The organism is Aquabacterium sp. (assembly GCF_016234775.1).
In the GTDB taxonomy this organism is placed as follows: Bacteria; Pseudomonadota; Gammaproteobacteria; order Burkholderiales; family Burkholderiaceae_C; genus Aquabacterium.
On record NZ_JACRAH010000001.1, the window covers coordinates 284,268 to 335,501 of the forward strand.

Annotated in this window: 38 protein-coding genes and 2 tRNA genes (1 of these 40 cut by a window edge); 22 read left to right on the top strand and 18 right to left on the bottom strand. The window is 61.8% G+C overall.

Annotated elements, in window-relative coordinates:
* The 4 genes in view from HY836_RS01310 to HY836_RS01325 are tightly spaced (at most 17 nt apart) and all read left to right on the top strand, a layout consistent with a single transcriptional unit that may run on beyond the window.
* Positions 1-1,341, top strand: the 3' portion of a protein-coding gene (locus HY836_RS01310; protein ID WP_290672868.1) for an ABC transporter substrate-binding protein. 900 nt of this gene lie to the left of the window's left edge; the window shows 1,341 of its 2,241 coding nt (coding positions 901-2,241); its start codon lies off the left edge, out of view; it ends in the stop codon at positions 1,339-1,341.
* Positions 1,341-2,324 carry an ABC transporter permease gene (locus HY836_RS01315; protein WP_290672724.1) on the top strand — a complete coding sequence of 328 codons (984 nt, stop codon included), beginning with the start codon at positions 1,341-1,343 and terminating at the stop codon, positions 2,322-2,324. Before HY836_RS01310 ends, HY836_RS01315 begins: the two co-directional genes overlap by 1 nt.
* 17 nt (positions 2,325-2,341) lie before the next feature.
* Positions 2,342-3,775: an ABC transporter permease gene (locus HY836_RS01320; protein WP_290672726.1), complete on the top strand. Its 1,434-nt coding sequence runs from the start codon at positions 2,342-2,344 to the stop codon at positions 3,773-3,775.
* An 11-nt stretch (positions 3,776-3,786) separates the two neighbouring features.
* Positions 3,787-5,673, top strand: a complete 1,887-nt coding sequence (locus HY836_RS01325) for an ABC transporter ATP-binding protein (RefSeq protein WP_290672729.1) — start codon at positions 3,787-3,789, stop codon at positions 5,671-5,673.
* A gap of 28 nt (positions 5,674-5,701) precedes the next feature.
* Here HY836_RS01325 and HY836_RS01330 read toward each other — a convergent pair whose 3' ends face one another.
* Together HY836_RS01330 and HY836_RS01335 are read right to left on the bottom strand one after the other, a co-directional pair.
* Positions 5,702-5,977: a DUF4404 family protein gene (locus HY836_RS01330; protein ID WP_290672731.1), complete on the bottom strand. Its 276-nt coding sequence runs from the start codon at positions 5,975-5,977 to the stop codon at positions 5,702-5,704.
* An 89-nt stretch (positions 5,978-6,066) separates the two neighbouring features.
* Entirely contained in the window at positions 6,067-6,873 is an 807-nt protein-coding gene (locus HY836_RS01335) for a glutathione S-transferase (protein WP_290672733.1), read from the bottom strand.
* A 66-nt stretch (positions 6,874-6,939) separates the two neighbouring features.
* Here HY836_RS01335 and HY836_RS01340 point away from each other — a divergent pair, with 66 nt between their 5' ends.
* Entirely contained in the window at positions 6,940-7,950 is a 1,011-nt protein-coding gene (locus tag HY836_RS01340) for a GlxA family transcriptional regulator (protein WP_290672736.1), read from the top strand.
* Positions 7,951-7,987: 37 nt separating this feature from the next.
* On the opposite strand, the gene fabI is transcribed toward HY836_RS01340, so the two are convergent.
* The gene (gene fabI, locus HY836_RS01345; RefSeq protein ID WP_290672739.1) at positions 7,988-8,776 is read right to left on the bottom strand and encodes an enoyl-ACP reductase FabI; all 789 of its coding nucleotides are present in this window, start codon (positions 8,774-8,776) and stop codon (positions 7,988-7,990) included.
* 321 nt (positions 8,777-9,097) lie between these two features.
* Between fabI and HY836_RS01350 the strand changes: the two genes are divergently transcribed.
* The 7 genes from HY836_RS01350 (at position 9,098) to HY836_RS01380 (ending at position 19,010) form a co-directional block, all read left to right on the top strand.
* Positions 9,098-9,763, top strand: a complete 666-nt coding sequence (locus tag HY836_RS01350; protein ID WP_290672742.1) for a ribosome maturation factor RimP — start codon at positions 9,098-9,100, stop codon at positions 9,761-9,763.
* Entirely contained in the window at positions 9,760-11,235 is a 1,476-nt protein-coding gene (gene nusA / locus HY836_RS01355) for a transcription termination factor NusA (RefSeq protein ID WP_290672745.1), read from the top strand. Before HY836_RS01350 ends, nusA begins: the two co-directional genes overlap by 4 nt.
* A gap of 59 nt (positions 11,236-11,294) precedes the next feature.
* Positions 11,295-14,402 carry a translation initiation factor IF-2 gene (gene infB / locus HY836_RS01360; protein ID WP_290672748.1) on the top strand — a complete coding sequence of 1,036 codons (3,108 nt, stop codon included), beginning with the start codon at positions 11,295-11,297 and terminating at the stop codon, positions 14,400-14,402.
* 96 nt (positions 14,403-14,498) lie between these two features.
* Entirely contained in the window at positions 14,499-14,915 is a 417-nt protein-coding gene (gene rbfA, locus HY836_RS01365) for a 30S ribosome-binding factor RbfA (RefSeq protein ID WP_290672751.1), read from the top strand.
* Positions 14,912-15,952: a tRNA pseudouridine(55) synthase TruB gene (truB, locus tag HY836_RS01370; protein WP_290672755.1), complete on the top strand. Its 1,041-nt coding sequence runs from the start codon at positions 14,912-14,914 to the stop codon at positions 15,950-15,952. Before rbfA ends, truB begins: the two co-directional genes overlap by 4 nt.
* A 21-nt stretch (positions 15,953-15,973) precedes the next feature.
* Complete coding sequence (gene typA / locus HY836_RS01375; RefSeq protein ID WP_290672758.1) at positions 15,974-17,800, top strand: translational GTPase TypA; 1,827 nt, start codon at positions 15,974-15,976, stop codon at positions 17,798-17,800.
* Positions 17,801-17,891: 91 nt separating this feature from the next.
* The gene (locus HY836_RS01380; protein ID WP_367114597.1) at positions 17,892-19,010 is read left to right on the top strand and encodes an enoyl-CoA hydratase/isomerase family protein; all 1,119 of its coding nucleotides are present in this window, start codon (positions 17,892-17,894) and stop codon (positions 19,008-19,010) included.
* A 27-nt stretch (positions 19,011-19,037) separates the two neighbouring features.
* Here the strand turns inward: HY836_RS01380 and HY836_RS01385 are convergent, their stop codons facing one another.
* Positions 19,038-19,745: a 4'-phosphopantetheinyl transferase superfamily protein gene (locus HY836_RS01385; protein WP_290672764.1), complete on the bottom strand. Its 708-nt coding sequence runs from the start codon at positions 19,743-19,745 to the stop codon at positions 19,038-19,040.
* Positions 19,742-20,539, bottom strand: coding sequence for a methyltransferase, TIGR04325 family (locus HY836_RS01390; protein ID WP_290672767.1), 798 nt, complete (start codon positions 20,537-20,539; stop codon positions 19,742-19,744). Before HY836_RS01390 ends, HY836_RS01385 begins: the two co-directional genes overlap by 4 nt.
* Before the next feature lie 106 nt (positions 20,540-20,645).
* Here HY836_RS01390 and HY836_RS01395 point away from each other — a divergent pair, with 106 nt between their 5' ends.
* The gene (locus tag HY836_RS01395) at positions 20,646-21,743 is read left to right on the top strand and encodes an SGNH/GDSL hydrolase family protein (RefSeq protein WP_290672770.1); all 1,098 of its coding nucleotides are present in this window, start codon (positions 20,646-20,648) and stop codon (positions 21,741-21,743) included.
* Positions 21,744-21,758: 15 nt separating this feature from the next.
* On the opposite strand, the gene HY836_RS01400 is transcribed toward HY836_RS01395, so the two are convergent.
* Genes HY836_RS01400 through HY836_RS01415 form a run of 4 tightly spaced genes read right to left on the bottom strand, consistent with a single transcriptional unit; the run spans position 21,759 to position 37,395 of the window.
* The gene (locus HY836_RS01400; RefSeq protein ID WP_290672773.1) at positions 21,759-22,628 is read right to left on the bottom strand and encodes a cupin-like domain-containing protein; all 870 of its coding nucleotides are present in this window, start codon (positions 22,626-22,628) and stop codon (positions 21,759-21,761) included.
* Positions 22,629-22,645: 17 nt separating this feature from the next.
* Positions 22,646-23,485: an alpha/beta fold hydrolase gene (locus HY836_RS01405; RefSeq protein WP_290672776.1), complete on the bottom strand. Its 840-nt coding sequence runs from the start codon at positions 23,483-23,485 to the stop codon at positions 22,646-22,648.
* Entirely contained in the window at positions 23,482-24,282 is an 801-nt protein-coding gene (locus tag HY836_RS01410; protein ID WP_290672779.1) for an alpha/beta hydrolase, read from the bottom strand. Before HY836_RS01410 ends, HY836_RS01405 begins: the two co-directional genes overlap by 4 nt.
* A 36-nt stretch (positions 24,283-24,318) precedes the next feature.
* Complete coding sequence (locus HY836_RS01415; RefSeq protein ID WP_290672781.1) at positions 24,319-37,395, bottom strand: non-ribosomal peptide synthetase/type I polyketide synthase; 13,077 nt, start codon at positions 37,393-37,395, stop codon at positions 24,319-24,321.
* Between the two features lie 447 nt (positions 37,396-37,842).
* On the opposite strand from HY836_RS01415, the gene acpS reads away from it, so the two are divergent.
* Together acpS and dusA are read left to right on the top strand one after the other, a co-directional pair.
* Positions 37,843-38,322: a holo-ACP synthase gene (acpS, locus tag HY836_RS01420; RefSeq protein WP_290672784.1), complete on the top strand. Its 480-nt coding sequence runs from the start codon at positions 37,843-37,845 to the stop codon at positions 38,320-38,322.
* Entirely contained in the window at positions 38,309-39,373 is a 1,065-nt protein-coding gene (dusA, locus tag HY836_RS01425) for a tRNA dihydrouridine(20/20a) synthase DusA (RefSeq protein ID WP_290672787.1), read from the top strand. The genes acpS and dusA overlap by 14 nt, the downstream gene beginning before the upstream one ends.
* A gap of 12 nt (positions 39,374-39,385) precedes the next feature.
* Here the strand turns inward: dusA and HY836_RS01430 are convergent, their stop codons facing one another.
* The 3 genes from HY836_RS01430 to earP all read right to left on the bottom strand — a co-directional run bounded on the left by HY836_RS01430 (position 39,386) and on the right by earP (position 42,491).
* Positions 39,386-40,402: a diguanylate cyclase gene (locus HY836_RS01430; protein ID WP_290672790.1), complete on the bottom strand. Its 1,017-nt coding sequence runs from the start codon at positions 40,400-40,402 to the stop codon at positions 39,386-39,388.
* Between the two features lie 165 nt (positions 40,403-40,567).
* On the bottom strand, positions 40,568-41,122 hold the full coding sequence (gene efp, locus HY836_RS01435; protein ID WP_290672793.1) for an elongation factor P: 555 nt from the start codon (positions 41,120-41,122) through the stop codon (positions 40,568-40,570).
* Between the two features lie 127 nt (positions 41,123-41,249).
* Positions 41,250-42,491 (bottom strand): elongation factor P maturation arginine rhamnosyltransferase EarP, encoded by a 1,242-nt coding sequence (earP, locus tag HY836_RS01440; protein ID WP_290672796.1) that lies wholly within the window; start codon positions 42,489-42,491, stop codon positions 41,250-41,252.
* Positions 42,492-42,500: 9 nt separating this feature from the next.
* Between earP and uvrC the strand changes: the two genes are divergently transcribed.
* The 7 genes from uvrC to HY836_RS01475 all read left to right on the top strand — a co-directional run bounded on the left by uvrC (position 42,501) and on the right by HY836_RS01475 (position 48,590).
* Positions 42,501-44,645 carry an excinuclease ABC subunit UvrC gene (gene uvrC, locus HY836_RS01445; RefSeq protein WP_290672799.1) on the top strand — a complete coding sequence of 715 codons (2,145 nt, stop codon included), beginning with the start codon at positions 42,501-42,503 and terminating at the stop codon, positions 44,643-44,645.
* The gene (locus tag HY836_RS01450; protein WP_290672802.1) at positions 44,632-45,180 is read left to right on the top strand and encodes a hypothetical protein; all 549 of its coding nucleotides are present in this window, start codon (positions 44,632-44,634) and stop codon (positions 45,178-45,180) included. The genes uvrC and HY836_RS01450 overlap by 14 nt, the downstream gene beginning before the upstream one ends.
* 29 nt (positions 45,181-45,209) lie before the next feature.
* Positions 45,210-45,776 (top strand): CDP-diacylglycerol--glycerol-3-phosphate 3-phosphatidyltransferase, encoded by a 567-nt coding sequence (gene pgsA / locus HY836_RS01455; protein WP_290672805.1) that lies wholly within the window; start codon positions 45,210-45,212, stop codon positions 45,774-45,776.
* 235 nt (positions 45,777-46,011) lie between these two features.
* Complete coding sequence (locus HY836_RS01460; protein WP_290672808.1) at positions 46,012-46,284, top strand: HU family DNA-binding protein; 273 nt, start codon at positions 46,012-46,014, stop codon at positions 46,282-46,284.
* 26 nt (positions 46,285-46,310) lie between these two features.
* A tRNA-Val gene (locus tag HY836_RS01465) sits at positions 46,311-46,386 on the top strand.
* A gap of 152 nt (positions 46,387-46,538) precedes the next feature.
* A complete protein-coding gene (locus HY836_RS01470) occupies positions 46,539-48,476 on the top strand; it encodes a SurA N-terminal domain-containing protein (protein WP_290672811.1) in 1,938 nt (645 codons plus the stop codon).
* A 38-nt stretch (positions 48,477-48,514) separates the two neighbouring features.
* Positions 48,515-48,590: transfer RNA gene (locus HY836_RS01475), tRNA-His, on the top strand.
* Positions 48,591-48,700: 110 nt separating this feature from the next.
* On the opposite strand, the gene HY836_RS01480 is transcribed toward HY836_RS01475, so the two are convergent.
* From HY836_RS01480 to HY836_RS01505, 6 genes are all read right to left on the bottom strand, one after another.
* Positions 48,701-49,243 carry a hypothetical protein gene (locus tag HY836_RS01480; protein WP_290672814.1) on the bottom strand — a complete coding sequence of 181 codons (543 nt, stop codon included), beginning with the start codon at positions 49,241-49,243 and terminating at the stop codon, positions 48,701-48,703.
* Positions 49,244-49,292: 49 nt separating this feature from the next.
* Positions 49,293-49,592, bottom strand: coding sequence for a cysteine-rich CWC family protein (locus tag HY836_RS01485; RefSeq protein WP_367114598.1), 300 nt, complete (start codon positions 49,590-49,592; stop codon positions 49,293-49,295).
* On the bottom strand, positions 49,528-49,680 hold the full coding sequence (locus HY836_RS01490) for a hypothetical protein (RefSeq protein ID WP_290672819.1): 153 nt from the start codon (positions 49,678-49,680) through the stop codon (positions 49,528-49,530). Before HY836_RS01490 ends, HY836_RS01485 begins: the two co-directional genes overlap by 65 nt.
* Before the next feature lie 93 nt (positions 49,681-49,773).
* Positions 49,774-50,184 (bottom strand): alternative ribosome rescue aminoacyl-tRNA hydrolase ArfB, encoded by a 411-nt coding sequence (gene arfB, locus HY836_RS01495; RefSeq protein WP_290672822.1) that lies wholly within the window; start codon positions 50,182-50,184, stop codon positions 49,774-49,776.
* Between the two features lie 32 nt (positions 50,185-50,216).
* On the bottom strand, positions 50,217-50,567 hold the full coding sequence (locus HY836_RS01500; protein WP_290672824.1) for a DUF2185 domain-containing protein: 351 nt from the start codon (positions 50,565-50,567) through the stop codon (positions 50,217-50,219).
* 26 nt (positions 50,568-50,593) lie between these two features.
* On the bottom strand, positions 50,594-51,091 hold the full coding sequence (locus HY836_RS01505; protein WP_290672827.1) for a DUF4231 domain-containing protein: 498 nt from the start codon (positions 51,089-51,091) through the stop codon (positions 50,594-50,596).
* Positions 51,092-51,234 lie beyond the last annotated feature (143 nt).

Consider the following 51,234-nt stretch of genomic DNA (forward strand, 5'->3'; position numbering starts at 1 on the left):
ATGATGGCCGAGTACGTGCAGGACCGTCGCCATGTGCTCAAGCGCAACCCGAACTACCGCGGCGAGCCCTATCCTTGCGAAGGCACGGCGCAAGACAAAACCGAGAGCCGCCTGGCCGATTGCGGCAAGCCCACGCCTTTCATCGACACCATCGTCTTCAACATCGAAAAAGAATCCGTCCCGCAGGACACCAAGTTCCGCCAGGGCTATCTGGACATTCCCGAGTTCGACCAGATGAGCTATGGGAACGCCTACAAGATTCAGATGGAGGATTCGCCCTCCTTCAACAAGGAGTTCCTGGACAAGGGCATCGTGCTGTCGCGCAATGTGGACCTGTCGAGCAAATACATGGGCTTCAACTGGCTGGATCCGGTGGTGGGGCAGGGCGACACACCCGAGCAAAAGCTGAAGAACCGCAAGCTGCGCCAGGCCTTGTCGATCGCCATCGACTGGGATGAGTACAACCGCATCTTTCCCAAGGCCGCGGGTGAGGTGGCGCAGGGGCCCTTGCCTGGTGGCGTGTTCGGCTCGCGTCATGGCACGCCTCAAGGCCTCAACCCGGTGACACACAAGGTGGTCAACGGCGCGATCGTGCGCCGGCCGATCGAGGATGCGAAAAAGCTGCTGGCAGAAGCCGGCTACCCGGATGGCCGCGACGCGCGCTCGGGCAAACCGCTGGTGCTCAACTATGACTACGGTGCGCCCGCCACGCCTGAGGCCAAGGCCACGCTGGACTGGACCACCAAGCAGTTCGCCAAGCTGGGCATTCAGCTTGAGATTCGTGCCACCGACTACAACCAGTTCCAGGACAAGGTCCGCCGGGGCAAGCACCAGATCTTCAGTTGGGGCTGGCTGGCCGACTACCCGGATGCCGAGAACTTCCTCTTCCTGCTTTATGGGCCGGGCGCGAAATCCGTGCATGACGGCGAAAACGCCGCCAACTACCAGAGCCCCGAATACGACAAGCTCTACGCGCGGCTGCGCTTCATGGACGATGGCCCGGCCAAACAGGCTGTGATCGACCAGATGGTGCGCATTCTGCAAGAAGATGCGCCCTGGTCCTGGGGCTACTTCCCTTATGCCTCGGGCGCCTATCATCGCTGGGTCCACAACGGCAAGCCCAGCATCATGGTGCGCGACCAGGCGCAGTACTACAGGCTGGACACGGCAGATCGCGCGCGCAGCCTGCGCGAATGGAACAAGCCGTTCTACCTGCCGCTCGTGTTGCTGGTGGTGCTCCTGACCGCCATGGGCTGGTGGGCGGCCCGCATGGTGAGGGCGCGCGACATGCAGACGGCCTTGCCGGCTGATCCTTCCACATCCTTGAGCAGGGGCCGCTGATGCTGCAATACATCCTGCGCCGCCTGGGCTACGGCTTCCTCATCCTGATCGGTGTCAACCTGATCACCTTCGTGCTGTTCTTCACCGTCAACACGCCGGATGACATGGCGCGGCTGAACATTGGCGGCAAGCGCGTCACGCCAGATCAGATCGAAAAGTGGAAGGTCGAGCGCGGCTACGACAAGCCCATGCTGTTCAATCCACAGGCTGAAGGTGCGAGCAAGCTCACCGACACCGTGTTCTGGGACCGATCCATTTCCCTGTTCCGGTTCGAGTTTGGCCGGGCAGACAACGCCAGTGGTGGCGACATCGGCTACCAGATCCGCCAGCGCATGGGCGTGAGCCTGCAACTCACCGTGCCCTTATTCGTGATGGGCCTGCTGGCCAGCGTCATTTTTGCCTTGTGGCTGGTGATGTTCAGAGGCACGCCCATCGATTTCTGGGGCGTGGTGCTGTGCGTGTTCATGATGTCGATCTCCAGCCTGATCTACATCATCGCGGGGCAGTTCATGTTCTCGCGCATGGCCAAACTGGCGCCCATCTCGGGCTATGCCAACGGGCTGGACGCCGTGCGCTTCCTGGTGCTGCCGATCTGTCTGATGCTGGTGGCCAGCCTGGCAGGTCAGGCTCGCTTTTTCCGTACCTTGTTCCTGGAAGAGTCTGGCAAGGACTATGTGCGCACCGCCCGGGCCAAGGGCCTGACCGAGGGTCGGGTCCTGAGCCGGCACGTGCTGCGCAACGCCATGCTGCCCATCATCACGAGCGCGGGCGCTTCCCTGCCGGGATTGTTCATGGGTGGCTTGCTCACCGAGAGCTTCTTTGGCATCCCGGGACTGGGCGCCTACACGATTGACGCCATCGCCAGCCAGGATTTCGCCATCGTTCGCTCGATGGTGTTCCTGGGTTCGGTGTTGTACATCCTCTCCAACATCCTGATCGATGTGGCCTATACCTGGGCCGATCCTCGGGTGCGGATGCAATAAGGCGGGCGCGACATATCATGGGATTCAAGACCGTCATCTTGTGGACCGACGTGGTGCTGTGGCTGATGCTGCTGGGCCTGGTTCAATATGTTCGCGTGGTCAGGCGCGATGAGGCCTTGCGCGCAACCTGGCAGCGCGTGTTCGTCACGCCCGCAGGTATGGCCTCTTCCGTGGTCTTGGCGGCCATGCTGCTGGTGACCCTGGCCGACAGCTTCCACTTTCGCCGCGCGCTGCCCATCGTCAATGGCGGCGCCCAGGCTTACGATACGCGAACCGAGTCGGCGCTGGACTTGGCACTGAGCAAGTTGATCGATGGCCGAGAAAAGAGCTATTCCAGCCCCCTGGCAACGCACGGCTTCACCAAGGAAGCCGTGCCGCCCAAGGCTGGCGCCAAGCCGGTGCTGGATGAGAACGGCCTGCCGGCGCTGCCCAAGCGTGAGTTTCCGCGCCTCAAGCATGGCGGCGCAGGCCTGACGGACACAGACAAGGGCTGGGCGGCCGATGTGGCGCAACGCGTGCTGGCAGGTGCCGCTGGCGGCGCGGGTATCGCGCTGATCCTGTTTGTGGCGCTGCGCTCCCGCATGGGCGATGACAACCCGCTGGCCTGGCGCGCAGCCTGGATGACGGCCAGTTGCCTGGGCTTCCTGCTGGCATGGGGTGTGGCCCTGAGCTGGGGCGATGGCTATCACGTGCTGGGTACGGATCGCACCGGCAATGATGTGCTCTACCTCACCATCAAGAGCATCCGCACGGCCTTCGTGATCGGCAGCCTGGCCACCATTGCCACGATTCCGCTGGCCCTGGTGTTCGGGATCGCGGCGGGGTACTTCAAAGGGTGGATCGATGACGTCATCCAGTACCTGTACACGGTGTTGTCGTCGGTGCCGAACATCCTGCTCATTGCCGCTTGCGTGCTGATGATGCAGGTGTTCATCGACAAGCACCCTGAGCTGTTCGAAACCGGCCTGGAGCGCGCCGATCTGAAGATCTTCCTGCTGTGCGTGATCCTGGGGCTCACGGGCTGGGCCGGCTTGTGCCGCCTGCTGCGCGCCGAGACGCTCAAGCTGCGCGAGCTGGAGTACGTGCAGGCAGCCACTGCGTTTGGCGCGAGCCCCTGGCGCATCATGCGCCGCCACATCCTGCCCAATGTGATGCACCTGGTGCTGATCACCACGGTCATCGAGTTTTCCAGCCTGATCCTGTATGAGGCCGTGTTGTCCTATGTGGGTATCGGCGTTGATCCGTCGATGAACAGCTTTGGCGGGATGATCAACCAGGCGCGTGTCGAGATGTCGCGCGATCCCGTGGTGTGGTGGTCGTTTGCGTCGGCTTTTGTGTTCATGGTGGGCATCGTGCTGTCGGCCAATCTGTTTGCCGATGCGGTGCGGGATGCCTTTGATCCGCGTGCCCGCGTTGCCCGTCCTGTCAAACGCCTGGCGGCGGCAAGCTGAGGAGCCCGACCATGTTGCAACTGCAAGATCTGCAAGTGGTGCTGGAGGCCGATGCCGGCCTGGTCAAGGCGCTCGATGGCGTGAGTCTGACGCTGCAGCGTGGCGAAACCTTTGCCCTGGTGGGTGAATCGGGCTGCGGCAAGAGCATGACGGCCCTGGCCATCATGCGCCTGTTGCCCGATAACGGCCGTGTGATGCGTGGCCGTGTGGCCTTGAGCAACAAGGTGCCCGATGCCAAGCCCAACGAGTTGCTGGCTCTGCCCGAGTCCAGCATGCGCCGCATCCGTGGTGGCCGTGTCGGCATCATCTTCCAGGAGCCTGCGACCAGCCTGAACCCCGTCATGCGCGTGGGTGATCAGATCGTCGAGGCTATCGAGGCGCACACGAATCTGCGCGGGGTACATGCTCGCAACAAGGCCATCAGCTGGCTCAAGCGCGTGGGCATTCCCGAGCCCGAGCGCCGCATCGACAGCTATCCCTTCGAGATGAGCGGTGGCCAGAAGCAGCGCGTGATGATCGCGATGACGCTGGCGGCCGAGCCGGACTTCCTGATCGCGGACGAGCCCACCACGGCACTGGATGTGACCATTCAGAAGCAGGTGCTGGACTTGCTCAAGGCGCTGCAAAGCGAGCGACAGCTGGGCTTGTTGCTGATCACGCACGATCTGGCTGTGGTGGCCGACATGGCGCACCGAGTAGCCCTGATGTACGCCGGGCAGATCATCGAAGAAGCGCCGGCCGAGGTGTTCTTCAAGCGGCCTCGCCATCCCTATGCGCGCAGCCTGTTGCAGGCGCTGCCGGATGGCGTGCTGCGTGGCCAGAAGCTGGCGGCGATTGCCGGTACGGTGCCGCCACTGTGGCAAACCTTCACCGCATGCCGCTTCGAGCCTCGCTGTGAGCGTGCGCAGGCGCAGTGCCGTGCGCAGGCGCCCAAGCTGGAGCGTCTGGGGCAGCAATCGGTGCGGTGCTTTTTCCCCGTCACATCGGCGCAGGCTGCAAAGTCAACAGGCGCAGCCTTGTCTGCCGACACCCCGGCAAGTCCGTCTTCGTTCATCGCAGCGTCGAGCTCGACACCCTTGCTGGACGTGCGCGGGTTGAACGTGCGCTTTACCTCTGGTGGCGGCTTGTTCCGCCAGCCTCATGTCGTGCAGGCGGTGTCCGACGTGTCTTTCCAGGTGCATGCCGGGCAGACCTTGGCACTGGTGGGGGAGTCCGGTTGCGGCAAGACCACGACCGGGCGCGCCATCGTGCAGTTGCTGCGCGGGCAGCCTCAGATTCAGGTGGCAGGCGAGGCCTGGCTGGATGCGGGTGCAGCCAGTGGTGCCGGTCGGCTCGATTTGTTTGCCATGCAGTCGGCGGCCTTGTTGAACGCCCGCCGCTCCGTGCAGATGGTGTTCCAGGATCCGTTTGCCTCGCTCAACCCACGCATGCGCGTTCAGGACATCCTGCAAGAGGGGCTGCTGATCCTGCGCCCGGACTGGTCGCAGGATCAGCGCATGGCGCGCGTGCGTGAACTGGTCGAGCGTGTGGGCTTGCGGGCGGATGCGCTCAATCGCTTCCCGCATGAATTTTCAGGTGGGCAGCGCCAGCGCCTGGCCATTGCCCGTGCACTGGCGGTCGAGCCTCGCGTGCTGGTGTGCGACGAGCCCACCTCTGCGCTGGATGTGTCGGTGCAGGCGCAGATCCTCAACCTGTTGAGGGAGTTGCAGCAACAACTGGGCCTGGGCATGCTGTTCATCACGCACAACATGGGCGTGGTCGCCTATCTGGCCGATCGCGTGGCAGTGATGAAGGCCGGGCGGGTGGTGGAGCAGGGCGATGCGCAGGCCGTGTTCGAATCGCCTCAGGACGAGTACACCCGCACCTTGCTGGCTGCAGTGCCCAAGCGGCCGGTGTGATGCAGGCCTAAAGCGTTAGGGCGCGCCCTCAAATGCCCATCTTGCCGAGCGTGTCCATCACGTCGCGCAGTGTGCTGGCCAGATAGGGGTGCTCGGTGGCAAAGCGTGCCTCTATCTGCTGGGCACGGTCTTCCAGCGTGGTGTCATCTGCTTCACGCGCCAAGGGGCTGCCTTGCGCGAGCACTTTCTGGATGTCCTGATCCAATGTCTGCAACTGCAGCTTGAGTTGTTCGTCAACAGGCTGACCAGACTCCAGTTCAGTCTGCAACTTCTTCAACAGCGATGCCAACTCTTGTTTGTCCATGTGGTGTTCTCCAGTTCACGCCTTGATTGTGCCAAGCGAAGGCTGTCGCGCCTAGGCCATGACAGCATCATCAACGTGATCCAGATCATTCACGCACGCAGACGGGTGCTCTGTGGTGAAAACGCGCCGCCGGTGAACTCGCCGCGGTGCAGGTCATACATCTGACGCACCCATTGCAGCGCCTTGCGATCACGCCAGGGCTTGATGGCATCGACCATGCTGGCCGCAAACTGCGGGTCGCCATACACCGGGTGCTGGGCGGGGCAGGCGATGGGGGCGAGCAAGGCAGCGGCGGTGATGTCGGCGGCGGAGAAGCGGTTGTTGATCAGATACAGGCGGCCATCCGCCAGTTGGGTATCGAGCCAGTTGATTTCCCTTGTGATGCGCTGCAGCGCCAGTTCGGCACGCTTGGGGGTGATGCTCAGTTTGCGGCGGAACGCCCAGCGCACGAAGGGGTAGGCCACACGCAGGAACGTGGCCTGGCCGGGGCTGGCGTGGTCGGTCCACAGTCGCAGGATGTGCTCGTCGGCCTTGCCGAAGCTGTTGGCGTACAGAAAGCGGGCCACGTCCTTGCCAATGGCGTCAAAGCGTTGTTCGACCTCGCGCACGGCTTGACGGTTGGGGGAAGGCAAGACGTCCAGTGGGCCGTAGTTGTCGATCAGCCAGTCCAGGATGCGGGGGCTGTTCTGGATGGCCTTGCTTGGTGTATGCAGGATGGGCAGGGTGGTTTGCCCGCGCTTGCCCATGCGCAAGGCGGGCAGCATGTGGAACACCGGCGTCATGCAGACTTCACGATACGGAATGTGGCAGTGATCCAGCGTCCAGCGGATCTTCTCGCTGTAGTGGGACATGGCAAACGTATAGAGCGTGAGGCCGCTGGGAATATTGGTTTTCATGGGAGACGCTGGCAAAGTGACTTGCTCCCATTTTGTTGAAATGCCAACTTCAATAGAATTGGCGTTATGGACATCTTTGATGCTGATATAGCCAAATCGCCAGCAGTCTCTCCCACGTCAGTGGGGCGGCGCTTGCATCGTGTCGGCGTGCTGGTCTGCGAAGAAGCCAGTCTGGCCAGCCTGGGCTTGCTCATGGACGTGTTCCGCATGGGCAACCAGTTGTCTGGGCCGCACCGGTTCGAGCTGACGCGTGTGAGCGACACCGGCCTGCCCGTGCATCATGCCGATGGTGAACTCAGGGTGGAGGGCGATGCTTCGCTGCTCAAAGGCATGGACCTGGTTGTTGTGCCGTCCATGTGGACCATGGGGCCTCGTGCGGTCGAGCGTCACCCGGTGCTGGTGGCGGCCTTGCGTGATCTGCCTGAGCCGGTGCTGGTGGTGACCATGTGTTCGGGGGCTTATCTTCTGGCGGCCACGGGGCGCCTGGCGGACAAAAGCGTCACCACGCACTGGATGCTGGCGGACGGCTTGCAGGCGCGTTACCCGGATGTGCATGTGCAGGCTGGCGAGAACCTTGTCCAACAAGGTGGCCTGATCTGTTCCGGCGGCTCCTTGGCTGGCGTGGATGCCTGCCTGCATGCCGTGCAACTGCTGACCGATCGGCGCACCGCCAAAGATCTGGCGGGTCTGCTGGTCACGGACATGAGCCGAGGGCCTCAGTCCAGGTTCATGCCCTCGCTGGGCATGCGTCGCCATGCGGATCGCGAGATCAAGCTGGTGCAGGATCGCCTGGAGGCGCAGTGTGATCAGGCCTTTTCGCTGAACGACCTGGCGGGTTTCATCCACGTGAGTGTGAGAACCTTGCAGCGCCGTTTTCTGGCGGCCACGGGTATGACGCCGGTTCAGTATCTGCAGGCTGTGCGCATCGAGCGCAGCAAGGATTTGCTGGAGTCTGAGCGCCTGCCCGTGCCAGACATCGCGGCACGCGTCGGCTACCAGGACCGTGTGGCCTTTGGTCGCCTGTTCAAGAAGATGGTGGGCATGACCCCGGCGGCCTACAGGCAGAAGTACCAGTGAGGTACCTCTGCCACGGGCTTCAACTGATCGAAGGTGATCAGAGTGCTTCGCTGCTGCCAGCCATCACGTGGCTGAAGCCGCCATCCACGTAGGTGATTTCGGCGGTGACGCCTGCAGCCAGGTCGGACAGCATGAAGGCGGCGACGTTGCCGACGTCCTCAATCGTCACGTTGCGGCGCAGCGGCGCGTTTTCTTCCACCACGCTCAGGATCTTGCTGAAGCCCTTGATGCCGGCAGCTGCCAGCGTCTTGATCGGGCCTGCCGAGATGCCGTTGACGCGGATGCCCTTGGGGCCCAGGCTGGCGGCCGTGTAGCGCACGCTGGCTTCCAGCGAGGCCTTGGCCAGACCCATGGTGTTGTATGCCGGCACAATGCGCTCCGAGCCCAGATAGGACAGGGTCAGCAGGGCGGCGCGCTCGTTCAGGTAAGGCAGGGCCGCCTTGGCCATGGCCGGGAAGCTGTAAGCCGAGATGTCGTGCGCAATGCGAAACGATTCGCGCGACAGGCCTTCCAGGAAGTCGCCGGCAATGGCTTCGCGAGGTGCAAAACCGATCGAGTGCACGAAGCCATCGATCTTGGGCCAGGTCTTGGCCAGATCCGCGAACATGGCGTCGATCTGCTCGTCGCTGCCGACGTCGCAATCGAAGATCAATTCAGAGTCGAATTCCTTGGCGAACTCGGTGATCCGGTCCTTGAAACGTTCACCAACGTAGCTGAATGCCAGTTCGGCGCCTTCGCGTTTGCAGGCTTTGGCGATCCCGTAGGCGATCGAGCGGTTGGAAAGCAGGCCGGTGATCAGCAGGCGTTTGCCGGCGAGAAATCCCATGAGGTCTCCATTTTGGGTACTGAACCAGCCACGGATTTTGGCATGGCAATGTGGGTAAAAGAGAATTTGTGCCCAATCTCTTGATCGAGCTCGTTCCTCAGGCTAAAATGCGGGATTCGCTGCTTTTGCGGAAAGACTGGCTTTGAGCTCTCGCAATCCTCGTTCAATGTGTTCGGGGGCTGCTAGCAGGTTTATTGGGCAGGGCTGAAAGCAGCACGTCTCGTGTTTGTCACGAATGGGCGGGTCTTCCGGCCCATTTTTTTTGCTCGATTGTTTTTTAAGCGCTGATTGAAACGCTGATAGGACTGGATGACAGGGTTGATGACCTCGTGGCTCAAAGTTGTTGAAACCACCGTGACCGGCCTCGGTTACGAGATTGTGGACTGCGAACGCAGTTCGCAGGGTTTGCTGCGTGTGTACATCGATCGTCTGCCTGAAGGTGTCTACGACTTGCCTGGTGATGTGGTCACCGTGGACGATTGCGAGAAGGTCACGCGTCAGTTGCAGTATGCGCTGGAAACAATCGATGCCGATTACGCCCGTCTGGAAGTGTCCTCGCCTGGCGTGGATCGCCCGCTGATCACGCCGGCGCACTTCGCGCGTTTCGTGGGTGAAGAAGTCGCGATCAGCCTGAAGGTTCCTTTCCAGGGGCGCAAAAAATACAGCGGCATCCTGTGTCAGTCGCAAGATGCCGATCCTGCCGCCATCGAAGCGGGTCAGGCCTGGGGCCTGGTGCTGAAGTCGCCGGACGCGGACAAACCTTTGTCCAAGACGGCTGCCAAGAAGCTGGCGAAGGATCTGGCCAAGGGCATTGCCCCTGCGCCGCAGGAAGTGGATGAAGTGTTGGGTTTCACGCTCGATGAAATTCGCGAGGCACGCCTTGTGCCTGAGGTGGTTTTCAAAGGGCGTAGTGGTCGGGCGGCAACCCCGGCTGCTGGTGATGTTGCCGTAGATGAGGCGCAAGAACTCGGAGGTCAGAAGAAATGAATCGCGAATTGCTGATGTTGGTGGACGCTATTTCTCGCGAAAAGAGCGTGGACCGTGATGTGGTGTTTGGTGCGGTGGAATCCGCTCTGGCGTCCGCTACCAAGAAGCTGTACCAAGGTGAAGTCGATATTCGCGTGTCGATTGACCGTGAGAGCGGCGTGTACGAGACCTTCCGTCGTTGGCACGTGGTGCCCAACGAGGCTGGCCTGCAGCTACCTGACGCTGAAATCCTGTTGTTCGAAGCTCAGGAGCAGATTCCTGACATCGAAGTCGATGACTACATCGAAGAGGGCATTGAATCCGTGCCCATCGGCCGTATCGGTGCGCAGGCTGCCAAGCAAGTCATCCTGCAGAAGATCCGTGATGCCGAGCGCGAGCAATTGCTCAACGATTTCCTGTCGCGCGGCGAGAAGGTCTTCGTCGGTACCGTCAAGCGTCTGGACAAGGGCGACATCATCGTCGAGTCGGGCCGCGTTGAAGGCCGCCTGAAGCGCACGGAAATGATCCCGAAGGAAAACCTGCGCTCCGGCGACCGCGTTCGTGCCTACATGCTGGGTATCGATTCGCTGGCCCGGGGCCCGCAAATCATGCTGTCGCGCTCTGCGCCTGACTTCATGATCGAACTGTTCCGCCAGGAAGTGCCCGAAATCGAGCAAGGCCTGCTGGAGATCAAGAGCTGCGCCCGTGATGCCGGTTCGCGTGCCAAGATCGCCGTGCTGTCGCATGACAAGCGCGTGGACCCGATCGGCACCTGCGTGGGCGTGCGTGGTTCGCGCGTCACCGCCGTGACCAACGAACTCGCCGGCGAGCGTGTGGACATCGTGCTGTGGTCGGAAGACCCCGCACAGTTCGTGATTGGCGCATTGGCACCTGCCAATGTGCAATCCATTTTTGTTGACGAAGAACAGCACGCCATGGACGTGGTGGTTGACGAGGAAAACCTCGCCATCGCCATCGGTCGTGGTGGTCAGAACGTGCGCCTGGCGTCCGACCTGACCGGCTGGCGCATCAACATCATGACGGCCGAGGAATCGGCCCAGAAACAGGCTGTCGAGACCGACTCCATCCGCAAGATCTTCGTTGACAAGCTCGACGTGGACGAGGAAGTCGCCGATATCCTGATCGCAGAAGGGTTCACCAGCCTGGAAGAAGTGGCCTACGTGCCGCTGCAGGAAATGCTGGAAATCGAATCGTTTGACGAAGACACGGTCAATGAGCTGCGCACCCGCGCCAAAGATGCTTTGCTGACCATGGAAATCGCCAAGGAAGAAGAAGTCGAGACTTTGTCGGAAAATCTCAAGGGTCTGGAAGGTTTGACTCCTGAGTTGATCGCGAAGCTGGCTGAAGCTGGAATCCACACCCGTGACGACCTGGCCGATCTGGCCGTGGACGAGCTCACTGAAATCACCGCCGTGTCTGATGAACAAGCACGTGCCCTGATTCTCAAGGCCCGTGAACACTGGTTTGCCTGATCGCCCCCAGCTCCAAACACTCGACTCATTTGCAAGCAAGCTCATCAAGGATTAACACAATGGCCGTGACCACCGTCGCACAATTCGCCGCGGAGCTGAATCGCCCGGCTGCGACACTGCTGGATCAGCTGCATTCTGCTGGCGTGCCCAAAGGCGCACCGGAAGATGTGCTCACGGAAGCCGATAAGGAGCGTCTGCTGGATCACCTGCGCAGCGCCCACGGCTCCGCAGGCGCAGATCGCAAGAAGATCACCCTGACCCGCAAGTCGACCACCGAAATCAAGCAAGCCGATGCCTCTGGCAAGGCGCGCACCATCCAGGTGGAAGTCAAGAAGAAGCGCGTTTTCGTCAAGCGTGATGACGCTACTGGCGGCGACGAAGCCGTCAATGCCGCACAAGCTGCCCAGGAAGAAGCCGAACTGGCTCGCCGGGAAGAAGAAGCGCGCGCTCAGGCTGAAGCGCTTCGTGTGCAGGAAGAACAACTGGCCGAAGCCCGTCGCCTGCGTGAAGAGCAGGAGCGCCGCGAACGTGACGAAGCAGAAGCGCGTGCTCGTGCTGCTGCCGAACAGGCTGCGCGTGATCTGGCCGAGCGTGAACTGGCTGCCAAGAAGGGCGGCAAGGCCGCTGTGGCAGCCAAGACTGCCGAGCAGGATGCCGCTGAACGCGAAGCCGCTGCCGCACGCCGTGCCGCCGCGCTCGAAGCCGGCCGCGCTGAAGCCGCTGCCTTGACGGCTGCCGCACAACGTGGCTCGCGTAGTGGTCAAGCGAAGGCTGCTGCCGAGAAGGCTGCGGCTGAAGAGGCCAAGGTTGCCAGCGCTGTGGAAGAGGCCAAGGTTCAGGAAGCCGTTGCGCAAGCTGCTGCGCCTGCACCAGCCCCTGCGCCGGCCGTGGCGCCCACCATGCCGCTGCCTGTCGCTGATGCACCAAAGCCCACCGCCGTGCGTGTGGTGAAGGCTGCAGATATCGAAGCTGAAGAAAAGCAAAAGGCTGCTGATCTGGCCAATCGCCGCAAGGCCGCGGAAGCTGAAGCTGCCGCCATCCGCGCGATGATGAATGCACCCAAGAAGGTGCTCACTGCCAAGAAGCCAGAAGAACCCAAGCCTGCCGAAGCGGCCATCAAGGGCACGATTCACAAGCCCAAGGGCGCGCCTGGCGCTGCTGCTCCTGCAGCTGGTGCTGGTGCCAAGCCTGGCGACAAGAAGTCGGTCAAGTCCGAAAAGCTGTCGTCGAGCTGGGCCAATGACGACAAGAAGCGCGGCGGACCTACGCCGGCCAAGGGCCGCACCGATGCAGGTGCTGGTGCGAACCGTGGTGGCTGGAAGGCCCCTGGTGGTGGCCGTGGCGGCCGTCGTGGTGACCGAGGCGATCGTGGTGACAACCAGTCCAACTTCGTGGCACCGACCGAGCCGCAAATCCTGGAAGTCCACATTCCCGAGACCATCTCCGTGGCCGACCTGGCTCACAAGATGTCGGTGAAGGCTTCCGAGCTCATCAAGCAGATGATGAAGCTGGGTCAGATGGTCACCATCAACCAGCAGCTGGACCAGGAAACCGCCATGATTCTGGTGGAAGAAATGGGCCACAAGGCGTTTGCCGCCAAGCTGGACGATCCTGATGCCTTCCTGGAAGAAGAACACGAAGATCAAACGGCAGAGTCGCTGCCACGTGCGCCTGTCGTGACCGTCATGGGTCACGTCGACCACGGCAAGACCTCGCTGCTGGACTACATCCGTACGACCCGCGTGGCCTCTGGCGAAGCCGGTGGCATCACGCAGCACATCGGTGCGTACCACGTGGACACGCCTCGCGGCATGATCACCTTCCTCGACACCCCGGGTCACGAAGCCTTCACGGCCATGCGTGCTCGCGGTGCCAAGGCAACCGACCTGGTGATTCTGGTGGTGGCGGCCGATGACGGCGTCATGCCCCAGACCAAGGAAGCCATCCACCACGCCAAGGCTGCGGGTGTGCCCATCGTTGTGGCGATCAACAAGATCGACAAGCCTGGTGCCAACCTCGACCGCGTGAAGCAAGAGCTGGTTGCCGAAGAAGTCGTGCCTGAAGAATACGGCGGTGATTCACCCTTCGTGCCGGTGTCGGCCAAGGTGGGTACCGGTATCGACGATCTGCTGGAGCAAGTGCTGCTGCAGGCCGAAGTGCTGGAACTGAAGGCCCCGGCTGCCTCCATGGCCAAGGGCCTGGTGATCGAAGCCCGTCTGGACAAGGGCCGCGGCCCTGTGGCCACCGTGCTGGTGCAGTCCGGTACGCTCAAGCGTGGCGACGTGGTTCTGGCTGGTTCCAGCTATGGCCGTGTCCGCGCCATGCTCGACGAAAATGGCAAGAACGCCACCGAAGCCGGTCCTTCCATTCCCGTGGAAATCCAGGGCCTCACCGAGGTGCCGGGCGCTGGCGACGAGTTCATGGTGCTGAGCGACGAACGCCGTGCCCGTGAAATCGCCACCTTCCGTCAAGGCAAGTACCGTGACGTCAAGCTGGCCAAGCAACAGGCCGCCAAGCTGGAAAACATGTTCGAGAACATGGGTCAGGGCGATGTCCAGACCCTGGGCCTGATCATCAAGGCCGACGTGCAAGGTTCGCAGGAAGCCCTGGCTACCTCGCTGCTCAAGCTGTCGACGCCCGAAGTCAAGGTTCAGATCGTGCACGCCGCCGTCGGTGGCATCAGCGAGTCGGACGTCAACCTCAGCATTGCCTCGAAGGCCGTCATCATCGGCTTCAACACCCGTGCTGACGCCGGTGCGCGCAAGCTGGCCGAGAACAACGGCGTGGACATCCGCTACTACAACATCATTTACGACGCTGTGGATGATGTGAAGGCAGCGATGGGCGGCATGCTGGCACCCGAACAACGTGAAGAAGTCATCGGTTCTGCCGAGATTCGTCAGGTGTTCATCGCCTCCAAGATTGGTACGATCGCAGGTTGTATGGTCACCAACGGCGTGGTCCGCCGCAGCGCTCGTCTGCGACTGCTGCGCGAAAACGTGGTCATCTACACCGGCGAGCTGGAAGGTCTCAAGCGCTTCAAGGACGACGTCAAGGAAGTGCGCGAAGGTTTCGAGTGTGGTCTCAATATCAAGGGCTACAACGACATCAAGGAAGGCGACGTCCTCGAGTTCTTCGAAATCAAGGAAGTGGCCCGTACGCTGTAAACAAACGCACAGGCTACCCCCCCGAACAACCCCGCCTGAACCCAGGCGGGGTTTGTGCTTGAAGGGATGCCACTGCGCCGACAGCAGGAATTCACCATGCGCCATAAACGTTCTACCCCCAACCGCAGCTTGCGCGTCAACGATCAGATCCAGCGGGATGTGGCCGAGTTGATCCGTGACCTGAAAGACCCGCGCATCGGCAGCATGGTGACGATCACCAATGTGGAAGTGACGCCGGATTACGCCCACGCCAAGATCGGTTTTTCTCTCCTGGTGGGAGACCCTGTCGAGTGCGAAAAGGGCCTCAACGAAGCGGCCGGCTACATCCGCAATGGTTTGTTCAAGCGCCTGCAGATCCATACCGTTCCTACCTTGCACTTCCACTTTGACCGCACCACCGAGCGTGCGCTGGAGTTGAGCGCACTGATCAACCGCGCCGTGGCCGACAAGGCCAAGGATGCAGATGAGCAAGCCGCAGCGTCAGAGGGCAAAGACGGAGGCGAACAGCCTTGAACAAGCCCGTGCGTCAACCGCGTCGCCAACTGCATGGCGTCATCCTGCTTGACAAGCCTCTGGGCCTGTCGAGCAACGATGCATTGCAGAAGGTGCGCCGCTTGATGCGCGCTGAAAAGGCGGGTCATACCGGCACGCTGGACCCGCTGGCGACCGGTTTGTTGCCGCTGTGCTTTGGTGCAGCCACCAAGTTTTCTCAGGTGTCCCTGGACGCCGACAAGCGCTACACCGCCACGCTGAAGCTCGGGCAGACCACGACGACGGGTGATGCCGAAGGCGAGATCCTGCAGACTCGCCCGGTGACGGCCGAGCAGGTGAACGCAAGCCGCATCGCCGAGGCCTGCGAGGCCTTCACCGGCCCCATCTCGCAGATCCCACCCATGCACTCGGCGCTGAAGCATCAGGGCCGTGCGCTGTATGAATATGCCCGCGAAGGCATCGAGATCGAGCGCCCCGCCCGTGACGTGACCATTCATGCGATTGACATCGTCAGCTGGCAAGGTGACGAGTTGGTGCTGGATGTTCGCTGCAGCAAGGGCACGTATATCCGTACGCTGGCCCAGGATATCGGCGAACATTTAGGCTGCGGTGCGCACCTGATCGGCTTGCGCCGTACAGGCAGCGGCGGCGTGAGCCTGCAAGGCGCGGTGACGCTGGATGCCATGCTGGCCATGTCCGAGCAAGAGCGTGACGCGCACTTGCAGCCGGCCGATGTTTTGTTGAATGATTGGGCCGATGTGCTGTTGTCCGAGTCGGAGGCCGCGCGCTTTCTGACCGGCCTGCGTCGTCGGACGCATCTGGCGGACGCGGCCCAAGTGCGTGTCTACGGTCCTGTGCCTGGCCAAGGCAAGGGCGAAGGCCGCGTCTTGCTGGGCAGCGCCCACATCAAGGCCGGTGAATTGATCCCGACGCGTCTGCTGAGTCCAACTGAAGTACAAGGCCTGCTTGAAGTGCAGGCCGCGGTTCAGGCGACAGTGCAGACGCAAACCGAAACCGCTGACGCCGCCGCGCTACGTCAGCCCGACCCTGTTCTTTGATTTCAGACCAGTGAGCTTCCTATGAGTACTCAAATCCGCAATATTGCGATCATCGCCCACGTTGACCATGGCAAAACGACCATGGTTGACCAATTGCTGCGTCAAAGCGGTACCTTTGCCGACCACGAAAAGGTCGTCGATACCGTGATGGACAACAACGCCATCGAACGCGAACGCGGTATCACCATCCTGGCGAAGAACTGCGCCGTGAGCTGGGAAGGCACGCACATCAACATCGTCGACACCCCGGGCCACGCGGACTTCGGCGGTGAAGTCGAGCGCGCGCTGTCCATGGTGGACGGTGTGGTGTTGCTGATCGACGCGCAAGAAGGCCCGATGCCTCAGACGCGCTTCGTGACCAAGAAGGCACTGGCCCTGGGTCTGAAGCCCATCGTCGTGGTCAACAAGGTGGACAAGCCCGGTGCCAAGCCTGACGCCGTCGTGAACGCCGCTTTCGACCTGTTCGACAAGTTGGGTGCCACCGACGAGCAGCTGGACTTCCCCGTGGTGTACGCATCGGGCATCAACGGCTGGACCTCGCTGGAAGAAGGCGCACCTGGTGAGAAGTGGGGCAACGACATGTCGGCCCTGTTCAACACCGTGCTCAAGCACGTGCCTGCCCAGACGGGTGACCCTGCTGCCCCACTGCAACTGCAGATTTCGGCACTGGACTTCTCGACCTTCGTCGGTCGCATCGGCGTGGGCCGCATCAGCCAAGGCACGGCCAAGCCCGGCCAGGACGTGGTCGTGATGGAAGGCCCTGAGGGCAAGCCCATCAAGGGTCGCATCAACCAGGTGCTGACTTTCCAGGGGCTGGATCGCGTGCAAGTGACCGAAGCCGGTCCTGGCAACATCGTGCTGATCAACGGTATCGAAGACGTCAACATCGGCGTGACCGTGACCGACCCGATCAACCCGGCTCCGCTGCCCATGCTGAAGGTGGACGAGCCCACGCTGACCATGAACTTCTGCGTGAACAACTCGCCTCTGGCCGGTCGTGAAGGCAAGTACGTGACCAGCCGTCAGATCTGGGACCGTCTGCAGAAAGAGCTGCAACACAACGTGGCCCTGCGCGTGAAGGAAACCGACGAAGACGGTATCTTCGAAGTGTGCGGTCGCGGCGAACTGCACCTGACCATCTTGCTGGAAAACATGCGCCGCGAAGGCTATGAACTGGCCGTGTCCAAGCCCCGCGTGATGTTCAAGGACATCAACGGCGAGAAGTGCGAGCCAATGGAGCTGGTCACTGCCGACGTGGAAGAAATCCACCAAGGTGGCGTGATGCAGGCGCTGGGTCTGCGCAAGGGCGATCTGGTCAACATGGAGCCGGACGGTCATGGCCGCGTGCGCCTGGAATACCGCATTCCTGCTCGTGGCCTGATCGGCTTCAGCAACGAATTCATGAACCTGACGCGTGGTTCTGGCCTGATCTCGTCGATCTTCGACGGCTATGAGCCGCACAAGGGTGAAATCGGTGGCCGCAAGAACGGCGTGCTGATCTCCATGGACGACGGTGAAATCTTCACCTACGCCCTGGGCAAGCTGGACGACCGTGGCCGCATGTTCGTGAAGCCGAACGACCCCGTGTACGAAGGCATGATCGTCGGCATCCACAGCCGCGACAACGACCTGGTGGTCAACGCCACGCGAACCAAGCAGCTGACCAACTTCCGCGTGTCCGGCAAGGAAGACGCGATCAAGATCACGCCTCCGATCGACCTGACGCTGGAATACGGCGTGGACTTCATCGATGACGACGAGTTGGTCGAAATCACGCCCAAGTCGATCCGTGTGCGCAAGCGCCACCTGAAGGAACACGATCGCAAGCGTGCTTCGCGCGAAGCTTGAAGCTGATTCACGTGCAGGCCCGAACGGGCTAGTACGATACGAGGGCTGCACCTGCAAGGGTGCGGCCCTTTTTTCATGTGGAGTGAAGTTGATGGAAAGCTTGGTTCTGACAGAGGTGATCGGTGGCCTGGGCGTGATCACGCTCAATCGCCCCAAGGCCCTCAATGCCTTGTCGCTGGAGATGGTGCGTGAACTGCACAATGTGCTGGCTGGCTGGCGCACCGACGAGGCCGTGCTGGGCGTGTTGCTCAAGGGCGCGGGCCGGCTGGACGAGCACGGCAAGCCTCATGGCGCCGTGCATTTTTGCGCGGGCGGTGACATCCGTTTCATCCACCAGGCAGCGGTAACGGGGGACTTGAGCCTCGACGACTTCTTCACCGAAGAGTATGCGCTGGATCACCTCATCCACACCTATCCCAAGCCATTCGTGGCCTGGATGGAGGGCATCACCATGGGTGGGGGCATGGGCCTGGCGCAGGGGGCGACGTGGCGCGTGGCCACGGAGTCCATTCGCATGGCGATGCCAGAGACGCGAATTGGCTTGTTTCCGGACGTGGCGGGTGGCTACTTTCTGTCGCGTTGTGCGGGCGCGATCGGCGAGTACCTGGGTGTGGTTGGCCCCCATCTGCACGTGACGGACGCCTTGACGCTGGGGCTGGCCGACGCGCACGCCCAGGCGGCCAGCTTGCCGGATTTGCTGGCATCGTTCAGGCAGATGCGCGCAACGTCTGCGGATGATTTGTTGAGTCGGGTGAAAGCTCATGTGGAGGCCCATGGGCTGCCAACCTTGCCGGAGGCGACAGTGACCGTGCATGCCGATCAGATCAACCGGCATTTCAGTCTGCACACCATGCCGGAGATCGAAGCATCGCTCCAGCGCGACGACAGCGAGTGGGCTCAGGGTGTCTTGCGCCAGATGGCGGGGCATTCGCCTTTGATGATGTGCGTCACGCTGGAGCAGATCCGCCGTGCACGCTCCATGAGTCTGGCCGATGTCTTTCGCATGGAGCGCGGGATGGTCCGCCAGTGTTTCGCCTTGCGCAAGGGGCGCGATAGCGAGACGGCTGAAGGCGTACGCGCCCTAGTGATTGACAAGGATCAGCAGCCCAAATGGAGGGCAAGCAGCCTGTCTGAGGTGTCACCCGCGTCGGTGGAGGTCTTTTTTGAGTCTCCCTGGCCTTTGCGATCACACCCGCTGAGGGATTTGTGACGCGCGGATTGGGGATGCCTGGCCGGTTCAGGACCGGATCCAGGCAAGGCAGGCCGAATGCGGCACGGCCAAGGGCAGGTGAGCAAGGTCAAGCCACTCGACGAGGCCGCCTTCTGGTCTGTGCCATTGCCCTCGCGCCGGTGTGGGCGCCAGCCCCAGTTCCACCTGGTCAGGCGGTGTGATCAGGCCGGTTCCAACAGCCTTCAGGCAGGCTTCCTTGCGTGTCCAGGCGGTGTAGAGCACGCTTGCCTGGTCAGCTGGTGTGGTGGCGCGCCATGTGCGCAGTTCAGCCTGACTGAACACGCTTTCAGCCAGATCTTGCATGTGGGGCCACGGCTTGTGCATTTCGAGGTCGACACCGATCTCCCAGTGGGGGTGCAGTGCGATCAGGGCCCAGTTGTCGCTGTGGGTCAGATTGAAGTGAAGTGCTGGCGACGCCGTCATCAGCGTGGGTTTGCCGTTTGCGCGTGTCGTCATGGGCACGTCGCGAGGCGCGCACAGGCAAGCCGGGGCCAGCAGGACACGTAAGGCCGCGTGTGCTGCCATGTACCGATGCGCATCGACAGCGCGCGCAAAACGTGCGGCACGTTGTTTGTCTTCGTCGCTCAGGCAGGCCCTGGTGGCAGCGCTGACTTCGTCATCCATGTCGGGTAGTTCGACCAGATGGAGTTGGCAGTCCTCCTGAAAGCGGCTCGACAAGGTCTGTTGTGCCGCAGCATGGACATCCCAGGTCACGATTTCAAGCGGAAATACAAGCCGCTGTAGGCATCGAAGAAATCTTCGGCGAAGCCCAGTGAGTGGAAGGTGCGCTCTGGAACCTCCCAGGCATCGACCAGTTCATAGCCCAGTTGTTCGACAGACTGGACGAACGCGGCTCTGTTGAAAACTTTGTGTGGCACGAAGGAACCGAAGCCGATGTTCTGTGTGGACACAAAGCCCGGGGCTTGGGTCAGTGGCAGTTTGTTGAGCAGAATGTGGCGGGGTTTGTGTACAGCGCGTGCCAGCAGTGCAGGCAGGTCGTAGGCTTCGATGAACTCCAGCACGCCGGCTGCCATCCAGATCTCGCTGTCGAGCCATCCTGATGGCCAGTCATCGGAGAAGGTCAGCGCCTGCGCGCCACGTTGGCTGGCCAGTTCCCGGCCTTGCGGGATGAATGCCGACAACTCATGGACACGCCACTGGATGCCCTCGGGATAGCGAAGGTACTGCTGGTAGGCGTAGTACTGATTGCCAATCGATCCACCGATGTCCAGGACCGAACTGGCACCACTGGCAAAGGCTTCGCGCAGCCAGAAGATCACAGGATAGTCAAATGCCCAGATGCGCTTGGATCGTTCATCGACGTATTCTTGCGTGAATTTGTCGTGGCTGAACTCCGGCGACGCGGGCAACCAGGCTCGCGCCTCGGCAAAGGACTCGAAATGCCCGCAGTGATAGCCACGTCCGCCAGGACCCAGGTACCTGCGGATAGCGCGCTTGCGCAACAAGGTGCGGATCAGAGGCAGTCGTTTGATGTGGGCCAGTTGCATGGTTGATCACGCTGCGAGCGGCAGAGTCGGGATTGAAGAATAAGATACACCGGGGGCGCGCGGCGAGATGCTGCGGTTTGGGTATGAAACGCAAAGCGAAGACATCATGAAGAAGGTTTGGGTGCTGACCGCGGCACTGTTGGGGCTGGGCTTGGCCTTGTTCATTTTACTGTCCGTGGACGAACGTCTTCAGCGGTGGCGCCACGTGCCGACACACACGAATGCGGTGCCATTTGGGGTACTGGGCGATTCTGACAGCCACGCCTACCACGATGAGTTCAGCTTCGGGCACCGCCCCGAGGCTCGTGGTGGCGCCTTGAGGCAGCGTACATGGCAATGGACGGAGGTGCTGGGGCACCTGCGCAGTGAGCAGCTGGATCCTGGGCCATGGGGGCAATGGGGTACGCGGTACCGGCGCCTGTCGGTGCTGCGCGACGCCGTGGGGCAGGATGGACGTTTTCTCCGCAAAGAGGACTACCTCTACAACCAGGCCTATTCTGGCGCGGTCTGCGCCAACCTCAATGTGGCGCCGCACGATCAGGTTGGTCGTCTGTTGACCACCATGGCGCGAGAGTCTGGGCGTTGGCAGCGTGGCGTGGTGGTGATCCGCATGGGGACCAACGATTTTGGCAGGCAGGAAAGCCTGGACGCCTTGTCTCGCGATCCGCTGGACCCCCAAGTCGTCGGCTCGATCGATGCGTGTCTGGGCCATATCGGGCAGGCAGTGGCGCGCTTGCATGCGGTCTACCCGGGCTTGCGTATCGTGTTGGTGGGCATCTTCAACAACGCGGAGTGGGAGAAGTTCCATCATCTTTGGCGTTCTCCTCAGGCCCAGTCCCGGATTCATCAGGGGCTGGCGCGTTTCGATGATGGCTTGAAGGCGCTTGCGCTAGGCAAGTCGGGGGTGGCCGTGTTTGATGACCAGGCCTGGTTTGCCGGGCTTTGGGGTTCGCGCCGTGCGACCGGGCAACCGGCCTATCGGAACGTGCGATTCGGCGAGCGCTTCGAGGTGCGCAATACCGGTGGGGATGAGCCGATGAACGCGACGCTGGCAGACGGCCACGCCGGATCGGTCTGGAATGCCCTGTGGGCCCAGGCGATGGTGGCGCTCCTGGTGGAGCGGTTCGGCGTGCCGGTGCCGCCTTTGCAGACCCAGGAACTGGTGCAGTTTGTGGATCCGGACGGGCGATTCGGCATGCGTTGACGTGCGGCAGGCTGATCAGCCGGCGTAGCCCCTCATCTTGAGGTAGCGGTGCCACATGCGGGATTTGATGGCGTCCTTGAAGTCCGACTGGCCGATGCCTGAGGGGCTCAGTCCCACGCGGCCCAGTTGCTTGCGCAGCACATGGTTGAACGACAGCGCATCTTTCCAGCGAACGCTCTCGTCCGTGTTGAAAATGATCGACATCGAGATGGACACGTCGTCTGGCCCGTTGCGCACGTGGTGTCCTGCAATGAAGGGGATGTGCAGCGCCTCCCCCGGGCTGAACTCGAATGGGGTCGCGAAGGCGTCACGTTCGATCGTCCAGGGCAGCTTGGTGTTTTCTCGGACCACATAGGCTTCCCTGTTGGGCTGTGACACCAGTCGGTCATCCCAGGGCAGACCCACGGTGACCGTCTTGCTGCCACGGAACTGCATCAGGAAGGTGGAGTAGCGGTCTATGTGAAAGGGCGTGACGCTGTTGGGCGAGGCGATGAAAAGATAGAGTTGTGCGTCAATAGGCCGTTTTCCGACGCCGCGCAAGGCCATCAATGCAGCGACCTCGGCACACAGCGCCTTGTACAGGTCAGCAAAGGAGGGATCGACCTCTGGCGAGCGGACCATGATGTAGGAGTCGGTGGTCCGGATGGATTCGATGGTCTCTTCCAGCGTGCGTTCCTTGGGCTTCTTGCGGAAGGTGGACTCGAAGTCTGCCCCGACATCCAGCAAGCCCTTGGAATACATGACCTGCTGTTGAGGCAAGGTGGGCAGAACGCGTGAGAGGTTCTCCAGTGACAGCGCGGGGTGCCCCAGCAGTTTGTGGTGGAACTTGAACGGCTGTCTGTCCAGCAGTTCGCTCTTGATGTCGTCGGCAAAGCAGGGCGTCATGATGGTATGGCGTTGGATCAGTTCAGATGTGCAGCAAAACGGGTGACGGCGTCGATCAGGCGTCGCTGGGCATGCAGCGTGGAGACGGTGTGATCGACATCGGGGATCAGGTCGCAGGGCAGATCGGCCACGGCACCATAGGCTTTGAACGTGTCTCGCCACTGACCTGCGTAGTTGAACAGCCAGAGAAAGCTGCCTGAATAGACCAGTTGCACACGGACTTGCTTGTCGACGATCACCTTCAGGCGCGCGGCGAACTCGTCGCGGGTGGGCGAGGCATACGGGTTGTCCAGCAACTGTTGCATTGGCTCGCTTTGCCGGGGGGCAGGTCTCAGCCGTTTGAGCAGCAAGCCCGGCAAGCGCCCGGCCCATCCCATCAATGTCCCCGACGGATCGACGTTCAGTTGCCGCCAGGCGCGCACGAGCGACGTCTTCTTGTTGGGATAAGCGTGCGTGTCCATCAGCCACAAGGCCTTGAGGCGATCGTCCACCATGGCCGTCGACACACCATGGTGTGCAGCCGAGCAGATGCCGGCCAGCGCGAAGGTCTGGATCGAGGTCAGGCGCTGGATGTGGTCCATCGCAGCCTGCAGGTCGGCGACGGCTTGCTGGTCATAGGACAAGGTCGAGTCGGATGCCTCGCTGTCACCTTGGCCGGACAGGTCAAGGCGCAGCACGGTGTGGCCTTGGGCGGCGAGTGCCCGGGCCAGTTTCACGTTGATCCGGTGAGGGCCCATGCGGTGGATGACGCCCGCATTGAGCAAGAGGATGGCGGTACCCCTGGATGGCCCATCCGGACGGGTCAGGGTGCCGGTCAGCCTGGCGCCCGGGCCGAAGGTGAGGATGTTTTCGTTCATGCCGATTCACCCTTCACGCTGGCAATCAGCAAGCGCAGCAACTCTGGTGGGGCCAGTGCGGCACCATTGGCCTCTTCAACATGCCAGGCGATGTCCGGGCCCGGTGCGGTGAGGTGACGCCAGGGTTGCCCCTTCGCGAGTTGTTGGTCGCCCAGGGCGGTCGACAGGGCCGAGGCCTTTGTGGCGATGTGGATGCACTCTGCCGCACAGGTGGGGTTCAGATCCTTGACCGACAGGGCCTGCATTTCGCTGATCCATGTCGGACTGACACCAAAGCCGATGATTTCGTCGCGAACGTCCCGGGACGGGCTTCTGGACTGGATGTAAGGATCGTAGGTTTGCGCGAGGTGGGCTTCGCCGAGTTCCTTCAGGTAGCTGGGCCCGTCCAGCAAGGGCTCCCACAAGACGAGTCGGTGCGGCACTGTCGGGCTGACCGCAGACGCCATCATGGCGAGGGTGGCACCCAGTCGCACGCCCAGCCACACGGACTGCGTGGCGCGGGTTCGCAGGCTGAGTTCGGCATGCGCCAGCACGATGTCGTCTCGCCAATGGGTCAGTGTGCCGTCTTCGTCCTGGCCTGCGGACTCGCCGCAACCAAAGTAGTCAAAGCGCATGACGTGGACACCTTGACGCGCAAGTTGCTCGGCCAGCAGGCGATACAACCGGTGCATGCGCACGGCTTCCTGGCCGAAAGGCGGGCACAGCAGGACCTGTAGCCTGGCGCCCTGGGCGGATGCCGGGGCGTGGTAGACACCGTATAGACGATGCGCTGGAGGGCCGAATAGAAAAGGTGTCATCTCAAGGTTGATGCGAGCGGAGCGTGGGGCACCGCCTCAGCGACGCAGAATGCGGTTGAACCAGCCGCTCTTGGCTTCGGTGTCAGTGCCCGTTGGCGGCGCTGACGCAGGCGTGGTGGCGTCGGGCTGACTGCTGCCGGTTGTACCGGTTGCCGCTAGCTGGCCGAGTGTTTCGAAAATGATCCGACGAACGCTGATGGTGACGCCTGTGCGGCGCATGATTTCGGTCACAGCCTTCATCGCCAGCAACGAATGGCCGCCCAGGTTGAAGAAGTTGTCGTCCAGCGTGACCTCCTCGACATCGAGCAACTCCCTCCAGACATCGGCGATGGCCTTTTCCGTGGGCGTGACTGGCAGGCGACCATGCGCCTTGGCCTTGTGCTCTACCGACGTGGTGGCGTCCGGGGGTTTGGGCAGGGCCGCGCGATCGGTCTTGCCATTGGGTAGCCGTGGCAGTTGCGCCAACAGAACAAAGTGCTGCGGCAGCATGTACTCTGGCAGCGTCCTGGCCAGTTCGGCCTTCAGCGCCTGCGGCAAGACCGATGGGCTTTGTGCATCACGGACCACGCAGTACGCCACCAGTCGCACATCGCCGGGATGGTCCTCACGGGCCATCACTACCACCTGTGAGATGGCGGGGTTGAGCTGAAGGGTGGCTTCGATCTCGCCAAGTTCGATGCGGTGGCCTCTTACCTTGACCTGATGGTCCAGTCGGCCCAGGTGTTCCAGTTCACCATTCGCGTGCAGGCGCCCCAGATCGCCGGTTCGGTACAGGCGCGCTTGGCCACCGGGCGTGAAAGGATCGGTGATGAAGCGCTCTGCCGTCAGTTCGGGACGGTGCAGATAGCCTGTGGCGACCCCCGCACCCCCAATGCAGATTTCGCCCGGCTCACCCGCACCGCAGGCTCGCCCTTCGGTATTCAGGATGTGAATTTGCGTGTTGGCGATGGGCTTGCCGATGCGGATACCTTGTTCAGGTGCATTGACACGCCAGCAGCTTGACCAGACCGTGGTCTCGGTTGGCCCGTACATGTTCCAGACGGCGGCACAGCGCGTCACGAGCTGGTTGGCCAGCTTGAGGGTCAGCGACTCGCCTCCCACCAGCGCCGTGAAACCCGGGCGTCCATTCCACCCTGCTTCGATCAGTGCATGCCAGGTGCTGGGTGTGGCCTGCATCACGTCGATCGCATCCTCTACCTGCGCTTTGAGCAGGAAGGGGTCTCGTGCGTCTTCCGTCCGGCAAAGCACCACTTCGGCCCCAACGAGCAAGGGCAGGAACAACTCCAGCACGGAGATGTCGAAGCTCAAGGTGGTGACCGCCAGCAAGCGCTGCCCTGCCTGCAATCCGGGCTCTTTGGCCATGCTTTGCAGGAAATTGATGACCGCACCATGGGGCACGACCACGCCCTTGGGCTTGCCAGTGGAGCCCGAGGTGTAGATCACGTAAGCAGCGTCCGAGGCCTGGGCATCACGTTGCGCGTCTGCCGTTGGCGGCGTGTCCGGGCGAGTCTGGATGAGTGCATCGTCGAGGTCTGTGAGCAGGGTCTTGTCGCGCGGCCAGTTGAGGACCTGCATGACATCGGTTCGGCTGATGATCAGCGCCAGACCTGCGTCATCGACCATGTGGGCCAGTCGTTCAGCCGGATAGTCTGGATCCAGCGGGACGTAGGCCGCACCGGCCATCAAGGTACCCAACACTGCGCCAAGCAGGTCCGGGCAGCGTGGCATGCACACACCGACGAGCGAGCCTCGGCCGATGCCGTGGGCGCGCAGGTGATGGGCGATCTGGCTGGCGCGGGCCCACAGTTCGGTGTGGCTATAGGCGCGTTCCCCCGTCTGACTCAGTGCGATCGCTTTGGATGTGGTGTGAGCCTGTTGGCGCAACAGCGTGATCAGGTTGCCCTCAGATGCGGTCGCCGAGGCTTGCGCAGCCGGTGCTGGCAAGCTGGGTTGGCTCGCGGGCGAATTGGAATTGGCCTGCGCTGAGCCCGGCAGCTTGGCCGGCGCCTGGAAGGTGTAGCCTGACAGCGGACGATCGGGGTCGGTCACGATTTCGCGCAGAAGGTTCTCCAGGTCTGCAGCGAAGCTGGCGACGGTGGCGGTTTCGAGAACGTCAGCATTGAAGGTGAAGACAAACTCGATGTGGTTGCGCGTTTCCACGCACCACAGTGCCAGGTCTTGCGCGGCACCCAGCATCGGCGTGGCCATGCGCTGGTGATCGACGTTGCCCCAGCGCGTGGTGCGCTCCCGCACGTCCTGATAGGAGAAGGACACCTGGTGGATAGGCGGGCGACTGTAGTCGCGAGGCACCTGCATCACATGGACGAGGTGGTCGAAAGGCACGTCCGGGTAGGAGAAGGCATCGACCACTTTGCGGTGGACAGATGCCAGCCAGGACTGCATGGACATGTCGTCACGCGGTTGCATGCGCAGCGGCAACATGTTGACGAAGAAGCCCATCAGGTTTTCCAACGCCGGTTGCTCACGACCTCGAACGGGCGTGCCGATGACGAAATCGTCTTGCTTGCTGGCGCGGTGCAAGGCCAGGGCATAGGCAGACAACAGCGTGATGTAGAGCGTGCGCCCCTGCTGCTGAGCCTGGGCTCGCAGCGCATCAGTGACGTCCTTGGCCAGGTTGAACTGGAAGGAGCCACCGCGGCCGGACATGGCGGGTGGGCGGGGGTGATCCAGCGGCAGCTCGATGTTGGGTGGCAGCGGCGTCAGTTGCTCACGCCAATAGCCCAGCTGACGCTGCAGCTCCGGCCCAGTCATCCACTCGTTGTGCCAGGCAGCAAAGTCACCGTAGCTCACCGTTAGGGGTGGCAGTCGCGGCTCGCGCTTTTCCAGGCAGGCTGCGTACAGCTCAGGCAGGTCGACATAAAGAAGGTCGAACGACCAGGCATCCCAGATCAGGTGATGGGCCTGGAACAGCAGGCCGTGTTCCTCCGGCGAGAGCCGGAACAGGCGCGCCGTGAACAAAGGTGCCTTTTCCGGGTTGTAAGGCGTCTCGACAAGCTCGGCGATGATCTTGTTCATCGTGGGCTTGCGCTCGGCCTCCGGCAAGTGGCTCAAGTCGTCATAGGGCAGCAGGCTGAAGGGGATTTCCGGCAGGATGCGTTGCACATCACCGTTTGGTGTGCGCTCGACCACCGTGCGGAAGATGCTCTGGCGCTGGACGAGCATGTGCCAGGCCTGGTTGAACGCTTCGACGTCAAGCGGACCCAGCAGGCGATGCCCTGTAGGGATGCTGTGCACCACGGTGCCGGGCGTCAGGTTTTCCAGGAACCAGACGCGTTCCTGCATTTGAGACAGGGGGGCCGTGGACTGGTCAGCCCGGATCGGGATGGTGTCGGCAGGGCCGCTGTTGGCTTTGGCTGTTGCCGCAAGCTGGTGTTTGGCATCCAGCAAGGCCTGGGCCAAGGCTGCAGGCGTGGGGTGATCGAAGATCATCCGCAGGCCGGGGCGGTGACCCAGTGCCGCTGCCAGGGCGGCCGATAGCTTCGCTGCAATGAGCGAATGCCCGCCATGCTCGAAGAAATGGTCGTGGTCACCCAGGCGTTCACGGTTGAGCAGCTTGCCCATTTCCTTGGCCACGATGTCAGTGGCCTGCGCGTTCGCGCCGGACGGGGCTGTCACTGTGGTGATCGGCTGCGCCACGGCGACGGGCGCCGTCGCCTTCTCGCTGATGGCGGGCGGCACAGGCAAGGCCTTGCGGTCGATCTTGTTGTTGGGCAGCAGCGGCAGGGCAGCCAGAATCAGCACGGTGCGGGGCACCATGTAGTCGGGCAGGGTCTGACGCAAGCCTTGCCGCAAGGCTGCTGTGTCCAGTGCGGCGCCGCTTTGCGGCACAACATAGGCGATCAGCGCCATGTCCCCAGGCGTGACCTCACGCGCGACGACCACGGCGCGGGACACGCCAGCTTCCTGCTCTAGCTGGGCTTCGATTTCGCCAAGCTCAATGCGGTACCCACGGATCTTCACCTGGAAGTCCATGCGGCCCAGGTGCTCCAGTTGGCCATCCTCGCGCAAACGGCCGAGGTCGCCCGTACGGTAGATGAGCTGGCCGGGGCGGGGGCCCCATGGGATCGTCACGAAACGTTCAGCAGTGAGGTCAGGCCTGCCGTGGTAGCCCAATGCAACGCCGTCACCGCCGATACAGATTTCGCCTTCCGCACCAACCGGCAAGGGTTGCAGCGAGTCGTCCAGAATCCATATCTGGGTGTTGTCGATCGGGTGGCCGATGGTGATCCGGGCGGCCGGATCCACGACGTGCGACAGGGTTGACCATACGGTCGTCTCGGTCGGGCCGTACATGTTCCACACGTCCACGCCTTTGGCCAGCAGGGATGTGGCCAGCGCGGGGGGCAGTGGCTCGCCACCGACCAGGGCGCGGAAGCCACGCTGGGGTTGCCAGCCTGCATCGAGCAGCAACAGCCAGGTGGTGGGTGTGGCCTGCATGACCGTGACACCCTGTTGCGCCATCAAGCCCAGCAGTGCTTCGCCATCCATGGCCTGGTCACGTGTGGCCAGAACCACGGTGCCACCGGTCACCAGCGGCAACAGGAGCTCGAGCACCGCAATGTCGAAGCTCAGGGTCGTCACGGCCAGGAGGCGATCGGATGCGGTCAGGCCCGGCTCACGCTGCATGGACGCCAGGAAGTTGCACACGGCGCGCTGGGGAACCGCCACGCCTTTGGGTCGTCCGGTGGAGCCCGATGTGTAGATGACATAGGCTGCGGCTTGCGTGTCCAACACGGCCGGCAACGGCGCGTCACTGGTGGCGTCGATGAGCGCTGCATCCCGGTCGAGCAACAGTTGCGTCGACATGGGCATGCCGCTGGCTTGTGCGCATGTCGAATGCGTGACGACCAAGGTCAGGCCGGCGTCTTCGGCCATCATTTTCAAGCGCTCACTCGGGAAGCCTGGGTCCATGGGCACGTAGGCCGCGCCGGTCTTGAGCACACCCAGCAGGGCAGGCATCAAATGCAGGCCTCGTGGCAGGCTGATCCCGACGCGCTGGCCTGGGCCTGCCCCCCGGGCTTGCAGTACCCGGGCAATCTGGTTGGCACGCGACTCCAGTTCGCGGTAGCTCAGTGCCCCGTCCTGAGTCACGATGGCGGGGGCCGACGGCGTTTGTTGGGCCTGTCGGCTTACCCAGGCTTCAACACGCGCTTGTGGATCAAGCGGACGATCAGTCTGATTCCAGGTCAGCAGGCGCGGATCGAGCGACACGGCGGCGGCCGTTTGCGCGGGCGCCAGCATGTTCATCAGCCGATCAACCAGTTGCTGTGCCCGATCAAGACTGAGGTACTCGCTGCTGTGATGCAGATCCAGGGTCAGCGCGTCAGTCTGTTCGTAGAAGTTGAAGAACAACTCGCTGAGCAAGCCGCGCTTGCGGCCTTCGTGCATGGCCGCGTTCAATGGTGCCCAGCCGGACAGATCGACCTTGGGGTTGAGGTTGAAGTAGATCGAGGTGAGTGGCGGGTTGCTGCCGGCGGCTTGCATGCCCAGCGCACGTGCGGCCGTGCCCTGTGTCATCAGCGGATGCTCCATGGCATCCATCAAGGCAGATTTGACCCGGCGCAGACTGTCCGCGATGGTTTCGCCACTGTGGGCTTTCAGTCGGACGGGCAGGTCCAGCACCCCGTCGGCGATCAGCGATGAGCGGCGCTCAAGGCTTTGTGCGGCATAGGGGATGCTGACCACGATGTCACGCTGGCCGCTTTCCTGTGCGAGCAGTTCGGCCAGGGTATGAAGCAGCCATTGGAACAGCGTTGCGCCATGGGATTTGGCTTGCTCCTTCAGATGGGCCAGGCGAGCGCCATCCAGTCGTGCGCGAACGGTGTCTGCCGCGAATGTGCGCGGACCTGTGGGCTTGCGGTCCCCCAGTGACACAGGGGAGGGCAACTGGCTGAGCACCTGCTTCCAGTGAGCGACGCTCGCCTGTCCATCAGCACTGTCGAAGCGCGCATTCTCGGCGTGCGCGAAAGACAGCGGTGAAGCGGCTGCCTCCCATTGCGGCGCCAGCCCCAGGCACCGGGCACGATAGGCTTCTGCCAGTTCGGCATTGAAGACGCTGGATGCCCAGCCATCAAATACCAGATGGCTGGCGACCATGTGAACAACCACGCGGCCATCGGCCAGATTCAGGATGCTGGCGCGTGCCAGTGGTGCCTGGTCAAGCTGGAAGTCGGTGGCGCTGGCTTGCCAGCAGTATTGGTCCAGGGCCTTGTCACTGTCGCCGGATGCGCGCAGATCGACCTCGGCGATGCCAACCCGAGCCTGGGCATCCACGATTTGTCGAGGTTCGTCCAGATCGAAGCGCAGCTTGAAGGCTTCGTGACGAGCCAGCACATCTTCCAGGGCACGCTTGAGCGCAGCCTGGTCGACCTGTCCTTGCAAAGTCACGCAGAAAGACTCGTTGAGTGCGCGTCGCGCGGCAGGATCGTAGCTGGCGGCCAGCCAGCGTTCCGTTTGCCCGGGTGTCAGTGCTGACGAGTTGGTGCCTGCTGGCAGCTGGCCTGAAGGGGGCGCATTGTCGGCTGGTGTAGTGCGTGAGCCGCCACGCGGGTCGATGAACCCCAGGGCCATCAGCTCGTTCATCACCCGGATGTAGGTGTCGGCGATGCGGGTGCAGTCGTCGTCAGACATGGCTTCGGTCACGAAATGACCGAACTGCTCGTAGAGGTGCAAGCCGTAATAGCGGGCGAGGTAGTAGAACAGGCTGATGTTCGGCGTGTTGTCATCCCATTGCAGTCGCCACAGCGAGGCGCAGTGCACGGCCTTCACGGGGGCCTGGCATTGGGTGAACGCCGTGTTGATGCGGTCGATCATGCGCTGCGTGCGCGCATTGATGTTCTGATAGAGCGCGCGGCCGCCTCGTTTGATGTGCTGCAAGGCCGCGTGGGCCGCAGCCAGTGCCAGTGGGTGGCGCACGAAGGTACCGGCGAAGTAGGTCACGCCGGCCTCCGGGTAGGAGTCGTCACCGTATTGCCAGTGGCCGCCGTCAAGCGCATCCAGCCACAGGCTGTTGCCGGCGATGGCCGCAAACGGCAGGCCGCCGCCGATGATCTTGCCGTAGGTGGCGATGTCGGCGCGCACACCGTAGAACTCCTGGGCACCACCGGGCGCCACACGGAAACCGGTCACGACTTCGTCAAAGATCAGGGCGCAGCCACCTTGTGTCGCGATGTCGCGCAACTGCTGTACGAAGGCGGTAGGTTGCAGCGTGGGGTACTTGTTCTGGATCGGCTCGATCATGATCGCCGCCAGTTCGTGCGCGCACTTGCGCAGTACCTCCAGTGAGTCGGCGCTGTCGTAGTCCAGCACCATGATGTTTTCGACGGCATTGGCCAGGATGCCAGGTGCTGCCGACAGTGAGCGCAATTGCTTGGTGCCCCGTACGATCACTTCGTCAAAGATGCCGTGGTAGCTGTTGTTGAAGATCGCGATCTTCTTGCGACCAGTGACCGTACGGGCGATGCGCATGGCGCCCATCACCGCTTCCGAACCTGTGTTGCAGAAGGCCACGCGCTCCATGCCAGTGAATTCGGAGATCAGCGTGGCCACGTCGGCCGCCAAGGGATGTTGCGGGCCGACTTCGATGCCCTTGTGCAACTGATCGACCATGGCTTGCGTGACCTCGGCCTGCTTGTAGCCCAGGAAATTGGCGCCAAAGCAGGACAACAGGTCGATGTACTCGTTGCCGTCGATATCCCAGATGCGGGCGCCGTCAGACCGATCGGCAACGATGGGGTAGACCAAGTCTTTCCAGAGCGGGTTGAAGCCGGTGACCACGCGCGGGTCGGACATGACCTTGCGGTTGGCCTGGCTGAAGGTCTTGGAGCGCCCGGTGCGTGCGACGTAGCGATGGATGAACTCGTCGACCCATTGTTTTTGCGCCGGGGTGAACTCGTTGCGGGCGTTCAGAACGATGCGGGCTGACGCGCCAAAGGGCTTGTCGAGCAGGGCCTTTTTGTCAGGTTGTACCTGTTCTGCCGGCGTGCTGGTGGCGGTCGTTGCGGTCGTGGTGGCGGCCACCGTCGCAGTGGTTCGGCTTGAAGGCATGGCCGCCGTGGGCATGGCTGCGCCGATCGATTGACCAGACAGCAGCGCCAGTTGCTGCTGCATCAGGGCCATCTGCTGCTGAATGACGGCCTGCAGGCCCGTGCCAGCCTGCGAGGGCAGTGTCGAGGGCATCGGGGCAAAGACAGCTTCGACAGGCGTCAGCGCGATCGCGCTGGGTGTGCTGCTGTCTTCCTGTTGCGGCGCAAATCGGTCGGGTGGCAACTGGCTGTCAAAGAAGGCCGCGAGCTTGGGCAGGTTGTCCAGGTCTTCCAGGAGCCGACGGAAGCGCAGCTTCAAGCCGAAGACCTTCTCGAACTCCAGGGTGGCCTGCGTCAGTGACAGCGAGTCCAGTCCTTGATCGACGAAGGTGGCGTGGCGGTCGGGCCACTCGCTGGGGAGGCCAGCCACATCGCCAAGGATGCGAACGATTTCTTGTTCGATGAGGGGTAGTCTGTTCATGGCAGTCGTCGGTTGGGGACGGCAGGCGGGTAGCTGGGGGGGGGATGTGCGGCGTTTGAACCAGTGCACATCACGACGGAATGGGTAGGTGGGCAGCGGGACGCGCGGTGTGCGCGCCGGCACAGGCCAGGCGATATGGACGCCTTGCGACCACAAGAGTCCCAGGGCTTGCATGGCGTGACGCGCGGGGGCCGCAGCGGCCTGGGCTGAACTCAGAAGAGGAATGACGATGGGCGTTGTCTGCGCCGCCCGATGCTGTCGCACCAGCGCCGACAGGGCCTGACCAGGACCGACTTCAATGAAGATGGGCGAGGCTTGGCTTTGTTCGGCCTGGATGGCGCGGCTGAAGGCCACAGGCGCACGAACCTGCATGGCCCAATAAGCCGGATCGCAAGCCTGTTGCGCGGTGAGCGGGGCGCCGGTCACGCAGGAATACAGCGGCAGCTGGGGCGCTTTCAGATTTGCCTGGGCGAGCGCCGCCTGAACCTTGGGCAGGGCCCCATCCATGGCAGCACTGTGGAAAGCGTGCGAAACCTTCAACCGGGTCACACCGATGTCGCGTGCTTCTAGGGCCTGTGCGTACGCGTCGATGTCGGCATGCGGCCCTGCGACCACCGTGAGCGTCGGCGCATTGAGTGCGGCCACGTCGATGCCGGGCGGGAGCGGTTGCAACTCGTCGAGGCCGGATCGCACCGCGAGCATGGCGCCGGCTGGTTGCTCGAACATGGCCTTGCCTCGCGCCATCACCGCGCGCATGGCTTCCTCTGGCGTCATCACGCCAGCATGGCAGGCCGCAGCGTACTCACCGATGCTGTGGCCAATCATGGCGTGTGGCCGTATGCCAAGGCTATCCAACCACGCGGCCAGCGAGTAGGAAACGGCGAAGAGCGCCGGTTGGGCATATCGCGTTTCTGCGAGCAAGGCTGCCGCCTGGGCGTCAGCCGGGTCGGCCTGTGTCAGCAAGACACGAAGCGTTTCAGCCAGCTCGGTCGGTACCGCTGCCAGACAGCGTTCGAAGGCTTCCTGGAAGGCCGGTATGGTCTCTGACAGCTCGCGCGCCATGCCCGGGTGCTGGGACCCTTGGCCTGGGAAAAGGAAGACCAGGCGTTCAGGCGAGCGAGCCGTGGTGCCGGTCTTGATTGCTTCCAGTGCTTCGATGGCCTGGGCCGTATCGGACGCTGCGACAGCCACCCTGATCGGCATGGCTTGACGACCACGCATCAAGGTTGCGGCAACGGCTGCCAGCGGCAAGTTCGGCTGGCGCCGCAGATGGGCCGCGAGATCTCTGGCTCGCTGGAGCAAGGCATCCGGATGCCTTGCTGATAAGGGCAGCAGTTGCAGCGACAAATGATCCGTTGGCCAAGCATGCGCGTGGGGTACTGGCGCCTCTTCAATGATGACGTGGGCATTGGTGCCACCCACGCCAAACGAACTCACGGCGGCGCGGCGTGGCTCCGATCCGCGTGGCCACGGTTGCGTCTGCCCGGATACCTTGAAGGGCGTGCTGTCGAAATCGATCTGGGGGTTGGGCTGGCTGAAGTGCAGCGTGCCGGGGATGCACTCGCGGTGCAAAGCCATGGTGGCCTTGATCAGGCCGATGACACCCGCTGCTGCCACCAGGTGGCCGACGTGGCCTTTGATGGAGCCCAGCGTGCAGAAACCGGTGTCGGAGGTGTCTTGTGACCAGGCGCGAGTCAGCGCTGCCACTTCGATGGGGTCTCCCAGCGCTGTGCCTGTGCCATGCGCCTCCACGTATGCAATGCTGCGCGGGTCGATGCTGCCATGTTCCAGGGCCATGCGGATGGTCTGGGCCTGGCCACTGACGCTGGGTGCGGTGAAGCTGGCCTTGTCCCCGCCGTCGTTGTTGACGCCCACGCCACGGATGACACCGTAGATGTTGTCACCATCGGCGAGCGCTTGGGACAGCCGTTTGAGCACAATCGCGCCGCCACCGCTGCCGAAAATGGTGCCGGAGGCCTGCGCATCGAACGGGCGGCAGCGACCGTCCGCAGACTCCATGCCGCCTTCTACGTGCAGATAACCTCCAGCCTGGGGCACGATCACGGTGGTGCCACCGGCCAGCGCCACATCGCACAGACCTTGGGCGAGTGCATGCCAGGCCTGGGTGATCGCAACGAGTGATGTCGAGCATGCCGTGTGGATGGAGACGGCTGGCCCATTGAGGTTGAGACGATGCGCAACCCGAGTGGCGACATAGTCCTTTTCATTGGCCAGCATGGTGGCGAATTCACCGGCCTGTGCGATCAGTTCGGGGTTTTCTGCGCGCATCGCTGGCAGGTAGGCGTTGTTGGCGCTGCCGGCATAGACGCCGACGCGGTCGCCTTGCTCGCCACCGATGCGGGCGGGATCGATCCCGGCATGTTCCAGCGCCGTCCAGCACAACTCCAGAAAGAGCCTTTGCTGAGGATCGAGCAGGGTGGCTTCTCTGGTGGAAATGCCAAAGAAACCGGCATCGAAACAGTCTGCCTGGGCCAGCACGCCTCGTGCGGCCACGAAGTTCGGTTGAGCGCGCAGGCTCTCAGGTACTGCGGGATCCAGCTCGTCGGGCCTGAAGCGCCGGATGCTTTCCCTGCCGGCCAGCAGATCCGCCCAGAACGTGTCCAGATCGCAGGCTTCACCCACGCGCACGGCCATGCCCACGATGGCCATGCCTTCCTCAGGCTCACTGCGGGCGCGGCGTGCACCGTTTGCCGGGGCGCTTGCGCTTCCCGACAGGAGCGCGGCCAGACCGGCAACGGTCGGGCGGTCATAGACATCGGCCACGGTGAGCTTGATGCCCTGCTCCTTCAGTCGGGTCACGAATCGCATCACCAGCAAGGATCGCGCGCCCAGATCGAAGACGTTGGCTTGTTCGTCCATCTGGGGCAGACCGAGCAGGTCCTGCCAGACGGCGCGCAGGTGCCCGGCCATGTCGGCCACGCTGCCGCTGGCGAGGGGCGCAGTGGGTGCCGACGTCACGGGCGGGAGGTGGCGACGATCGATCTTGCCACTGGGCGTTGTGGGCAGGCGCGCCAGAATCGCAAAGCGCACCGGCACCATGTAATCAGGCACTCGTCCATGCAGCCAGGCGCGCCAACCCGACACGGTGGCATCAGCGGCGCTGGTGCCAGGCCGCACGACCACATGCGCTGTCAAGACGCGGCTGCCGTCTGGGTCTTGCGGGGCGGTCACTACGGCGTCCTGAATGCCTGGATGGGCCATCAGGGCCAGTTCGATGTCGCCCGGTTCAATTCGAAAACCGTCTACCTTGAGTTGCTGATCTGCCCTGCCGAGGTAGGTCAGGGCACCATTGGCTTCCAGCCTGACCAGGTCGCCGGTGACATACCACCGGCCTGGCAACCCATCTACCTGGTCCAGAAAACGTTCGGCGGTGAGATCGGCTCGCCCCAGATAGCCTTCGGCCAGGCAGTTGCCACCAAGCAGCAACTCGCCCTCCAACTGACTGCCGTGGGTGGCAGACAGGGCGCCCTCTGCGGGCTCGTCTGCAGCCGTGAAACGGATGGCCAGGGCCACGTGGGGCAGACCTGTACCGATGGGCGGAATCCGTGGCCAGTCAACGGCGTTGCCTGCCAGTTCCCACGCTGTCACCACATGGGTTTCAGTTGGTCCGTAGTGGTTGTGCAAGACCGCTGTCGGCGCACGTTGGAACAAACTGCGGATATCGGGCGTGATCTGCAGTTGTTCTCCTGCGCTGATCACGTCCTGCAAAGGCAGCGGCGTGGCGCCCGATTCGCTTGCATCGGCATCAGCCTGAGCGATCATCTGCAGCGCGACATAGGGCAGGTACAGCCGCTCGACCCGCAGGTCAGCCAGCGTGCGGCGCAAGCGCGTGGGGTCGCGACGATCTTCGTCAGAGACCAGGACCAGCGTGCCCCCGCTCGCGAGGGTGGAGACGATTTCCTGGAAGTGGACATCGAACGACAAAGGCGCGAACTGCAAGGTGCGCGCAGCCAGCCCGAGGCGAGGGTGGGACAGGTGCCAGGCGATCAGATGCTCAAGTGGCGTTCGCCCCATGGCCACCCCTTTGGGGCGTCCCGTCGATCCCGAGGTAAACAGCACGTAGGCGAGGTTGCCTTGTTCTGCGCACGCCGGTTGGGTCGCCGGCCTGGGGGCAGGGCGCAACAGCGTTGGAAAGTCGCCAACGTGCTGCCTGAGTATGTCCAGCGAAGGTTCATCGCCCACGATGACGCGTACCAGCGCGTCCTCCTGCATGTTCTGCAGACGCTCTGCCGGGTACGAAAGGTCGAGTGGGACGTAGGTGAGCCCTGCCTCGATGGCAGCGATGATCTGGATGATGGTTTCGGGCTTGCGGCTTGCAGCAATGCCAATGCGGTCCCCTGGCTGCAACCCTGCTGTTTGCCACAGGCGAATCTGCTCATCGACTCTGGTGGCCAGATCGGCATACGTCAGGCTGATGCCCAGGCCTTCCAGCGCCAGATTGGCGGGGTGCTGCCGGGCTGTCCGAGCTACAAATCCAGGCAAGTGAAAGCGGCCACGCGCTGGTTCGACCGATTGATCGTGTGGTGTTTCGGCTGCAGTCTTGACGATAACCGGCGGTTTATTCATGGTTCCCTGATTTTGTCCTGTGGGCACTGAGATGACGGGGCTGAACTACTGATCCTGAAACGTGCGGCAATTCACAATGGCAAAGGCGGGGCAGTTCTGGTGCTTCGGCTGTAAGGGGGCAAGCTTTAGGGGCATCTCTGATACTCACAAGCAGCAGGGGCTACGGCGCAAGCAAACACCCTTGGCGCCAAGGTTCTGGAGCAAGAGACCCATGCAAGGGTGTTTAACGACGTGAATCCTGCCATGTGGAAGGCATCCCTGTAGTATCCACGGCGAATGCATGCCACTGTCAACCCTATATGCGGGGGTCCGGGGCGGCGCACGGGCCTATAGGGTTGGCATAACGGTTATATGTCTTGAATGACTAGCCTGGAATGCCTGCTTCAGCTGATTTTCGGCCAAGGTCTGCCTGGAGATATCAGCATTCGCGAATGATAATGGGCGGCTATGTCCATCACGCCCGCCTTGCCAGCGTTCCCTTTGACTACCTTGACCGAATTTCAGTCAGGGGAAACCGAATTGAGCGTCGGCATGGATCTGGTGCTCATGAGCCGCATCCAGGCCAGTGTGGAACGTTTTGGCACTCGGTTTCTGACGCGTGTTTTCACGCCTGAGGAGCAAGCCTACGCGCAATCGTCCTCCCCCTTGATGTTCGAGCGGCTGGCGGCACGCTTTGCGGCCAAGGAAGCCGCTCTCAAGGCGCTGGGGCTGGCCGGGCACGGTGTGGCATGGGTGGACATGGGCGTGGTGCGCCAGGCAGATGGCTCGGTTGCTTTGCTTTTGAGTGGGCAGGCCAGGGCGCTGGCCGAGCGCATGGGCGTACTTCAAACGGCCTTGAGCATCAGTCACGACGGTGCGTACGCCGCGGCCGTTGTTGCCGCGATTGTCCGAAAGAAATATGACAGGAAGCCCGATGTCCACACTTGATCAGGGTGACCACCTCAGCCCGTGGCGCATGTGCGTCGCCCCCATGCTGGACTGGACCGATCGGCACTGCCGATATTTTCATCGCTTGCTGAGCCAGCATGCGCGCCTCTATACCGAGATGGTGACCACGGGCGCCTTGTTGCACGGTGACGTCGACCGCCACCTGCGCTTCAATGAGGAAGAGCACCCCCTGGCCTTGCAACTGGGCGGCAGCGAACCAGCCGATCTGGCGAAGTGTGCGAAGCTGGCCTTGCAATGGCGCTATGACGAGGTCAACCTCAATTGTGGTTGCCCCAGCGAGCGTGTACAGCGTGGCGCTTTTGGTGCCTGCCTCATGTCCGAGGCCAGTCTGGTGGCCGAGGGCATCAAGGCGATGATGGATGCCACCGGTGGTGATGAACGCATGCCCATCACGGTCAAGCACCGTATCGGCATCGACCAGATCGAGAACTACGAATTTGTGCGTGACTTTGTCGGGACCATCGCCGATGTGGGTTGCAAGGTCTTCATCGTGCATGCCCGCAATGCGTGGCTCAAGGGCCTGAGCCCCAAGGAAAACCGGGAGATCCCCCCGCTGCGTTACGAGTTCGTGCACCGCCTCAAGCAGGAGTTTCCTGACCTGACCATCGTGCTCAACGGGGGGCTGGCTGACAACGCTGCCTGCCTGGCGCAACTGCAGCCTGGCGCCGTTCTCGATGGTGTCACGCTGGATGGCCTGATGGTGGGGCGCGCGGCGTATCACACGCCCTGGATGATGGCCGACTGGGACAGTCTCTTTTATGGCGAACAAGCCGAAGGCGATGTGCTGACGCGCGAGGGTGTCGAAGCGGCCATGGTGGCGTACGCGCAGCGCGAAATGGACCGCACCGCCGGCTTGCCTCATGGTGAGGTGCGTTGGCCGGCCGTGATTCGCCACATTCTGGGTTTGTACAGCGGCATGCCCGGTGCACGACGCTGGCGTCAGGTGTGGTCTGACCACACACTCAAGGCCTTGCCTCCGGCCGCGGTCATGGCCAGGGCACACGAGCGTGCGCCCCAGCAGGCCGACTGACCGTATCGCGCTTCAGGCAACCCTGGGTGTGGGGTTGAGTATCCGTGGCGCCGTGGACAGGTCGCCGGTGTCCATGCAGGCACTCAGGTTGACGAAGCGGTAGCGCCCGCGCGCCTTGGCCTCGTACAGTGCCTCGTCAGCTTGTTGAACCAGGCTTCCAGGCGTGGTGCTGCCATCTGGAATGAGGCTGACAAATCCACCTGAAAGCGTGACGTGGCTGGCTACGGCCGAATCCGGGTGGTAACGGCCGTCGCGGTCCAGGGCGTGCTGCAGGGCCATGGCGAAGGTCAGCCCGCCTTCGGCCGGCGTATTGGGCAGCAACAGCACGAATTCCTCGCCGCCGTAGCGCGCCGCGTAGTCCAGCGGGCGACGGCAGACCTGTTTGAGAATTTCGCCAATGTGGCGCAGGCAGGCATCACCTTCGATGTGCCCCAGGCGGTCGTTGTAGCGCTTGAAGAAGTCCACATCGCACAGCAGGACGGTCAACGGGCGTTGATCCCGGCGCGCCTGGGCGACATAGTCTTGCAGTCGCTCGTCGAAGCCGCGTCGGTTGCCGAGGTCGGTGAGCTCGTCATGCAGACTCTTGTGCCTCAGCTGTTCGTTGAGTTCGACCAGGGTCAGTTTCGCCTGCTCCAGTTCGTCGCGCATCCGGATCTGGCGCGAGAGCGCGTGCAACTTGGCTGCCAGCACAGTGGGCGAAACAGGCTTGAACAGATAGTCATCGCCACCCGCCTGGATGCCGCGCAGCAGGTCATCTTCCTGAACCAGGGCAGACAGAAACAGGATCGGCGTCCAGTGCCGGCCTTCGTGGGCACGCACCTGCTTTGACAGCCAGAAGCCATCGTTGTCAGGCAGCAGCACGTCAAGCAGGATCAATTGGGGCGTCTTGTCGAGAAAAACCCGCCAGGCTTGCTGGGAGGTGGTCGCTTCAAATACCTCGTGCCCCAGACGCCGCAACTGCTGGCCGAGGTTGAGCAGCAGGGCAGGATCGTCCTCGACGAGGAGCACGCGCAGGCTCGGCGTATCCATGGAATCTGGCCTCTTGATGTCTGACTGGTTGGGACAGCTTGAGCTTCAAGACAGCAAACTCGGGATCTATTGTGCGCTGCAATATGGCTTTTGCAGCTTGCGATCGGGCAATAAAAAAAGGACACCGTGCGGTGTCCTTTTTTTGTGAGGCGAGATCGCGGAGGATCAGACGCGCTTCTTGTATTCGTGCGTACGGGTGTCGATTTCGATCTTGTCGCCGTTTTCAACGAACAGAGGGACCGGGATTTCGAAGCCGGTGCCGACGATGCGAGCTGGCTTCATGACTTTGCCGGAGGTGTCGCCCTTGACGGCGGGTTCGGTTTCGATTTCACGGACCACGGTGGTGGGCAGTTCGACCGAGATGGCCTTGCCGTCATAGAACACGACTTCAGCTTCCATGCCGTCTTGCAGGTAGTTGATTGCGTCGCCCATGTTTTCGGCTTCGATCTCGAACTGGTTGTACTCGGCGTCCATGAACGCGTACATCGGGTCGGCGAAGTAGGAGTAGGTGCAGTCCTTCTTGTCCAGAACGATCTGATCCATCTTGTCGTCGGCCTTGAAAACCAGTTCGGCGCCAGCGCCGTTCAGCAGGTTCTTCATCTTGATGCGCACGGTGGCTGCACCGCGACCGCCGCGGCTGTATTCAGTCTTCAGGACGACCATCGGGTCCTTGCCCTGCATGATCACGTTGCCAGCGCGGATTTCTTGTGCGAGTTTCATGGTGGATTCCCGATTGTTCCCTTTTAGGGAGTCGATTCTGTGTCTTCAAAGAGGACGAAAATAATGGGGTTGCCGTGATCGGCGACCCGATCAAACGCGCGGGTGCCACAAAGCAAAGCCTCTCATTTTAGCCTGAGCTTGAGGCGAAAGTGAGCAACTGGCTGGTGAGATCTTGCTGCCCTGCCAGCAGATCGCGTGCGTTTTCGCTGTTCCGGCGCCAGGAAGTGTCTGCCTGACGCCAGTCCGGCAGCGTGTCCGGCATGGGGCCCAGGCGGTTCCAGGCCATCCACCAGGCGTGCACCGATGCCCTCAAGGCAGCCGGCCAATCGGCCATCCAGCGCGCCATGAAGGCATCCAGTTTGCCGGCGTGCACGCCGTCATCTTGCTCATAGATGTGCCAGATATGCGGGCGGCCGGCCCACAGGGCGCGCACGGCGGAGTCTTCTCCACGCACCAGATTCAAGTCGCAGCACCAGAGCAGGCGGTCGAAGTCGTCCTGGGGCAAGGCGGGGAGCGGGTGCAGTCGCAAGGTGGCGTCTGGGTGGGTGCGGGCCCAGTCGGACGCGAGTCGGGTTGCGTGGCCAGGCGTGAGCAGTACCCTGGCCTGGGGGGCGGAGGTAGCCAGCCTGTCCAGCAGCTCAGCTACCGGTGCAGAGTCGTAGCAGAACAGCAAGATGGTGCCGCCGAGCTCGGCAGGTGTCTCTTGAACGCCCTGGTCATGGGGCAGATCCACACCGATCCGACGCAGGAACGCATCCTTCAGCGCTGGCGTGCTGGTTTCCGCCTGCCGACGCGCGATCAGATCGGGCTCGCGCAGCAAGCCACCCGTGGCTGGCGTGAAACCTGGGTAGAAAAAGCGCTTGCTCAGGCCCGCGCCCACGCCGGACCACACGGGTGAGCGCAAGCCGTGGCTGCGTTCCACATAGTCTTCCGCGCTCAGATATTCCAGATTGACCCATTGCGCCGGCAGGCCTTGCGCTGCGCGGGCTTGCATGCGTTCAATGAAGGCATCCGGTGGATCGCAGCCAAAAGCCTCCACGACCACATTGCCCGCTTTCAAGCCTGGGTTGGCCGATGCGGGCCTTTCTGCATCGTGCCAGCGGTGTACGGTGACTCCTGGCTGCCCCTGGGCGCCAGGCAACCCCCAGGTCGCATCGCTCTCCGTCCATTGGAGGTACGGTGCCATCCAGTTGAGGGCACTGGCGTCATCGATCCACAGGCGCACCTGTTGGCCACGCTGACCCAGGTCGCAGGCCAGCCGCCAGCACACACCGACATCGCCAAAGTTGTCGATGACACGACAAAACACATCCCACAGCATCGCGGGATTATGGCAAGCCCCGCGCAAGCCATGGGTTGTCAGAGACAATCCTGCCTCATGAGTTTGCCGACAGACCCCGATCAAGCAAGGAACCCTCAACCTGACGAAGGCGCGGCGGCCGTGGCCCAGGAGCAGGCACGCACGCAGGTCTGGGATCGCTTGCTGGCCGAGGTGGCCTCTTTGCCGGGCTTGCCTGGTGTCTACCGCTACTTTGATGCCCGCGGCGAGGTGCTGTACGTGGGCAAGGCGCGTGACCTCAAGAAGCGCGTTTCCAGCTACTTCCACAAGAACCATGGCGGCTCGCGCATCGGGCACATGGTGTCGCGCATCGACCGCATGGAGACCACGGTTGTCCGCAGCGAGGCCGAAGCGCTGCTGCTGGAAAACAACCTGATCAAGACGCTCAACCCGCGCTACAACATCCTGTTTCGCGATGACAAGAGCTACCCGTATCTGAAGATCTCCACGCAGGGCTTCCCGCGCATGTCCTACTACCGTGGCGCGGTGGACCGCAAACACCGCTACTACGGCCCGTATCCCAATGCCTGGGCGGTCAAGGAAACCATTCAGCTGATGCAGAAGGTCTTCCTGATCCGAACCTGCGAAGACGCGGTGTTCAAGAACCGCAGCCGGCCCTGCCTGCTCTATCAGATCAAGCGTTGCAGCGGCCCCTGTGTGGACTTGGTCAGCCAGGAAGACTATGCCGCCAGTGTGGGCCAGGCCGAGCGCTTCCTGCTGGGTGAGCCCGAGGTGGTGCTGGAAGACCTGCAGACACGCATGATGTCGCACGCCGAGCGCCTGGAGTATGAGAAGGCTGCCGAGATCCGCAACCAGATCAAGTCGCTGTCAGCCGTGCTGCACCAGCAGTCGGTCGAGACCGTGATGGACAAGGATGTGGACGTGCTGGCGGTGAAGGTGCAGGGCGGTCGTGCCTGTGTGAACCTGGCCATGGTGCGTGGTGGTCGTCATCTGGGCGACCGGGCTCACTTCCCCGTTCACGTGCAGGACCATGTGCTGGCGCCGGATGAGTTGGCACCTGGCGATGCGGCAGGTGGTGACACCGCAGAGCAGGGCCATGCCGATGCGCTGACCCATGCTACCGAGGTGCGCGTGCTGGAGGCCTTCCTGGCTCAGCACTACCTGGGCGGCGCGATGCCTGCCATGCTGATCCTCAGTCACCTGGTGGATCCCGAGTTGATCGAGGCTCTGGGTGAGCAGGGCGGGCGCAAGGTCCCGGTGGTGTACCAGCCGCGCGAGCAGCGTCGAGCCTGGCTGGACATGGCCATCACCGGCGCGACCCTGTCGCTGGCCCGTTTGCTCAGCGAGGAGGGCTCCCAGCAGGCACGCACCAGGGCGCTGGTGGAGGCGCTCAACCTCGATCTGGACCTGGATGGGCGCGCTGCCGGCTTGTCGTCCGACGAGGCTGATGGCCGTGCCGAGGGGCAGGGCTCTGCGGAAGTGGGTACGTCTGAGGGGGCGCAAGAGCCGGAGGTCGGGGCGGCAGAGGCGGGCGATGCAGGTCAGGCCACTGCCACGCGCGATCCCCTGGCCAGCCTGCGCATCGAGTGTTTCGACATCAGCCACACGGCGGGCGAGGCCACACAGGCGTCCTGCGTGGTCTATGAGCAGCACAAGATGCAGTCCTCGCAATACCGTCGCTACAACATCAACGACATCACGCCGGGTGACGATTACGCCGCCATGAAGCAGGCCCTGACGCGCCGCTACAGCGCGACGGGCACCAAGGCGGCACGGGTGCCGGACATCGTGCTCATCGATGGCGGCAAGGGGCAGGTGTCCATGGCGCGCGAGGTGTTCGAGACGCTGGGCATCCCACTGTCCATCATCGTGGGCGTGGAAAAGGGCGAAGGCCGCAAGGTGGGCCTGGAAGAACTGGTGTTCGCTGACGGGCGGCCCAAGCTGCAGCTGTCACCCAGCTCCGCTGCGCTGATGCTGGTGGCACAGATCCGCGACGAAGCCCACCGCTTTGCCATCACTGGCATGCGTGCCAAGCGGGCCAGTGTCCGCACTGGTGGCAGCCGTCTTGAGGATATTCCCGGTGTGGGGCCGAAGCGTCGGGCCAAGCTCCTGCAGCGATTTGGCGGCGTACGCGGCGTAGCATCGGCCAGTGTGGAAGAGCTGGCTACAGTCGAAGGTATTTCGCGTGAACTGGCCGAGGAGATCTATCGTGCATTGCGTTGACGTAGCAGGTGGCAAGTTGGTCAGGCGTGTGGTGTCGTACGGCCTGTGGTTTGCCGTGGCCTTTGGTGTGGTGGGATGTAGCCTTTTTGGCAAGAAGGAAGAGCCGGCGGGTGTCAGCGCGCGGCCCGTTGCACCGACGCCTGTGCCTATGCCGACAACGGTAAACACCTCGAAGGGGGCGATCAAGCTCCCCGTACCCAACACACCGAAAAGCTGGGCCGACGCACGGCAACAGGCTGCCAACCGCATGGTCTTGGCCAATCCCGACGTGGTCTACACGGGCAAGCCGCCCGACATCCTGCTGGCGATTCCGGTGTTGACGATTGAACTCCATGCCGATGGCGGCATCAAGAACATTGCCGTGATGCGCTACCCCAGTCAGGCTCGTGAAACCGTCGCCATGGCCATGGCGGCCGTCAGGCGCGCCGCGCCCTTTGGTGATGTCAGTCGCTTGCCCAAACCCTGGAAGTTCAATGAGACCTTTTTGTTCAATGCGGACAAGAAGTTCAAGCCGATGACACTGGATCAGCGTTGAAGCGCTCTGTTACGGGGCACAATGCACCCATGTTCTGGACCTTGCCCACCTTGCTCACATGGGCGCGGATCGTTGCGATTCCGCTGATCGTGGGCCTCTTCTATCTGCAGTGGCCGATCGCCAAGATCAACCTGTTCGCGAGTGTCTTGTTCGTGGTCGTTGCCCTGACGGACTGGCTGGATGGATGGTTGGCGAGGCGCCTCAATCAGACGTCGTCCTTCGGGGCCTTCCTGGATCCTGTGGCAGACAAGTTCCTGGTTTGCGCATCGCTGTTGATCCTGCTGGAGTTCAAGCGGGTGACGGCACCGGTGGCGTTGATCATCATCGGGCGAGAGATTGCCATCTCGGCCTTGCGTGAGTGGATGGCGCAAATCGGCGCATCGCGCAGCGTGGCCGTGCACATGCTGGGCAAGCTCAAGACGGCGGCGCAGATGGCGGCCATCGTGTTGCTGCTGTACGACGGTGATATCGGCCTGGGCCTGCACACACGCGTGCTGGGCACATGGCTCATATACGTGGCCTGTGGTCTGACCATCTGGTCCATGGCCTATTACCTGCAAAAGTCCCTGCCCGACATCCGCGCCAAGGCGCGTTGAACACAGTCCGCATAAGGCATCTCGTCGCAGCGAGTTGCCATCGCTTGCCTGCTGTCAAGCGTGCATATCCGCGTCTTCCTCAGGTAGGACGCCGGAATGATTGGGCATAGAATCATTTTCCCGGTTCTCAGCCGGGTCGAGCGGTCCTTACGGTGCTGTCCCCGACCGACGTAGCGCTGCAAGCACGCCAGGATTTTGGAACTCGTTTCGTGGCATCTTTTTGAGGGGATTTTTCGTGAACAAGTCCGAGCTGATTGAACACATCGCCCAGCAGGCCGACATCTCCAAGGCAGCCGCTGGCCGCGCCCTGGACGCGGTCATCGGTGGTGTGTCTACCACACTGAAAAAGGGCGGCAGCGTGTCGCTTGTTGGGTTTGGCACCTTTGCCGTGAGCACGCGCGCGGCCCGTACTGGGCGTAACCCTCGCACGGGCGACGCCATCAAGATCAAAAAAGCCAAGGTACCCAAGTTTCGTCCCGGCAAGGCACTCAAAGACGCTGTGAACTGAGACTAGAATATCGTTTTCTGTCTGTCGGGTGCTTAGCTCAGTTGGTAGAGCGGCGCCCTTACAAGGCGTAGGTCGGGGGTTCGAGCCCCTCAGCACCCACCACCGATAGCGAAGATTTGAAGGCGAACCTTGGTTCGCCTTTGTGTTGTCTGAGGTCTGCCTTCTTCTTTTTGGCTGCAGCACACCTCAAACGCGGTTTGTACTTATGTACTTAAACGGCCCTCAAGAAGGCCGACACCAACTGGTCCATCGCCATGTTTGATTTCGTTCGCAAGCACACCCGCATCCTGCAGATTCTGCTGATCCTGCTCATCCTGCCGTCGTTCGTTGTTTTCGGCATTCAGGGTTATTCAAGCTTTTCCAGCGACGAAGGGGTGGTTGCCAAGGTCGGCTCTCAGAAGATCATGCAGACCGAGTGGGACAACGCCAACCGCAACGTGGCGGAGAACTACCGCGCTCAACAGCCTGGCATCGATGCCAAGTTGTTTGACACGCCAGAATTCAAGAGCAAATCTCTGGACTCGCTGGTCAGGCAGTCTGTGTTGTCCGTCGCTGCGTTCGACCAGAATTTGAGTGCGCCGGTTTCGAGGCTGGTTCGGGCGTTTGCAACCGATCCCCGATTCGCCTCTTTGCGCAATCCCGACGGCAGCCTTAACAAGCAGTTGCTGGAAGCGCAAGGCATGACGCCTGCTCGCCTGGAAGCGCTGTTGCGTCAGGAATTGACCATGGCCCAGGTGCTGGGCGGTGTTCAGTCAACCGGTCAGACATCCACGGTGGCGACCAAGGCGGCCTTGGAAGCGATGTTTCAGGTTCGCGATGTTCAGTGGATGAAGTTCGAGCCGAAGGCCTATGCGGCTGCGCTGAACCCTGGCGTCGATCAACTGCAGGCTTTCTACAAGGATCCCGCCAACTCGGGTTGGTTGACGGAGCCCGAGAAGGCTGACGTCCAGTTTCTGGTGCTTGACCTTGAGGCGCTCAAGACGCGGGTGAGTGTCAATGAGGATGACTTGCGTCGCTCTTACAAAGAGAATGAAAAGCGCTTTACGGTACCGGAAGAGCGGCGCGCTCGCCACATCCTTGTCGAAGTGAAGAAGGATGCATCCGTCGAGCAGAAGAAGGCGGCTCGCGCCAAGGCCGAGCAACTGCTGGCTCAACTCCAGAAAAATCCTTCGCAATTTGCAGAGCTGGCCAAGAAGAACTCTGATGATCCTGGGTCCGCTGCCAATGGCGGTGACCTCGACTTCTTTGGTCGTGGCGCCATGACCAAGGCGTTTGAAGATGCCGCGTTCGCGCTCAAGCCTGGCCAGATCAGTGATGTGGTGGAAAGCGACTATGGTTTCCACATCATTTTGTTGACCGAGGTCCGTGGTGGCCAGACGCAGCCTTACGAGGCAGTGAAGGCGCAACTGGAGGATGACGCTCGCAAGCAGTTGGCCCAGCGCGAGTTCGCCAGCGTGGCTGAGAAATTCACCAACGGTGTGTACGAGCAGTCTGACAGTCTCAAGCCCACCGCAGACGAGTTGAAATTGCAGATCCAGAGCGCAAGCGGTGTGTTGCGTGATCCAGGTTCGAAGGATCAGGGCGTGCTTTCCAATCGACGAGTGCTCGATGCGCTGTTTGATCCTGCCAACCGCAGCAAGTCGCGTAACACCGAGGCCATCGAGGTCGGCCCCAGCAAGTTGGTGTCGGCTCGCATCGTGAAGTACAGCCCCGCTACTCGCCAGCCTTTTGAAGCCGTGCAGACACAGTTGCGTGAGCGCTGGGTTGCCTCTGAATCTTTGAGGGCTGCTCGTAAGGATGCCGAGGGGAAAATGGCTTTGTGGAAGCAGTCGCCCGAGAAGTCGCAATTGCCTGCATCGGTGCAGATGTCTGGCAAGACGATCTATAACCAGCCACCCGTTGTTCTCGAGTCGGCCTTGCGCATTCCGGAAAAGCAGTTGCCTGCCTGGACGGTGGTTGATCTGGGGCCTGAGGGCGTTGCCCTGCTGAAGGTCAACAAGGTGCTGCCAATGCAGATCTCAGAGCAGGAGTTGGGTGAGGCGCAGTCTCAGTATGGTGGCTATTGGGGCAAGGCAGAGGCTGATGCCTACTACCGTGCACTGAAGCGGCAGTACAAGGTTCAGTTTGTCAATGAAGGCAAGAAGACCATGGACAAGGTCACTGAATCGCAAAAAACTTCGGCGGCTGAGTAAAAAGCCAAAAAGCGCGCTATAATCGTAGTCTTTCAGCGGTGGCTATAGCTCAGTTGGTAGAGTCCCAGATTGTGATTCTGGTTGTCGTGGGTTCGAGTCCCATTAGCCACCCCACAGAATAAAAAATCCCCCAGAAGATTGATTCTTCTAGGGGATTTTTCTTTGCGCTGGCAGATTTGATGTGTGCCGAACGAGCGCACAACGCTGCCGCAGCTAAGATGTGTTTACGGGCCTGGTGCTCTCAGAGCCTGCATTTGAGCCTTCAGTGCGGCGACCGCGGCTTTTCTGGCCTTGCGGGCGTCTTGCTCATAGCGGTTGATGGCGCTGTTGCGCAAGGCCAGGCATTTCTCAAGGGTTGCCAGATACTTGTCAGGTGTATAGGTGTTTTGCGAACCTATATAGACGTTGCGTATTTCCGCGCGCCCACCAAAGCGGGGCAAGAGAACAGAAAGATCTGCAGTTAGTGCGCGCCCGGGTCGCTGGCGAACAATGGGGCCTGAAATACCTGCGGGCAGGTCAGACTTTTTGTGGGCGCTGGGCCGATGTTTGATTGTCGTGGATGCGGGCGCAACATTCATGCGTGCTACGAGTTCCGACAATGCGTTTGCCAGTGACCGCCTTGGATCAGCAGCCTCGCCATCGGAAAAAAGTTTGGTGCCTTGATACCTGACTTGCCATCCATGGGTGGATGTGGAGTCAATACGCTGGATGCCTTGGGGAACTTGAAAGCACTGGCCGTCGGGAAGCGTTACTTCACGGGTTTTCATGGTTGCGCCTAAAGAATTGAATGTCGACTCCCCTGTGAATTTGCCTGGATTATGCGTCCGTCACCCTCGATTTGTCATGGCTATCGTTTGCGCAGTGCGGGCAAAGGCAAGCCTTGTTCAGGAGAACTGCTGGAATGCGGGCGAGCGCATCCGGCTTGATGCGTGCCTCGGTGCACCAGCATTCAACTGGTGTGTGTCCTGCCCCCGTCAATGCGCAATGATTTAGGGCACCACACAAAGGGCATGTGTGGTCGTCTGACGAAGACATCTGTGGCACACGAAAATCAAGGCGTTGGTGCGGGCGATTCTTTGGGCATGTCCGCAGTTTGAATGGGCTCGTCTGTCGCATGGGCCTTTCTCATGGCTTTCTCTTCCTTCTTTTTCTTCTTTTCCAGCTCTCTCTGGCGCTTCTCGAACTGGTAATTTGGCTTGGCCATGGCAATCCTTCTTTGGTGATGGACTCACGATACATCAATTGACACAGAAAGCGGGTCAGCTCGCGGTAGATCGTGGCTCGGGAAAGTCCGGGGCTACGTTGGATCCCCGGTGTTGATTCGACCTCTTGCAGCCTTGACTTCGGCGCGAACGGCCTTGCCCTTCAAGCGCTTCAGCCGTGAGCCGTATGTCGGCTTCGTTGGATGCCGGGGCACTTGAACGACGGCGGCCTCGTCGATGAGCGTCGTCAGCCGTGCGAGTGCCTCGGCTTTGTTGTCTTCCAGGCTGCGCGATGATTGCGCCTTGATGATCAGAATGCCATCTTTGTTGACTCTTGAGCGCGGCAGTGCGAGCAACTTTTGCTTGATGTCCGCCGGTAGCGATGATGCAAGGATGTTGAATCGCAAGTGCACTGCGTTCGACACTTTGTTCACATTTTGCCCACCCGGTCCTTGAGCGCGGATGGCCGTGAAATCGACTTCCCCGGGTTGAAGGTGCGCAGTCATGTGATTTTGTTGTTGCAGGAAGTTGAGCGGTGTCAGTCTTCGTCAGGTTCCCAATCACCGGCTTCCTGAAAGTCTCCTTCACCATGTGGCTTTTCAAAGGCTGACCCGATTGGCGCGTTCAGGAAGGGCAGCACGGAAGGGGCCACGTTCGCAATGATGTTCACGTCATGGGTGCCCTGGTTTCTGGCGTTCTCCATGTAGGCATCACTTTCCAGCCCAGACAGGAAGCGCCAACCGCTGTCACCGTTAAACAAGGGTTGTTCGCGGTACATGAAACGTACAGGTCGCCCCTCGACTGTGATCTTGTCGGTTGCTATGCATGAGCCAAGGCCTGTCATCAATGGTTTGATCTGATCCGGTGTGAGATGGAGTTTCTTGCTCATGTTGTTCAGATCGTGTCGGGTAAGGATTAGTTGGCTTGGGACGTGTCCAGGCTCTTGCTGAGCGCGACTTGCTTGCGAGCTGCATCGTGAAAGCGCTGCGACGTGGTGGGTGCGCTGCTGTCCGTTTCATTCCAACGCTCGCGGAAGTCGAGCAAAAAAGCCTCGTCGCCATTGTCGCCCTCCTTGTGGCAGGCGATGTATTGCTCAAGCTCGCGTCGCAACTTGCCGTATCTGATGGCAGCAGCCTTGTGCTCGGTGCACTTCTCGGTGTAGCCCATGAATGTCTGCAAAGCAGCCAGAACCGCTGAGGCAACGCTGAGGAGACCGATGCCAATCTTGACCCATGCCTGAGGGGTGGCGTCGAGACTGGCGAACACCGACGTACCAACCACGGTTCCCAGCACCACGGTTGGTATACCAAGACGTCGATGCATCTTTTCGCTGTGGTTGGATGCGAGGAACTGTTGGATGTGTGCGATGCGAATGCCCACCAACCATTGTTTCAGGAGATCTTCGGTATTCATGTTGAAGCGCCCCGGGTTTCGCGGAGGCCAGTTGGTTTAAGTCAGACGGTCGCGGCCTGACCAGCGCGTTGTTGGTGGTAGTTTGCCTCGAATTCAGCGGGCGGGACATTACCAAGTGGCCCCATCAATCGATGGTGATTGAA

Coding starts and splice junctions, on each gene's coding strand:
- HY836_RS01505 (WP_290672827.1), bottom strand. CDS start 51,091: ATGAATACCGAAGATCTCCTGAAACAATGGTTGGTGGGCATTCGCATC.
- HY836_RS01320 (WP_290672726.1), top strand. CDS start 2,342: ATGGGATTCAAGACCGTCATCTTGTGGACCGACGTGGTGCTGTGGCTG.
- pgsA (WP_290672805.1), top strand. CDS start 45,210: ATGTTCTGGACCTTGCCCACCTTGCTCACATGGGCGCGGATCGTTGCG.
- HY836_RS01380 (WP_367114597.1), top strand. CDS start 17,892: ATGGAAAGCTTGGTTCTGACAGAGGTGATCGGTGGCCTGGGCGTGATC.
- acpS (WP_290672784.1), top strand. CDS start 37,843: ATGTCCATCACGCCCGCCTTGCCAGCGTTCCCTTTGACTACCTTGACC.
- HY836_RS01335 (WP_290672733.1), bottom strand. CDS start 6,873: ATGAAAACCAATATTCCCAGCGGCCTCACGCTCTATACGTTTGCCATG.
- HY836_RS01410 (WP_290672779.1), bottom strand. CDS start 24,282: ATGACACCTTTTCTATTCGGCCCTCCAGCGCATCGTCTATACGGTGTC.
- HY836_RS01395 (WP_290672770.1), top strand. CDS start 20,646: ATGAAGAAGGTTTGGGTGCTGACCGCGGCACTGTTGGGGCTGGGCTTG.
- rbfA (WP_290672751.1), top strand. CDS start 14,499: ATGCGCCATAAACGTTCTACCCCCAACCGCAGCTTGCGCGTCAACGAT.
- HY836_RS01390 (WP_290672767.1), bottom strand. CDS start 20,539: ATGCAACTGGCCCACATCAAACGACTGCCTCTGATCCGCACCTTGTTG.
- HY836_RS01350 (WP_290672742.1), top strand. CDS start 9,098: ATGACCTCGTGGCTCAAAGTTGTTGAAACCACCGTGACCGGCCTCGGT.
- uvrC (WP_290672799.1), top strand. CDS start 42,501: ATGAGTTTGCCGACAGACCCCGATCAAGCAAGGAACCCTCAACCTGAC.
- HY836_RS01400 (WP_290672773.1), bottom strand. CDS start 22,628: ATGACGCCCTGCTTTGCCGACGACATCAAGAGCGAACTGCTGGACAGA.
- HY836_RS01500 (WP_290672824.1), bottom strand. CDS start 50,567: ATGAGCAAGAAACTCCATCTCACACCGGATCAGATCAAACCATTGATG.
- arfB (WP_290672822.1), bottom strand. CDS start 50,184: ATGACTGCGCACCTTCAACCCGGGGAAGTCGATTTCACGGCCATCCGC.
- nusA (WP_290672745.1), top strand. CDS start 9,760: ATGAATCGCGAATTGCTGATGTTGGTGGACGCTATTTCTCGCGAAAAG.
- fabI (WP_290672739.1), bottom strand. CDS start 8,776: ATGGGATTTCTCGCCGGCAAACGCCTGCTGATCACCGGCCTGCTTTCC.
- efp (WP_290672793.1), bottom strand. CDS start 41,122: ATGAAACTCGCACAAGAAATCCGCGCTGGCAACGTGATCATGCAGGGC.
- HY836_RS01330 (WP_290672731.1), bottom strand. CDS start 5,977: ATGGACAAACAAGAGTTGGCATCGCTGTTGAAGAAGTTGCAGACTGAA.
- dusA (WP_290672787.1), top strand. CDS start 38,309: ATGTCCACACTTGATCAGGGTGACCACCTCAGCCCGTGGCGCATGTGC.
- HY836_RS01490 (WP_290672819.1), bottom strand. CDS start 49,680: ATGGCCAAGCCAAATTACCAGTTCGAGAAGCGCCAGAGAGAGCTGGAA.
- HY836_RS01470 (WP_290672811.1), top strand. CDS start 46,539: ATGTTTGATTTCGTTCGCAAGCACACCCGCATCCTGCAGATTCTGCTG.
- HY836_RS01315 (WP_290672724.1), top strand. CDS start 1,341: ATGCTGCAATACATCCTGCGCCGCCTGGGCTACGGCTTCCTCATCCTG.
- typA (WP_290672758.1), top strand. CDS start 15,974: ATGAGTACTCAAATCCGCAATATTGCGATCATCGCCCACGTTGACCAT.
- HY836_RS01480 (WP_290672814.1), bottom strand. CDS start 49,243: ATGAAAACCCGTGAAGTAACGCTTCCCGACGGCCAGTGCTTTCAAGTT.
- infB (WP_290672748.1), top strand. CDS start 11,295: ATGGCCGTGACCACCGTCGCACAATTCGCCGCGGAGCTGAATCGCCCG.
- HY836_RS01340 (WP_290672736.1), top strand. CDS start 6,940: ATGGACATCTTTGATGCTGATATAGCCAAATCGCCAGCAGTCTCTCCC.
- HY836_RS01415 (WP_290672781.1), bottom strand. CDS start 37,395: ATGAATAAACCGCCGGTTATCGTCAAGACTGCAGCCGAAACACCACAC.
- HY836_RS01485 (WP_367114598.1), bottom strand. CDS start 49,592: ATGCGACAGACGAGCCCATTCAAACTGCGGACATGCCCAAAGAATCGC.
- HY836_RS01430 (WP_290672790.1), bottom strand. CDS start 40,402: ATGGATACGCCGAGCCTGCGCGTGCTCCTCGTCGAGGACGATCCTGCC.
- HY836_RS01325 (WP_290672729.1), top strand. CDS start 3,787: ATGTTGCAACTGCAAGATCTGCAAGTGGTGCTGGAGGCCGATGCCGGC.
- HY836_RS01405 (WP_290672776.1), bottom strand. CDS start 23,485: ATGAACGAAAACATCCTCACCTTCGGCCCGGGCGCCAGGCTGACCGGC.